We start from the raw sequence: 47088 nt of genomic DNA, 5'->3' as shown, positions 1-47088 counted from the left end.
GGATATTGGCGACCAGGACGTCGTCGGAGAGCGCATCGTCGCTGCGGTCGAAGGCGCTCACCATGTCGTGGATCAGCCCGGTGCGCCCGGCCAGCGCGCGCGCGGCGCGGACGCACTGGCGCAACTGCGCGTCGATCCAGTCGCGGGCGGCGCGGCCGCGCCGCAAGGGCAGTCCGGGCAGGTCGACCGGTGGCGCGACGAAGCCCAGCGCGGTCGCAAAAATTGTCCCTCGCAGCCAGCCAGACCGAAGGTTCATCCAGGACTCCGGTTGTTGTGGCGGGACGAGAGGCAAGGTTCGAGGCAAAGTAAGTCACGTGGCGCCAGCTCCCCTTGGCACGGCTTACGAGGATTTCAAAAATCCCGTGTACGCCTCAAAAATGATATCCATATCGCTTTTCGATGCCGTCCAGCCCAAATATTCCGTCGTGCCCCCCGTGTTGAGAACGTAATCAATATTCGCAATAGCGAACTGCTCTGGATAAAGTAGTGTCAAGGCCGCTCTATCAAGCAATGAAAGAGCGGGCTTCAGAATAACCGCCGGTATGGGAAGAAGGATCGATCTTGAGCTGGCTCGCCGGACCAGTTCTCGGAGAAGCTCTTTGACAGTGGGCGGTTCGCAGGAGCCGAGATGAAATGGACCAAGCGGGCAATTTCTTTCTACGGCCGCCAGCGCAGCAGAGACGCAATCCTCAACGGCAATCATTTGATAGCGGTTTTTGCCAGTGCCTATTAGCGGGATAGGCAAGCCTGCTCTAATCAGTCGAAAGAGCTTCGTCAATATTCCAAGGCGCCCGGCACCAGCGATAAGTCTTGGACGAAATATGGTCGCATGGAGGCCGAACTCCCTACACGCTTGCATCAAAAGCCGCTCCGCTCCGACCTTGCTCCTACCGTACGGCCCGATCGGACGTTGCATATCAGTCGGATTGACCGGTGTGTGATCTGGTTTTCCGTAGGTCATGTCCGTGGAAAAAAAAACAAGTCGTTGCGTGGAGCCCGCCGAGATTGCGTCCAGCAGGCAGCGGGTGCCATTCACGTTCACGTCAGCAAACCATTCGTCTCGATTTCTATGGGGTACACCACGGTGAAATTGACGTGCTGCAAGATGATAGACCACATCATCGCGCTGGAGATGAAGCTTCCTCAGGTCTCGATGCTGCCGTACGTCACCTCTTACGAAAGCTACCGAGTTGTTGGTCGCTAGTGGCTCATCGAGATCAAATATGACGACCTTCTCTCCCCGCCGGGCGAGAGCGGATGCCATGTACGTTCCAGTAAAACCTGCCCCTCCGGTAATGACGTGTCGCATCGGGCTACGCCGTCCGACTAATTAAGACGGTGCCGAGGCAAATCAACGCGATGCCAACCAGTCTTGCAAGCGGTATTGCTTCGCCGAGTAGAAGGAAGCTGAAGAGGACTGCAATTACATACCCAATCGATAGCATTGGATACGCAACGCTAACTTGATTGCTTGAGAGTACAGCCAGCCACAATAGGACGCTGATTGCATAACAGGACAGGCCGGTCCACAGATAGAAATTGCTCAAAACTGTCCAAAGCAATGTTATTGGCTGGCCTATAGACGGTAAGGTGCCAAGCGTCAGCATAGCCATACGCAAAGCAATTTGAGCTAGTGCATTCATGCTTACGCTAAAAAAGATTAGTGCGAATGATGAAGGGGTCAAGGTGTCCTCTTGTCGGGCTATGCAAGTAGAGTGTTGTAGCTAGAAACCCCTGCAAAGTTCCGGAAATTAACCCGGCAAGAAGCATCAGGTACCTTTCTAGCGCGTAGAAGCGACTGAACAAATTCGAGGTCATCCTTGACCAGACAGCCCTTCAGATGACGAGACCGTTGATGCCATAGTGCGAGTAGATTTTAAGGATGTGCAACAGAATCAGCTGCCGCCGATCTCGACCATGGGCGTGCGCCAATGTGGGTTTCCTCGGAGATTCAGGTTCCAAGGCCACCGGCGAGGATTACAGCTTTCATTCTTGGCTCCATTTCTGGCCATCTGGCCGTTGTCGCCTGGCTTCACGGCAGGATTGCTCCGCCGGCGCGGCGGAGCGTACGGGCTTCAACAGAAACTGCCGACCATACCGATAATTCCCGTCAAGGACGGGGGGGTCGAACGTAGCGGCGGCGACGTAGTCCGCCTGCCCAGCTCCAAAGGAGGCCATAACACCCGCTTGGTCAAGATGCCGCTGGCGCTCTGGCTGAATCAGTACCCACGCTTTGGCTAGATCGGCGCAGTTCTCAAGTCCGAGCGTTTCCACCGCCACCGCGCTACTGCCGGGCTTTCCTCCGATCAGCCAGGGAAGACCGAGTGCTCGCATCTCGAGCACATACAGCAGGCCCGGCGAGCCGCCAGTGAGATCGACCACCGGGGTACCAACTTCAAGGCCGGCCGCACGAGCCTGGGCTCTGGCTGTGGCCAGATAGTGGTGGAAGGATTCCGAGAGCACCAATTTTCCACCACGCGGCATGGTCATGACAGCGGTATAAGCGCGCAAATCTTTCACCTGAAGGAACGGGTTGAGGATTCTGTCATTCACAACTGATGCAGTGAGCAACTGTGCCAACACAGTCAGGGGCAGTAGGGTGGCGAGGCTGCGTCCCTGTTGCGCAAGAGGGCTCAGAAAAGCAATGACTGCGAGCATCCAGAACAAGGCGGCGCACGCGCCAAGGTCCCAGTAATTGACATTGGAGCCCAGTGCGAACACGTGCGGCAGGACCAAAAAGGTTAACGCTAGAGCGATGCTGGTGGCAGGCTGGGTGCGCAGAACCAATCCCTTATGATAGAGCATCGCGCCAAGGCATGTGAAGGCCGGCACCAGGAACAGGGTCGAGAGCTGGATGCTGATTGGATCGATCCCCAGCAGCGTAATCGCTGTTGTTACGATCAACACCGCAGCGAGCGCCAGCGACGGGAGCAACTTGTCCGCAGACCCCATGAGAATGCTAAGCAGAAGAGCCATCGCCAGTAACACAGCGATAGCGACTTGCGAGCGACTGGTGGCAAGCCAGTCGATCCGAAACGCGCGAAACACCTCGTGTCCGTTACCCAGCAGGATTTCCATCTCAGCGCTCCTAACCATACGGGTCAACAGCCCGGTGACGCCGCCGTCGATCAGGTAGGCCGTCATAATCAGTAGAGCGAGAGCGATCAGCGTCGCGCCGAGCATGGGCAGCAGCGACTTTCGGCGCAAAACGACGACATAGAGCAAAACGAGGAGGGCAATGGCCGCAGCGGTGGTCGGCTTGGCCATGAAACAGCACCAGCCGCCAACGCCGACCAGGATCCACCCCAAAACTTGGCGCATGCGCCTTGGCCGGTCTGCTAGTAGCAAGCCGCTCGTCACGATCAAAAGCGATTGAAAGGCCAGCGTGTAGTAGCTGGGAGTGAGCGTCCAATCGAGAAAGACGAGGGATGCCATGCTGCCGATCCCTGCCGATAGCACCGCCGCCTGCAGCCAGCCCACTGTCCAGAGGCGCCGGATCACAAGGAAGCTGAGAATCCAGCCCAGCGCCATCGTAAGCGTGACGTTCGCCATGCGAAGCACTGCAATATCGCCCTCCACCCGCTGATACGGCCAGTGGTAGACGAAGCCGAAAAGGGACGGCGGAGAATTGATTGCGTAGGGGAATGGGTTCGCGATGAAGTTGAGGTGGAAACCTTCATCTTGGAGATTGAGACCGTAACTGCTGTAGTATAGCAACCAAGCGAAAAGGATTGCTGTGGTTACGGCGGACAGAGCCAGCAAAGTCCGCTCCAGCAAGAGCGACAACGTCCTTCCATTGGCAAAGTGGTTCTCTCTTGCCATAGGCCCTTCCTGCCAGCCTCCCAGACGAGGCCCATTCCATGGATAGCGTCAAGGAGCTTTTAACCGACCTGAGCCCCGCAATCGCCTACGAGAATTGGTAGGGTCGCTCACCTCGTGCTCTGAGATGGGGTTCTCTGATCGCGGAGCTGATTGCAAGCTCCTTTTCAGCGTATCCATGTTCCTGCCGGCTCTGTGGTTCACTTCGCGGTTAACACTGGGTCGCCGCATGTTAGCGTTCGGGACGTGGGTGCCTCAATGTAATCTGGGACTGTCAGGAATTCTGTGCGCGAGGCCATGATGATGGAAAGGAGAGAATCATCACATGGCTATCGAGAAAGAACTTCTGGACCAGCTGCTTGCCGGTCGTGATCCGAACGAGGTTTTCGCCAAGGAGGGTCTGCTTGACGACCTGAAGAAGGCGCTTTCGGAGCGCATTTTGAGCGCCGAGCTCGACGAGCACCTTGAGGACGAGAGCACCGAGGGGAACGTCAATCGTCGCAACGGCCATTCGCGGAAGTCGGTGCTGACGGGCACATCGAAGATGGCGCTGAGGATCCCGCGCGACCGTGCCGGAACCTTCGATCCGAAGCTGATCGCCAAATATCAGCGCCGCTTCCCAGACTTCGACGACAAGATCATCTCCATGTATGCGCGCGGCATGACGGTGCGCGAGATCGGCGGCCACCTGGAAGAACTCTATGGTATCGACGTATCGCCGGACCTGATCTCGGCTGTCACCGATGCCGTCCTGGAGGAGGTTGCCGAATGGCAGAACCGGCCGCTCGACATCTGCTAGCCGCTCGTCTTTTTCGACGCGATCCGGGTCAAGATCAGGGACGAGGGCTTCGTCAGGAACAAGGCCGTATACATTGCGCTCGGCATCCTGCCCGATGGCACGAAGGAGATTCTTGGCATCTGGATCGAGCAGACCGAGGGCGCCAAGTTCTGGCTGCGGTCATGAACGAGCTGAAGAGCCGCGGCGTCGGCGATATCCTGATCGCGGTCGTCGACGGACTGAAGGGCTTTCCCGAGGCGATCAACGCCGTCTTTCCCTAAACCGTCGTCCAGACCTGCATCGTAGGCGTGTTGAAGAAGTGCCGTCACGCTGATTCAATCGAGCTGCCGTTGATTCTCGGGAGCTGGCGATGCTGGGACGAAAGGAGCGGGATCAGCTCGAGCTGTTCATGACGGGGTCATTGCGGCAATTGGTTCCCGACGATCACATTCTGGCCCGCGTCGATCGCGTTCTCGATTTGGATTGGCTGCGCGAGGAGGTAGCTGACTTTTACTGTGCCGATAACAGTCGGCCTGGCATTGATCCCGAGGTGGCGGTGCGCCTTATGCTTGCCGGCTTTCTGCTCGGGATCGTGCACGACCGCCGGCTGATGCGGGAGGCGCAGGTGAATGTCGCGATCCGCTGGTTCATCGGCTACGGCCTGCATGAGACGCTGCCCGATCATTCGAGCCTGACCCGGATACGGCAGCGCTCGGGCGCGGAACGCTTCCGGCGCATTTTCCAGCGCACAGTTCATGCCTGCATTACGGCGAAGATCGCCAAAGGCGAGATCGTTCATATCGACGCTTCACTGATCCGCGCCGACGTCAGTTGGGACAGCCTGGCGGTTCGGCATGTCGAGGCGGTGGCCGAGATCAACGACGCAGAGATCGAAGCGCTCCGCGCCAGCCGGCAGACCGGCAAGTTCAAGAAGGTGTGCGTAACCGACCCCGACGCCACGATGGCGACCAACGCGCGCAACCGCCGACTGGAGCCGGCCTACAAGCAACATACGGCGGTCGACGACCAGTGCGGCGTCATTGTCGACGTTGAGGTAGCGACAGGTGAACAGAACGAGGGCATGGCTGTAGAGGAGCGTCTCAACGCTATTGCCGAGACGACGGGTTCGGCCATCGCTACGGCGACGATGGACGCCGGCTATGCATATGCCAAGGTGTTTAGGGCACTGGAGGATCGCGGCATAGAGGCCATCGTTCCGGCCAAGGCCGAGCCACGTCCTGGAAAGGTCATTCCGACGCGCCGCTTCAAGTTCGACGCCCTGCATAATCTGGCGCGCTGTCCGCGAGGAAAAATCCAGCGGCCAAAAGGCAAGCTGCAAAAGGGCTCATTCCAACATTTCCAGGCACGCGGCAAGGATTGTCGCGCATGTCCGCTACGGGAACGCTGCGTTAGTCCGTCGCGCCACGCCCGCGTCGTCGTGTTCAACGTCGATCATCCTTCATTGCTGAGGGCGCGGCGCAAGCGGCTCGGATGGGGTCGAAAGGAAAAAGATCTCTATCAGCGTCATCGCTGGCGGGTCGAGGGCGTGCATGGCGAAGCCAAGACATGGCACGGCCTCGCCCGCGCGGTGCGCCGAGGACTGGACAATATGCGCATCCAGGCCTTCCTGACCGCTGCGGCCATTAATCTGAAGCGGCTGGCCGTCGCACTCTACGGCTTCCTGCTTCTGCTCATCAGCAATTCGGCGGTCAGCATCAAATTTCAGAGGCTCGCCGCGGTATGACGCGTCGTTGTACAGGTTGATCGCCACCGGCTCGGAGCCCGAAATTGCCGGGCAAAAAAGCACTTCTTCAACAGGCCCATCGTGCACCTGATCCGCCATTCCCTGGAGTTCGTGTCCTGGAAGGACCGCAAGCCCGTCGTGCCGGCGCTGCGCGCGATCTACCGGGCCAAGGACGCCGAAGCCGGCATGAAGGCACTTGAGGACTTCGAGGCCGGCTACCTGGGGCAGCGATATCCGGCGATCACGCAAAGCTGGCGGCGCAACTGGAGCCAAGTCGTCCCATTCTTCGCCTATCCCGAAAGCGTGCGGCGGATCATCTACACCACGGATGACATCGACAAGCGCTTTGTCAGCTCATGTGCTAAATTCTCCCAGCACGGACGACCACGTGGCAAAGAGCGGCGCCTGAGGATGAAAGCGCCGCCGCGCTGCCTTCATAGCCGTTCCTCCTTTGTGGCGTCCGTGCGCCGCTTCGGCCCTCGCTGTCGCCACTGGCGGACCATCAGCTCATAGGCACGCTCAGCATGCTCGGCCGCAGCCTTCTCCCGGTTGCGCAATTCCTTGACATTGTAGGCGTAGGCTGAACCGCGACGACCAACACCGCGTTCGTTGGGCGCGCCGGCCTTGAGGGCGAGTTGTCGCTGCTTCGCCGCCACCAACGCAGGCCTCACCCACAGATAGTTCTCCTGCTTCGTCAGCATGTGCCAGATCAGCACGGCGAGCTTGCGGGCGACCGCGACCGCCGCAACCTGATGACCGCGCTTGTTGCGGATGCGCAGGAAGAAGGCTCTGAGCGGTCCGGGCACCTTCGCCGCCGCCCAGGCGGCCTCGACCAGCATGGCACGTGCGTGGGAACGCCCGTGCTTGCTGATCCGGCCATACTGGGCGATGCCAAGACCGGATTGCCGGACGCGCGGATTGAGGCCGAAGTAGCTCACCAGCTTCTGCGGTTCGCCGAACCGGTGGATATCCCCGATCGCCGCAATGATCCCGGTGGCCACGACGGCATTGACGCCGGTGATCGTCTGAAGCCGACCGACCTGCGGATCGTCAATCGCATCCCTGGCGATATCACGATCAAGGTCTGCCAGATCCTCGGCCAGGCGATCGATCTCACGGATATGTCTGGCGATCGCGGCCCGTTCGTCGTCGGGAAGCACCTGCCGCTCAAGCCAGGCGCGGCCGCGATTGTTGAACAGATCGGCATGCGGGCACTTCGGCACGAGGTGCGCCTGCAGGATGCCATGCACCTCGTTCTTCACGCGCGTGCGATGCCGAACTACCTGGTTGCGCCACGCGACGAGGCGGCGAAGCCGCTCGGTCCGCTCGTCAGATACCCAGACCTCCGGCAGAAAGCCGCTGGCATGGAGCTGCGCCAGAACGCCGGCATCGATCTTGTCGGTCTTATCCTGGCATGGGCGATCGCCTTCACCTGCATGGATTGGCGACAATCACCCGGCCGACGAAGGGCGAAAGCACGCGCACCACCGCCATGACATTGCCGGTCGCCTCGACAACGACCTCGTCAGTTGCAACCAGGCTGCGGCCGAACCCTTCCAAACCGGAGCGGGTCATGTCGATCCGTCCGTGGTGGCGCAGCCGGCCATCTTCCCAGAAAACCACTTCCGCAAAAGTGCGGTGGATGTCCATTCCAATCACACGTCTCATTGGCTCCCTTCCTTGAACAATCGGGAGCCGGCGGGCGACGCGACACCTACGGATCCGCGAGTTGTGTGCGTCAAGTTCTGCAAAAGTGGGGTGGCAGTAGCTGTGACGTTGGCGTGTCCGCCGCGCAGCCCCCGTGTTTAGCGGAGCGGCGGACATGGCGGCCGCGTCTCAGGCGGCCAATGCCCTCAGGCTCTCCTTCTTGTGCTCGCGCAAATGATCCATATTGAGGTAGCGGGTCGCCTCGAGCCAGTTCTCGTGGATCTCCACCGCCAGTGCCCGAACCAGCCGCAGACAGCTCTGCTGACTGGGGAAGATGCGGACGACCAGGGTACGCCGCTTGATCTCCTGGTTCAGCCGCTCCAGCATGTTCGTCGACTTCATGTGCTTGTGATGGGCAAGCGGCAGCCGATAGAAACTCAGCGTCTCCTCGATATTGTCCTCTACCCAGTTCACTAATTTCGGGTATTTGGCCTGCCATTTGGCGATCCACTGCGCCAGGTCGCGCTTGACCTCGGCTAGGTCGCGCCGGTCATAGAACCATCTGAGCTCCATCAGGCAGTCGTCATCGACCTTGCGCGGCACATAATCGAGCGCGTTTCTGAGGAAGTGCACGTAACAGCGCTGCCAGACTGCTTCAGGCAGGACTTCCCGGATCGCTGCCCTGAGCCCCGGATGGTCGTCGGAGACGACGAATTCCACGCCGGCGAGCCCGCGCTGCTTGAGCCCTGCCACGAACTCGCGCCAGCTCGAATGGCTTTCACGGTTGGCCAGCTCGACACCGAGCACCTGGCGCCGGCCCTCCCAGTCGACCCCGATCGCCACCAAGACCGCCTGGCTGGCGATCACGCCGGCCTCGCGCGCCCGCTCGTAGCGCGCGTCCAAAATGAGATAGGGATAAGGTTCGGCAAGCCGCCGCTCATAGAATGCCTTCAGCGCCTCATCCAGCCGCGCCGTTGCCTGGCTCACCGTCGAGGCCGAGAAGGAATGGCCGCACAGCTCCTCGGTGATCGCCTTGACCTTCCGGGTCGACACACCTTGCACGTACATCTCGACCAGCGCCGACACCAATGCCTTCTCCGAGCGCTGATAACGCTCAAACAACTCCGTCGAGAACCGGCCGGCCCGATCTTGCGGAACCCGAAGCTCCAGCACGCCAACCCGCGTCACAAGCTTGCGTTCGTAATAGCCGGACCGGTAACTAACCCGCTCCGTCGTCCGCTCGCCTTTCTCGGCCCCGATCGCCTCCGTCATCTCGGCTTCCAAAGCCTCCTGCACCACAGTCTGCAATACCTTGCGAAAGCCGTCCTCATCCGACAACAGCAACGCTTTCAACCCACCCCTGCTCAGTCTAACTTCTCGATTGGTCATGGCACTTCCCTTTCCACGGGAATCGGTGATTGCAACGTCACCACCGTGCCATGGCCGCGAGCCTCGATGGGTTTTCGCCCGCTTCCACCTCAACGGCCCCCAGACATCGGCCGAAGCCGTGCCGGTCCACACACCAGGTTCTGGAAGCGACGGGGTGACGGTTTCGCCATCTCCTGCCATTTTGCTGCAATTGCCGAGGTGGGACCTCCTTCTCGCTCTCCAGGGACCGTCAGGCTGCTTTCACCGACAGGTCCGGTTGATAGGCAGCATTACCCGAGAGCATCGACCAGACGATCCTCGCATTCTTGTTGGCGAGCGCGACCGCCGCGACATTGGGATGGCGCCGTTGCCGCAACTTGCCGAGCCAGAGGCTTCGCGGATCCTGTTTGCCGCCGGCGCGACCCAGAGCGGCGCGAGCGCCATGGATCATCAGCGTGCGCAAATAACGGTCGCCGCGTTTGCTGATGCCGAACAGTCGGGCCCGTCCTCCACTTGATCGCTGCTTCGGCACAAGGCCCAGCCACGCCGCGAACTGGCGATCGTTCTTGAAGCAGGTTCTGTCACCGACAGCTGCAATCAATGCCGTCGCCGTTATCGGCCCAATGCCTTCGATCTTGCCGAGGCGTTGGTACGGCTCGCTGTTGCGGAAGATTTCCCGTATCCGGCGATCGTAGGATGCAATTCGCCGATCCAGTTCAGCCAATTCCTCCCGCAGATCCCTCATGAGAGAACGCACCAGCTCGCTGAGGCCGTCATCGCAGCCTGCGATGACCTCGGCGAGGCCACGTCGCAACTGGATGATGTCCCTCGGGATGACGATGCCGTGCTCGGCAAGAAGACCGCGCACCTGGTTCACCAGCTTAACCCGATCCGATACGAGGCGACGGCGAATCCGATGGACGGCCTGCACGGCCAACTGTTCAACGGATTTCGGCGGAACGAAGCGCATTGACGGCCGGCCGACCGCTTCGCAGATGGCTTCTGCATCGTTCCGGTCGTTCTTGTTTGACTTGACGTATGGCGTCACGAACTGAGGGCTGATCAGCCGCACCTGATGGCCAAGCTCAGTGAGCACGCGAGCCCAATAGTGCGCCCCATTCGAAGCCTCCATGCCGACCAGACACGCCGGCAAATTGGCGAAGAAGCGGGCCACCGCATCGCGACGCAGCCTCTTTCGCACAACGACATTCCCGTGGTTGTCGACGCCGTGAACCTCGAAGACATACTTCGCCAAATCCAGACCTATCCGAACGACCTGCATGGCATCCTCCTTCATCGCAGTTGACGTTCGAGATTCCACCTCGCCGCGAGGGCGGGGTCCATACCATTGGCCCCCTCTTTGCAAGAATTGAGCAATGATTTGATCGGATCGCTTGCGCTCATATGTCCGGCCTTTGTGTGCGGTCACAAATAACCGCTGGCCAAGATGTTTCCGCGACGCGTGTTCCAAACAGGGACGCGACCTACGAAGGCCATTGCCGGGAACGGAGTATCACGCGTCCTGGATCGATCGATCACACCATCTGCTCTTTTCTTGCAAGTTCACGCATCAGATCAGCGCGGTAGCTTCATGAACAGCTCACCGTGACTACGCTGGCCGCGTAATTCGAGGGTCTCGGCATAGTGACAAGCAGCCTTGCGACCGTCCTTCTGAAGCGCCAGAACAGGCACTTCGGTGACGCATCTTGTTTCGTCGGAATAGCGGCAGCGGGTATGGAACGGGCACCCGCTGGGCGAGTTCGACGGATCGGGAATTTCGCCCATCAGTACGATCCGGTGTTCCTTCACATTGGCATCGGGGTCCGGCACAGGCACGGCGCTGAGCAGCGCTTCTGTGTAGGGATGCATCGGCCGCTCGAAAAGGCGGTCTGTCTCGCCGATCTCGATTGCCCGCCCCAGATACATGACGGCGGTGCGATTGCAGATCTGCCGCACAACGCTAAGGTCATGAGCGATGAACAAATAGGTAAAGCCGAATTCCTTCTGAAGGTCGTCGAGCAGGTTGAGAATCTGCGCCTGCACGGATACATCGAGCGCCGATACCGCCTCGTCGCAGATGATGATGCGCGGCTCCAGGGCCAGGGCGCGGGCAATGCCAATGCGCTGGCGCTGGCCGCCGGAAAGGGCATGAGGATAGCGATGCCGATATTCTGCCCGCAGCCCGACCCGCTCCAGCAGCTCGCAGACCCGTGCCTCGAGCGCCTCTCCGGACAGGATCTTGTTGACCAGCAGCGGCTCAGCGATGATATTGCCCACGGTGGCGCGCGGATTGAGTGAAGAATAAGGGTCCTGAAAAATCATCCGAATATCGCGGCGTGAGGCCTTTAGGTCCCGGGACTTGAGGTGAGCCAGATCGACCACGGAACCGTCGCGCCGGTGGAAATTCACCGCGCCGCCAGTCGGCTCGTAAATGCGGATGATACTCTTGCCCAGCGTCGTCTTGCCCGAGCCGCTTTCGCCGACAATGCCGAGCGTTTCGCCCTCGCGGATGTCGAGATCGATGCCATCCACCGCCCGGACGGCGCCGACGGGACGGCGCAGCCACCCCTTGCCAATGCCGAAATGCATCTTGAGGTCTTTGACCTCGATGATCGTCCCGCCAACCTGAACCGGATCAGGCGCTTTATTCGCTATCCGCCGCAGACTATCTATTTTGGCCGGCTGCCCAGTCAGCGGCACTCCGGCTCGTTCGGGAGCGTAGAGCCAGCATTTTACATCGGTGCCATTGGCAAGCGATACTGTCGGTGGCTCCTCGACGTCGCACAGGCCTCGGATGCACAATTGGCAACGAGGGTTGAAGCCGCATCCGAGTGGGCGGTTGAGCGGATCGGGAACCGTGCCCTGAATGGACTCCAGCCGCCCAAGCCCGCCATCCGGCCGTGGCGTGGAGCGCAGCAAGGCCTGAGAATAGGGATGTTGCGGGGAATGGAAGAAATCCCGCACGTTCGCGCGTTCGACCACCGCGCCCAGATACATCACCACTACCTCGTCGGCCATTTCCGCCACCACGCCCAAATCGTGGGTGATGAACATCATGCTCATGCCGTAGTCGGCCCGCAGTTTACGCAGGAGATCGAGAATCTGTGCCTGGGTGGTAACGTCGAGGGCCGTTGTCGGCTCGTCGGCAATGAGGAATTGCGGACGGTTAATCAGGGCCATGGCGATCATCGCCCTCTGGCGCATGCCGCCGGAAAGCTGGAATGTATAAGAATCCAGCCGCGTCTCGGCACGTGGAATACCCACCCGGGCCAGCATGTCGGCGGCGCGACGGCGCGCTTCCTTATGGCTGACGTGGTGATGCAGGTGAATCGTCTCGGTGATCTGGTCGCCGATCGTATGGATCGGCGACAGCGACGTCATCGGCTCCTGGAAGATGAGCGCCAGGTCCTGACCACGCAGGCTGCGCATCCTCAGGCCATTGGCCTCTTCCCGGGTCAGATCGACAGTGCTGCCGTCGCCGGCCCGGAACCGTGCCTCGCCGGCAATGATCCGGCCATTGTCCGGAAGCAAGCGTAAGAGGGCGCGGGCGGTGATGCTCTTGCCGCAACCGCTTTCGCCAACGATGCAGACGGTCAATCCGCGCCTGAGCTTCAGGCTGAAACCGTCCACGGCACTGACGATGCCGTCCTCCGTCTTGAGGTCGACGGCCAGGTCGCGAACGTCGAGGATATAGTCCGGGTCTGCCTTGGCCGCCACCAGTTGGGCGCTCAGGCTACCTTGAGTAAGGATCTGCTGCATCGCGAATACCGTCTCCGAGGAAATTGAAAGCAAGCACTGCGACGATCACGGGAAGCGCCGCCAACAGCAGCCAGGGCGTCATGGCGATTGCCTGCACGTTCTGCGATTGCTGCAACAGGACGCCCCAGCTGATTGCGGGCGGCCTGAGACCGAGGCCAAGAAAGCTCAGCGCAGTTTCGCTGAGGATCATTGCCGGCACTGCCAGTGTCGTGGCCGCGATAATGTGGCTGAGAAAGGACGGCACCATGTGCTTGAAGATGACGCGCGGCTCCGATGCCCCGTCGAGACGAGCTGCCGTCACGAAATCCTCGGTGCGCATGGCCAGAAACCGTCCGCGCGTGACGCGGGCGAGGTCAGTCCAGCCGATCAGCGAAATGATGATGGTGACGGCGAAATAGACCTGCGTCGGCTCCCAGTCCGGCGGCACCGAGGCGGCGATACCCATCCACAGGGGAATGGTCGGAATTGAGTTCAGGATGTCGATGATGCGCTGGATGGTCTCATCGACGAGGCCGCCATAGAGTCCAGATATGGCCCCCAACGTCACGCCCAGAAGCAGGCTGATGGTGACTCCCACCAGGCCGATGGTCATTGAGACGCGGGTGGCGAACACCATGCGGGAGAAGAAATCGCGTCCCTGCACGTCGGTGCCTGCGAGGTTGAGGGCATTGTTGCCGGCCTCATCGGTGGCCGTGATCAGATGAATATTGGTTGGGAAAAGGCCGAAGAGGTGGTACTCAAAGCCTTCCCCGAAAATTCGCACAGGGATACGGTTCTCGGGATCGGGAGTATAGACAAGCTGGAAAGTTTGCGGATCGCGCACGCGCTTCAGGCCCAGCACATGCGGTTCGAATCGGCCTTCGTTGAACAGGGCGATAGGTTGCGGCGGGATCAAGGAACGGCTCGCCGAGCCGGCCTCAGGATGGGCATAGGCGAAGAATCCTGCTCCGACCGAGATCACGTAGAGCAGCAATACAACAACGCCGCCAAGCACCGCCAGGCGATGCCTGAGGAAGCGCCGCCACATCAGAGTCCATTGGCCGGCACAATAAACGGATTCGGCGTGACTCTTGGCTCGGGAAGACACGATATCTGTCATGTCGGGCTCCTATGTCATCCTTATCCGGGGATCGGTAATGGCGAGCAGCAGGTCGGAAAGCAGCGTGCCGATCACCGTGAGAACGCCGAGCAGCAGCACCACGGTGCCTGCAACAAACATGTCCTGACTGATCAGTGCCCGGTACAGCACTGGCCCCACCGTCGGCAGGCCCAAAACTAGCGAGACGATGATGGTGCCGGAGACCACATAGGGCAGTGTATGGCCGATCGTGCTGATGAAGGGATTGAGAGCTATCCTGACCGGATATTTCATGATGGCGCGCCACGGGCTCATGCCCTTGGAAAGCGCCGTCACCAGATAAGGCTTCTGCAATTCATCGAGGAGGTTGGCCCGCATGATGCGGATGATTGGGCCGCAGCTTGCCAGAGCCAAGATGCCGGCCGGCAGCGGCAGATGGCACAACATGTCCCACAGCCGCGTCCAGCTCCAGGGCGCATTGGCATATTCGGGCGAGAACAGGCCGCCAACGTTGAGGCCGAAATAGGCAAAGCCGATGTAGCTGATGACCAGAGCACTGAGGAAACTCGGCACTGCCAGCCCGATGAAGCCGATAACCGTGGCGGCATAATCGCCGATGGAATATTTTCGGACCGCTGAATAGATACCGATTGGTAGGGCCAATATCCAGGTCAGCAGCAGCGTGGCGATTGCGAGCACGGCTGTGAGAAGCAGCCGCTCCCCAATCAATTCGGAAATCGGCTTGCGCCATTCCATCGACATACCGAAATCGCCGACAGCTACGCGGCTGATCCAGAGCAGATACTGCGTCCAGACCGGTTCGTCCAACCCGTAAAGGGCACGCAGGGCCGCTTCCTGCTCGGGCGTAATGTGTTGGCCAGCGGAGGTCAGGTCCAGCACATAGCTGGTGACGTAATCCCCCGGTGGCAGCTGGATGATGATGAAGCTCAGCAGCGAGATAACGATGCAGGTCAGTATCGCCAACAGAAAGCGCCGGATGAGATATTTGACCATCGTGCTTTTCCCGCTCAGGCGACGCGCTGGTCAGCAGCACGGATGAACCTCAGGTCGTCCCGGGCGACGGCCCAGTCGTCGAAACCGGCCGCCCTGGTGCCATGCGACGGATTGATGCAGATCACCTCGACCCGGCCGCTCTCGATAGCTGCCCGCACGATATCGGCAACCGGCCAGGAGGCGTCGGCCAGGCTGGAGGCATCCTTGAGGGTGCCATCGCTGCCGGCCCGGCCTCCCTTGAGGTGGAGCATTCCGAGCAGCGGCAGCAGCTTGTCGAGCACCTCACGGGATGGCAGGGTACCCATCTGCCACATGTTCTGCACGTCCCAAGTATAGCTTACACGATGGCCAGGCTTCAGGGTTGCAAACAGGTCGCGCACATCCTCGGGCGAGGTAATGATGCAGTCGTGGGCTTCGTTTTCAACGACGACATCGAAGCCCGCGGCGTTGATGTGGCCGATGATCTCGTCATAGGCGGCAGGCACCCACGGATGTTGGGCAAGCACCCGGTTCATATTTTGCGCCCCGCCCTGCGGACGGGATGTATCCTTGGCGGCGATCACCCTGATGAGCGCTGGCTTGAGGATTTCAGCGGCGGAAAGAACGTGGTCGAGTATTTCGGAATTGACCTGGCGCCAGCACTCTCGTCCCAGGGCAAGGTCGTGGTCGCCGAGCGACGTGGACAAGCAATGGGTGTTGAGGCCCCGCGCCGTGATTTCATCGGCCAGACTACGCAACTGATCGTGGGATAGGTCTTCCAGGCGTTTGCCGAAGATGCCGTCCTTCAGATCGCATATCCCAAGCCCTTCCTGCACATGGCGATCAAGGGCGACAGCCAGATCGCTGCCGGCCATGGAATTGAGCATGGTCAGACGTATGCGGCTCATGCACGCCTCCTCATCGGTTCAGTGTCGGAGATCAGCACAGGCTGGCCGGAGGCAGCGGATTCGTCGGCGGCGAAGCACAGTGTCATGGACGCCAGTGCATCTTCGCCGGAAACCGCCACCGGCCGGTCATTGGCGATGGCATCCACAAAGGCATCGACGCAGCCCTTGGTGCCATCCTCGATGGTATTGCCCGGGGTCGGCAGGTAGCGCCATTCATCTTCGCCATCATGGGAATAGCGGTCGCCGATCACCATGCCCTTGGTGCCGATGATTCTGATCTGGTCGGGGACTTCTCCGGCCTTGGGCCAGCGCGCCACATAGGTGGCTCCCACCTGGGCGATGCAGCCGTCACTAAAGTCAATGGTGGCGACGACCGTTTTCTGCCGAGGAAAATCGAGATCGCCCAAATCGTTGCCGCTGGCATAGACGCGGGAGGCCTGCTGGCCGACGATGAAGCGCACCAGGTCCACTTCGTGGATGCCGGTGCCGGTCAGCACCGAGCGGTCTGCTTCCCGGCTGGCATACCAGGGAGAGTGGGCGAAATGGTCGCGCTTGTCCCAGATCGAGTCCAGCCGCACGCTGATGATGTCACCGAAGTAGCCTTCGGCGACCAGCTGGCGCAGCATCTGGAAACGAGCCCGGAAACGCGCTTCGTGAGCGACCATCAACTGCTTGCCGCTTGCCTGCCCTGTGGCGACGATCGCCTCGGCATCCACGCGGGAATTGGCGATCGGCTTGGTCAATAGCACGTGGTGGCCCGAGGCCATCACCTCTTCTACATGACCACGATGCATATGGTCGGGCGTGACGATGCTGACCACATCGGGACGTTCCTCCTTCAGCATCGTGGCGATGTCTGCATGGAACGCCGCCAGCTCAGGCAGTTCGTGCCTAAGCCTGTCGAGTTGCGCCGGATCTGGATCGCAGACCACGACCCGCTCGACCGCCGGATTTTGCATGTAGTTTTTGGCATGGAGCCGGCCGAGGCCGAGCCCGATGACAGCGGCGGTGAGGCGCTTCATGGAATGCGATCCTTGTTGACGTTGAGGCGCGGAACTACTTGAAAAACACTGACATCAGCCGGGACTGCGCGGACGTCTTTGCATCCGGGCCGTTGTACTGGCGGGCAGGCACGTTACCCATGGTGTTCTTCACGACACGTATCCCGCCATAAGCCGGCGATAGCCCGACCCCGCCAATACAGTAGACATTATCGACGAGAGCCGCCCAGATTTCCTTGCCAAGACGGATGCGGTCCTCATCCGAGGCGACTAGGGCCGCGGTGTACTTTGCCAGGATTTCCTTCATCACCGCATCGGGTTCGACACCCTGCTGCCCCTTGCTGGCATACCAGGCGCCCCAGAGGGGACCAATAGGGGATCCTGCCCAGACTGGAATGATGTTCCAGGGAAAAGCGAACAGATGGTCGGAACCGTCGCCAACGAAGGCGAAGATCTGCACGTCATTGTTGCGAGTCCTGGTGTCCACCATATTGCGTTCACCTTCGGTGACCCTGGCATTGATGCCGATGACCCGCCATTGGGTGCGAATGGATTCCGACATCTCTCCGTAAGGCAGCAGGGCGCCGGCATATGATGCGATCTCGAAGGTCAGGCGGCCCTTGCCATCCGTGCGCAGGCGATATCCGGCGCCATCCCTTTTGGTGAGCCCCGCTTCGTCGAGCAGCGCATTTGCCTTCTCGACGTCTTTTGTCGCCCATAGTTTGCCGTATTTGGCGCCAGGATTGTATTTATTCGAGTCGGCGGCAACGATGCTGCGCGGTTGCCCGATGCCCAGAAAGAAGATTTCGTTGAGCTCGTCACGGTCGATGCCCAGCGACAGGGCGCGGCGCACGTTGACGTTCTGGAGCCACCTGGCAATTTCGGAATCGGCTTCGTAGCTCTGGTTGAGGCTGAGCATCAGGTCCGAACCGTGATCACTGGGATCGATGTAGACTTTGTAGTTCTGGGCCTGTTGGTTCTGCAGCAGCACCGGCAGCTTTCTGATATCCACATGGCGTTCCTGCCAGTCATATTCGCCGGCGATCACCCTCAGATTCACCAGTTCCAAGTTCTCCGCCAGCCCGAAGGAAATCTTATCGATATAAGGCAACTGGTTGCCCGCGGTATCGACCCAGACGCTGTAGGGATTGCGCTCGAATTCCCACACAGCCTCATTGATTGGCCGGGTGACCTTCCAGGGGGTGACGACGGGAAGGTCGGGATTGAGCGCCCAATCGGATTTTGCGTGGAAATACAATACCCAATTGTCGTACCCGGCCGCCGCCGCGTCGGCTGCGATCTTGTCGGCGTCGCCATATTTGGGCAGGAAGATCTTGAGATAATGAGCGGGCGCGAACAGGCCCATGCCATAGGAGCCGGCGCTGGAGCTGCCACCGAGGTCGGTGTATCCGGCTAGAATCTCGACGATGAACGAATAGGGTTCGTCGAAGCTGAGCTTGACGGTGTAGTCGTCGACCTTCTCCACTCGACCGGGCTTGCCGTTGGGCGAAAGAACGTCGGACTCGCTCGCCACGATCTCGCGGTTCTGGTAGATATCCTCGAACCAGAACACGAAATCGTTGGCCGTAAATGGCTCGCCATCGCTCCAGCGCATGCCCTCGCGCAGGAACAGGAGGGTTTCCTTGCCGTCGACGCTGGTTTCCCAGCCACGGGCGATATTGGGCACGACGTTCTGGGCGGTATAGTCGAAGAACAGCACATTGTCCGGTCCACTAGCATTGCGCACGCCATTGGGTATGTCGCCCGGACCGGTGAAGGCACGCCGCCAAGATCCGCCATAACGGCCGATCTCGTGGACGGGCTTGATGACCAGCGGATGCTTGCCGATGCGCTCGATCACCGGGGGCAAATCGCCGGCACTCACGCGAGCCGCCAAGTCCGGCGCCTCGGAAAATGACGTTGGCCAAGCCGCCTCGTCGGTAATGACCTCGGGGCCTTCGAGTTCGCCGATCAGGCTGCGCCCAATCCCCTCGTTCTGGCCCAAGGCCTGGGCGATATCGAGGCTGAGAAACGCCGCCCCTGCCCCAAGTTGCGCGGTTCCAACCAGAAACCGCCGCCGTGACATCTTGACCTGCATGATGATCTCCTCCCTTTAGACAGCCTGCCGACCAATTCGGCCCTTCGCTGCTTCTGAATTTCCTTCAAACGCGCCGGCTTCTGACGGGCTTTCAAGCCGTCGCCCCACTCCAGCGCACCATATGTCGCGAAATCGCCTTAGCCGCGGTAGCGGCAAAGGAAATGCCATTCTTTTCCAGCATCCTGGTGGCACGCTGCGCCGATGTGACGTTCGGCCGATCGATCGAAACGCGCCCCTCCTGCCCGTTGCCAACTCCCCGGACGCGACCACCCCGTAATCGCGCAATGTCCAAACAGTGTTGAGGCGCTCACTCCCGCCTTGGATCTGCATTCTTATTACCAAAGAGTATACAATATCCAAGAAGGGTCAAGAGCTTTGGCATCCGTCTTCACAGCGAATCACGCCTGTGGTAGGTGGAAGCGGCGCAGCCGACTTTCAGAAATCAGGCTACACCGCCGCCGTCGCCTTCATGATTGACGGCCTGCCGCTTGCCGGAGGAAAACATGATCAGCGCAAGGAGCGGCTCGGCACCGATGGCCCGGGCCCAATGCTTAATATTGCGCGGTATGCGAATGGTGTCCCCGGCCCTCAGGGTCACCGTCACGTTATCCAGCCGATGCTCGCAGACGCCGGACAGGACATGCAGGAATTCCTCGCAATTGGGGTGGGAGTGCAGCTGATTGCGCTCTCCCGGCTTAATATAGCAGGTACCCAAGGTCATCTCGGCTCCTGCCATGACGCTGTCGGTGACCTTCCAGTTCAGCTCCCCCCAGCCTGTCTCCATCCGCTCGCCTTCACTGGCTCGCGCCACAAAACTCTCGGCGTCCATTCTTCGCCTTCTCCCTCGGGGCCTGTTTGGCGCCGTCAATCTACCCGCGCCACAGTGGAAACCGAACTCGCGGCGCAGTCACGAGGGCGGTCGAGATGGGCACTGGACTTGAGCCTGCCCGGCCGCAAGTCCGACGGAGGCAGTTCAGCCGCCTTCCTTGCTCACGCTCTCCTCGCCGAAACGCGCCAGCACAGCCCGTTGAACGTCCGAAATATGCGTGTGCATCAGCGCCACCGCGCCGCGCGTGTCGCGCAGCCGGAAGGCCGCCAGAATGTGGTCGCGTTCGCGCGCAGCTTGTTCGGCAAAGTCCGGATTCTCGTTGGCGATGACACGCCCGATCTGGATCTGCAAAGCCAGGCGGCCAAGTGTTTCAATCAACGCAGCGTTGTCGGAAAGCTCGGCAATCATCTCGTGGAACTCTCGGTCGTATTTGCCATAATCCTGCATGTCCCCACGTCGCAATGCATCGACGGCGCTGCCTAGGATGCGCTGGAAGGCAGCGATGTGGTGGTTGCTCATATGCGGCACGGCTAGTTCCACCGCGAAACATTCGAGGACCTTGCGCAATTCATAGAGCCCGTCGATTTCCTTGCGCGAGAAGCTACGCACGAAGAAACCGCGATACGGTCTAATCTCGATCAGCCCCTCCTTGCTGAGAGTACCCAGCGCCTCCCGGAACGGCGTGCGACTAACCTGAAGCTTCTCGGTCAGCGCCTTTTCATCCAGCGGGGCGCCCGAAGGCAATTCGCCCGACACGATCATCCGGACGATCTCCTCGTAGATGCGCTCGCGCAGGGTGAGATGGCGTGGTGCGTTCATTTGCAATTCCTAATTTCCTCCACTATATACAATCTTCAAAGGAATATGCAATATGTAACGAGCAGTTTATCCGTGACAACGAGATAATGGCGCGTGTCGAGTGAGAGGGGGGAGATATGGCGAAGGTCTATGTGGTGGGGACGATGGACACAAAGGCCCTGGAATTGCGCTATGCCGCCGAACAGGTACGACACGCTGGAGGAGAACCAGTGCTGGTCGATGTCGGCATGCAGGGGGTTGGAGAAGACGCGGATATCGCCGCCTCGGTCGTTGCTGCCCATCATCCCGATGGCAAGGAAGCGCTGGAGGGGCTCGTCGATCGAGGCGTGGCAGTTTCCGCCATGGCCAAGGCACTAACGCGTTTTCTCGCCAGCCGAACCGATATCGGCGCGGTACTGGGCCTAGGCGGCACCGGCAATACGGCCCTCGTCACCGAGGCCATGCGCACACTGCCGATCGGTGTGCCGAAGGTGATGGTTTCGACCGTCGCCTCCGGCAATACCGCGCCCTATGTCGGCCCCACCGACCTCACCATGATGTATTCGGTGGTCGATATAGCCGGCCTCAACGCTATATCGCGCAAGGTCATCGGCAATGCCGCCCACGCCGCTGCCGGCATGGCGCTTAATGCCGTGCCGGTTTCGCAGGCTGATAAACCGGGCCTCGGCATGAGCATGTTTGGCGTCACCACTTCCTGCGTGACCATGGTGCGCCAACAGATGGAAAAGACCCATGAGGTCTATATCTTCCACGCCACTGGCACGGGCGGACAATCGATGGAAAAGCTCGCCGATTCCGGCTTGGTCGCCGGCCTAATCGATGTCACCACCACCGAAGTGCCCGACCTGCTGATTGGCGGCGTCTTTCCAGCGACCGAGGATCGCTTTGGGGCGGTCATTCGCACGAAGCTGCCCTATGTCGGCTCTGTCGGCGCCGTGGACATGGTGAATTTCGGCGCGATGGGCAGCGTGCCACGTCAATTCTCCAGCCGGCGCCTGCATGTGCACAATGCCCAGGTGACGCTGATGCGCACGACCCCCGAGGAGAACCGCCGGATCGGCGAGTTCATCGTCTCCCGACTCAACCGCATGCAGGGGCCGGTCCGCTTCCTTCTGCCGTTGGGCGGCGTGTCGGCCCTTGATGCCCCCGGCCAGCCCTTCCACGATCCCGAGGCCGATGCCGCCCTGTTCGATACCATCCGATCCGGCTGGCAGGCGGCATCCAACCGCGAGCTCATCGAACTCGACCTCCACCTCAACGAGCCCGCATTCGCCGAGCAACTCATCCACAATTTCCGCGATATCGCCCAGCTTTAGGACCCGACCATGAGTTCACTTTCCCGCGCCGACATCCTGGCCAGGCTTAGAGCCAAAATCGCTTCCGGCACGCCCATTATCGGCGGGGGCGCCGGCACCGGCATATCGGCCAAGGCCGAGGAGGCTGGGGGCATAGACCTAATTGTCATTTACAATTCCGGCCGCTACCGCATGGCCGGCCGTGGTTCGCTGGCCGGGCTCATGGCTTATGGCAATGCGAACGACATCGTTGTTGAGATGGCGCGCGAGGTGCTACCGGTGGTCAAGCACACGCCGGTTCTGGCCGGCGTCAACGGCACCGACCCTTTCATGCTGCCCGACCTGTTCCTAGACCAGTTGAAGGCGATGGGGTTCGCCGGTGTACAGAACTTCCCAACCGTAGGGCTCATCGACGGCACCTTCCGCGCCAACCTCGAAGAGACCGGCATGAGTTATGCGCTGGAGATCGACATGATCGCCCGGGCCGCGAAAAAGGACATGCTGACGACGCCCTATGTGTTCTCCAGCCAGGATGCGGCGGCGATGGCCAAGGCCGGCGCCAACATCATCGTCTGCCATCTCGGCCTGACCACCGGCGGCTCGATTGGTGCCGAAACCACGTTGACCCTCGACGATTGCGTCGCCCATATCGACGAATGGTCAGACGCTGCTCTGGCGGTGCGTGACGACATCATCGTTCTGTGCCACGGCGGTCCGATTTCTATGCCGGAGGATGCCGCCTACGTCCTGTCCCGGACACGCACCTGCCACGGCTTTTATGGCGCCAGCTCGATGGAACGCCTGCCCACGGAGAAGGCCATTCGGCAGCAAGTTGAGGCGTTTGGCACAATCAGCCGCTAGGCCCTGCTGCAGATGGTAGCCAAGATTAGCATGTGGGGCGGCTTTGATGGTGAGTCGTCGCTTGCCTCAGAAGGCGCAAAATCTATTCTGGAACACACCCGTGAGCAGTGATGTTATCGGCAGCGCGACGAAGCCTCTGAATTCGTTCACGCATGTGGAAGCGGCCGGCTGGGGCCGGGCTTGAGCACGCTGCTGCGCATTACGCGTATGAATTTGCGGCACCCGTGGCAGGTCGCTTTCGCCATCGGCTCGACACTCATAGCGGTAATCCTCCAGCTGCTCATTCCCCAGCTTCTCGGCCGGGCCGTCGACCAGAGTCAGACGGCCATCGGGGGCAGTGTCACGGGGGCCGCGGGAGAACAAGCGCTCTGGATTTCGGCTCTCCTGCTGCTCGCCGTCAGCGCGCTGCGCGGCCTTTTCACGATGGCGCAGAACTATTTTGCCGAAGCGGTCGGGCATCACGTCGCGTACGAACTGCGGCTCGCTTGTTACGAGAAGATCCAGCGTCTCAGTTTTTCCTTTCACGACCGGGTGCATTCAGGCGATCTGATCACCATCGGCATGCTCGATCTCGAGGGTGTGCGGATGTATTTTTCCACCGCGCTCGTTCGCGTGCTCCTGCTCACCATGCTGATCGGGATCGGCGCCTACATGATGATCTCGACCGATCCCATGCTCGGCCTGGTCGCGCTGAGCTTCGTGCCTTTTGTCGCCTGGCGCTCATCGGCCACACAGCTTAGGCTGCGCGCCACCTGGCTCGACCTGCATGAGCGGCTTTCGGTACTAAGCCGCGTCATGGAGGAAAATCTCGCAGGCATCCGCGTGGTCCGCGCTTTTGCGGCTCAAGCCTACGAGATGCTGAAGTTCGACCGCGCCTCGAAGAGCGCGCTCGGCCTCGCCCACGACCGCGTTGACATCTACGTGCCCAACAAGTCGGCGATGACCTTGTCCTTCTTTTTCGCCATGGGATTGGTCCTCTGGATCGGTGGCAACAAGATCATCGCCGGCGAGATCAGCGTCGGGACGCTCGCCACGTTCCTGACCTTCATGACGATCCTGCAAATGCCGGTGCGCCAGATCGGGCTAATGGTCAATGCCTTCGCCCGCGCTTCCACTTGCGGTTCGCGTCTCTTCGGTCTCCTCGACCAGGATATCACGATCAGGGATGCTCCCGACGCCAGACCCCTCGAGATCAGCGAAGGCACTTTGCGCTTCGACAATGTCTCGTTTGCATACCCCAGCACTGGAAACCGCGTGATTCTGAAGAATATCAACTTTGAGGCCCGTAGGGGCGAGACGATCGCGATCGTCGGTCCGCCGGGTTCGGGCAAATCCACAATGGCTCACCTGATCCCCCGCTTTTACGACGTCACTGGGGGCGCCATCACGCTTGACGGGCAGGACATCCGCAAGGTCACTCTCGCGACGCTTCGCAAGGCGGTCGCGGTCGTACAGTAGGATGCATTCCTGTTCACCACCACGATCGAGAACAACATCGCTTATGGCGATCCCTGGGCGAAGGAACAGCGGATCGAGCGCGCTAGCGAATCCGCCCAGCTCCACAACTACATCCTCGGCCTCCCCGCAGGCTACGAGACGGTCGTGGGCGAACGCGGCGTCTCTCTCTCGGGCGGCCAGCGCCAGCGTCTCACGATTGCTCGCACCATGATCCTGCGCCCGTCGGTCGTCGTTTTCGACGACTCAACCGCCGCGATCGATGCCGGCACCGAGCAGCGCATCCGCGCGGCGGTGCGACGTTTCGCCAAGAATAGGGTGACGATCATCATCGCCCACCGGCTGAGTTCGCTCATGCACGCCGATCAGATCCTTTTTGTCGACAACGGCGAGATCATCGAACGCGGCACCCACCAGGAGCTATTGGCGAAGCGAGGACGCTATAAGGCCCTTTACGATCTCCAGGTGCGCCCGGGTGATGACATCGCGACCGAGTATGGGGGCGCGCGCTGATGGCCCAGGGGCTCGCCGGCGAACTCGAAAACGAACGCAATCACGTGCGTGGCGACGGCAGACGCCCTCCGCGCGCGGTCGTCGGCTCGCACCGTATCGAGGAGGAGATGTTCGGCCGGGCTTTCGACAAGAACATCATCCGACGCATCGCGGTTGCCGCATTGCTGATCTTTACCGGCACGCAGCTTCTCATCCCGTTGATCATCCGCTACGCGATCGACCACGGCATGACTCCGGGAGGCATCGATCGCTCCGCCCTGCTCGCGGCCGTCGGCGCGTTTCTTCTCGCGATTTTGACCAATTTCGCCGCCGGCTACACACAAGAAACGGTGGTGGGGAAAATGGCCGAGAATGTCCTGTTCGACATCCGCCGCGCCATGTTTGCCCATCTGCAGAAGGTCTCGCTCTCCTTCATGGACAAGACCGAGGTCGGACGCCTCATGTCGCGCCTGCAAGGCGACGTCAACTCCATACAGGAATTCCTCGAAACCTCGGTATATTCCGTAGGCGATGTTGCGCTTCTCTTCGGCATCGTTTTCGTAATGCTGTGGCTCGACTTCCGCCTCGGCCTCCTGACGCTCTCGGTTCTGCCGGTCCTGGTGATCGTCCGCATTGTCTGGCTGCCGCGTGCCCGCGACGCCTTCATGGCTGCACACGAGACTAATTCCGTCGTCAACGGCGCGCTGGCCGAAGCCATTCACGGCGTGCGCACCGTCCAGTCCATGGACCGCCAGCAGGTGAATTTCATTCTTTTTGACGACAAGGCCCATGCCAATCTCAGGACTCACCTGATCGCTGCCAAATATGCACAGGTTATGGTGCCGATCGTCGATGGCCTCACCGGCCTCGCCATGGCCATTGTCATCGTGGTCGGCGGTTCCATGGTCATGAATGGCCGCATCGATGTGGGCGTATTGGTCGCCTACCTTTTCTACATCCAGCGCTTCTTTGATCCGATCCGCTCGCTCACTCTGCAATATTCGATCATGCAGCGCGCCATGGCCTCAGGCAAGCGCCTGACCGATGTGCTCGACGTCAAGATCGATGTCCAGGACAAACCGGATGCCAAGGTGCTTTCGCCCGAAATGGACGGCTCGGTCGAGTTCAGGGACGTCACCTTCGGCTACGATCCCAACCGTTCGGTGCTGAAAAATGTCTCCTTCAGGGTCAATCCCGGCGAGACAGTCGCCTTGGTCGGGCCGACCGGCTCGGGTAAATCGAGCGCGATGGCCCTGGTCCACCGCTTCTATGATGTTCAGCAGGGCCAAGTGCTGGTCGGCGGGCATGATGTGCGCGACCTCACTCAGGAATCGCTCGCCCGCCAGGTCGCCATGGTGCTGCAGGAGCCGTTCCTCTTCACCGGGACGGTCTTCGAGAACATTCGCTACCATAAGACGGAAGCCACGCGCGACGAGGTGATCGAGGCCGCCAAGGCGGTCGGGGCCCACGACTTCATCATGAGCCTTGCCAACGGGTATGAAGCCCAACTCGACGAACGCGGCGGCAACCTTTCTCTCGGTCAGCGCCAGCTTATCAGTTTCGCCCGGGCTCTCGTCGCCGACGCCAAGATACTCGTCCTCGACGAGGCTACCGCCAACATCGACAGCTACACGGAAATGCTGATCCAGAAGGCCCTGATCAAAATCCTCGAGGGCCGCACCGGGCTTGTCATCGCCCACCGTCTCGCTACCATCCGAGACGCTGACCGCATCATCGTTCTTCAAAACGGCCAGATGATCGAGACCGGCGACCACGGCCAGCTAATGGCCGCGGCCGGACTTTACTCCAAGCTCTACAACCTCAACTACGCGTCGTTCGACGATATCCCCGAGGAGGAACTCGACGCCTCCGCACAAGCCAGCTCCCAGACTTGACGTGTGGTCGGCATATCTATGGGTGCTGTCCGTGATGACGCGTTTCAGGCGGGCTGACGGACGCTGAGGCCGTCGTCGACGATGAGGCAGGCAGAACTCGTCGGATATCATCAACACGGCCGCGAGCACGATTCCCTCCGGCGATGCAATGCGGCCGCTGTAGGGCACCGAGCTAATTGCCATTGCGGCGCGATTAGCATTACCTCATGGCCTCGCGTCAGCAAGAGGCGCGTCATCGGAGTCGTTGGCGCTGGTTCACACTGCTACGCAATATGCTGCCGACATTGAGACATTGATTTACCTGCTGGTGGAACTGGCTGCCGTTCCCGATATTGACGTCGACCGCCGCCCGCAGTGACCAAGCTGCTCCGCGCGTGCAATCAGCCAAATTTGCGACGGATCCGCTCACGTGGCGTCGTCATGGACTGGCCAAAATCGACTTTGCACGGGAGGAGCCGGTCGCGGCTTGCTGTGGCATTATTCTCTATCTTCTGAAAAATGGTGTCCATAATTGTCACAGCTGCGTTGTCGATCGGCAGTTGCACAACGCCTATGGCGGGCTCCATAGCACGCATCCAGGCCGCCGGTTTGAAGGAGAAGAGCGACAGATCATCGGGAACGTGCCATTCGAGACGGCGCGCGACATTCAGGCATAACGTGATCGCCAGCTCGCAGAACGACAGTACAAGGGTTGGTCGCTCGGCCGATCCAAAAATCTCTGCCAGCGCTTCCGCGAGCTTTTCACGCCGGGAGGGCGACGGAAGCACCTGAATATCAGCGCCAGGCACAGCGGCTTTCAGCTGCTCGACCAAGTAGGATGCCAGGCGCATTTGGCTTTGGCTCTTCTGATCCTGCACGGACACAAGGATCCGTTTGTGACTAAGCCTGGCAGTCTGGGCTACGATATCACGAATGGCCGCATGATAGTCGAAGGCAATCGTTTCCGTGCCATTTCCGCCCGTGACGTTGTCTATGAAGACAGCGGCCATCTCGCTTTCGTTGAGCGCGCGAGCGCTGGGCCCGTTCTCGTTTTTGACAGGCACGAGAATAACCCCGCTTACGCGCCAGTCTTCCATACGGCCGACTAGCTCCAGTTCGCGCTTCTCCGAATTCCTACTGGAGGTTGCGGCAAGTGCGTATCCGCGCCTCTCCGCCTCCCGCTCGAGCGCGCCAATCAGGGACGCGTAGTAGGGATCGTCATAAGACGGGACGATGATGCCGATCAGATTGCGACGGCCACGACGCAGGTCGGCGGCGAGCGGATTGATGCGATAGCCAAGCGCTTCGATTGCATTCTGGACACTTTTCACGTTCTCTGGGCGCACGGTTTTGTCGCCATGCATCACCTTGGAAACCGTTGCGATCGAGACCCCGGCATAGGCCGCAACGTTGTGGATGGATGGCCGGACACCAGATGAATTCTTTGCAGCGGGCATCGAGGCCCTTCTCCCGTTGGACAGAATGACCTTATGCAAAAAAAAATTCGAGAAATCCACAATTAAACCTTTTATTTTTGGAATAAACGTTTAATTGTTCCCCTCAACGATAACTCATGTCGAGAGGATGATATGAAGGAGACGGTGAGCAAGCTTCGAGTGGCTTTGGTCGGGGTTGGGTTTGGAGCGGAGTTTGCGCCCATCTACCGCGACCATCCCGATGTTGAATGGGTGGGTATCTGCGATTCGAACGCCGACAAGCTCACAGCCGCCTGCTCACGATTCGGAATCGAAAGACGCTATGCAAGCCTGGAAGAGATTCTGGCTGATGACGAAGTCGATGCGGTTCATCTGGTGACGCCGATCCCGCTGCACGCCCAGCAGACCATTGCAGTCCTCACTGCCGGCAAGCATTGCGCATGCGCCGTTCCGATGGCGACGAGCTTCGAGGACATCGAGGCAATCATTCGCGCCCAGCGCGCGTCCGGCAAGAACTACATGATGATGGAAACCGCCGTTTACACGCGCGAGTTTCTGATGGTCCAAAACCGCTTCGACAAGGGCGAGTTTGGCGAGATTTCCTTCGCTCGCGGCGGTCACATGCAGGATATGGAGGGGTGGCCGGACTATTGGGATGGTCTTCCGCCCCACCACTACATGACGCACGCGATCTCGCCGGTGCTGCGTCTTCTCAAAAAGCGCATCAGCAAGGTTCACTGCTTCGGGTCCGGCCGTCTGCCGGAAGAGCGCCAGCGTAGGTATGGCAACCCGTTTCCTGTCGAGACGGCGATCTTCCGCTTGGAAGACAGTGATGTCGCCGTCGAAGTAACGCGCTCGCTGTTCCAGACCGTACGGCCTTATTCGGAATCATTTGCGATTTACGGCGAAAAGCTCGGCTTTGAATGGCAGCAGATCGAAGAGGAAGATCCCTTGATCTTTTCGATCCCGCAGCCGGGCTCGGGCAGAGGTCGCAAAATCGTGCATGAGTCGGCCCAAGCTCCTGATCGGCTGGACTTGCTTCCGGAAGAAATTACGCAGTTCACCCGCAAGGCCGTGTTTTCGGACGGCAAGCACCTGTCGTTTGTCCAAGGAGGCGGTCACAGCGGCTCTCATGCCCATCTCGTGCACGAATTCGTGCGCAGCATCGTTGAGGATAGGCCTTCGTCGATCGATGCTTTGACAGCGGCCGCTTGGACGGCGCCGGGCATAGCTGCGCACATGTCCGCGATGTTGGACGGAGAGTCCGTATTCGTACCGGACTTTATCGACGTCGCCTGAGAAGGACTGAGGAGCGTTCCGTCGATGGACGGGAGGATGCCGCGAGGTGGGGTGAAATGATTGTCGGTTCAATATGTAACACAATTCATCGGCGTCTTCGCCGAGGACCGATGCGGATGAAAGATTCGGACATCTCCATTCTTCTGCGCTGGATTCACGCGGATCGGTTCCACCACGGTTGAGTTTGCATGGGTAAGGGGTTGGTCGCAAGGCAGGCCTGTTGTTCGCTCTGAGTCCGCGTGAGCAAATCAAAAGGTGGATCACGCTAGAAGCTAAGGATTGAGATAGTGGAGGGGCTCGCGGATCAAGCAACCGCAACACAAGAAGCCATAACGGGGAATAGCCGCTTTTTGGGTTCATGGGAATATCAGGCGTTTACGTCGTTTGCCTGTTCCGAATGTCACGAATGAATCGATGGGAGAGCACTATGTACAAGTGGACACTTAGCCGCCGCGAGGTCGTGAATGCAATGCTTTTGGGTTCGGCTGCAGCTTGGGTCATGAACTCTGGAGCGTTCGCCGCGTCGTCCTGTGACGATCGCGTTGTGCGAGTCGGCGGAATCGAAGCCCCCGACACGATGAACCCATTTGCCGGTTGGGGCTCGGGTTTCGCATACACATATGACCATCTAGTCGGCGTGGACGCCCAGCGCCATCCCGATCGGAAGGGATTTGCCAAAGAGTGGTCGGTTGCCGATGACAAGCTCACCTGGACGTTCAAGATTTGGCCTGGGATGAAGTGGTCTGACGGCCAGCCTGCGACGGCGAGGGACGCGGCGTTCACCTATAACTATCTGCTTGGCTCCATAGGCAAGCCCGACGAACTAAATATCGGCTTAAATAACACTGGCGGGATGGAGCAAGTCGAATCTGTTGTGGCCATTGACGACGAGACTTTGCAAATCGTGACGAAGGCCCCGACCCGCTGGCCCATCGACAATTACATAATGATAGTCCCCGAGCACATCTGGAAGGATGTCTCCTACGCCGATGCGCGCGGCACCTTTCGCAACGATCCACCGCTGGTGGGCACGGGGCCAATGATTATCCAGGAGTTTCAGCAGGGCCAGTTTGTCCGCAGCGTGCCGAACCCACACTTCCGCACGGGGCAGCCGGCGACGGCCGGTATGATCTGGTTCTTGTTCAATGTGGCGGATCCCATCGCTCAGGGGTTGAAGAGCGGTGATCTCGATTACGGAAGCAGCTTGACAGCTGCCCAGTGGGATGACCTTTCGAAGGATCCTGCCATCGTTGTTGGGGAATCGCGCGTCGAGCAGCGGAATTATCTGGCCTTCAACACAGCGTCCGAGAAGGGGGCAGGCAGCACAAAGGCCCTGCAAGATCCGGCGTTTCGCGATGCGATCGGCTACGCGATCGATCAGAAAGCCATTGTTGATCGAGCAATGCGCGGACACGCCGACCCTGGCTTAGGAGTTGTGATGCCATTGGCGGCCGATTACTACTCGGATCTGAACGACATCAGACGCCACTTCGATCTCGCCGAGGCCGGCCGTCGGCTCGATGCCGCAGGATACCGGGACACAAACGGGGACGGCGTGCGGGAAGACAAGGAGGGAAACAACCTCCAGCTGCAGATGATCACCGGAACCGTCTCGGGCGTGCTGGAGATGCCGATCGCGGCGGTGCAGCTTATCGCTGGCTGGCTGGGACAAATTGGCATTCCCGTGTCATTGAGCCAGCTTGACTCCGGTGCACTCAACGCTCGTGCTGCAGCACCAGAAAATGGCGGCGGAGGCTGGGACCTGCTTGTTTCGGCAAGCTGGTTGTCTCCCACGCCCCACGATCTGCTCAGCTTGGGTAACAGCAAGCTCATCGGCTTAAGTAATGCTTCTTACTGGAAGAATGAGAAGTTCGATGCGTTGCTATCGGAGGTCGACGTCACCGCTGACATCAAGAAGAGCCAGCAGTTGGTAGACCAAGCGTCGCGTCTGATTTACACCGAAGCGCCCTACATCATGCTGTGTTACCCCTTCGTGCTCGAAGCCCATCGGAAGGACTGCTTCAAAGGCTGGGGGACCGAGGACATAGTGTCCATGTGGGGCTATTTCCCGTTTGATCGCCTGCAGCCGGTGCCCGCGCCGTGAACGAAGGCGGGGTGAGCCGGCGCATCTGGCGCATCCTCATCAGGGCGATTGTGACACTTCTGATGGTCGCGATTCTGAATTTTATACTTTTCCGAATCATTCCAGGTGACCCTGCGGCGATGCTACTGGGCGGAGCCCGCACTAGCGTATCCGCTGAGCAAATCGAGGCGCAACGCCGGAACTGGGGTCTTGACGGGCCCCTGTTCCCCGACCAAGCGCTCGACTACCTGTCGGCAACTCTCCATGGTGATTTGGGTTACAGCTTCAAGTTCAGGGGCAGGCATGTCGCCGACCTGATTTTGGAGCGCTTGCCAGCCACAATCCTCCTGGTCGGGGTTGCTCAGTTAATTGCAATCGTTATTGGGGTGATGGCTGGCGTCTACGCGGGTTGGCGCCGAGGAGGAGTCGCGGACCACCTAACCACCGGCACCTCTCTGCTGCTTTACTCAACGCCTTCCTTCTGGTTGGCCATGATCCTCGTGGTGATCTTCAGTACGTCATTAGGTTGGCTTCCGGGATACGGTGCCTATTCACCCGGAGCTACCCTCGGTTCTGTTGCCTCGTTGCTCGATCACCTACGGCATCTCGCACTGCCGGTCACCGCCGTGGCCTTGGACTCATTGGCCAATACGTCGTGGTCGCTCGCGCCGCGATGAGCGACGTAGTGACTGAGGACTACATGGTGACCGCACGAGCCAAGGGACTTACCAATGGTCAGATGTTGATGCGTCATGCATTTCGCAATGCAATGCTGCCGGTCGTAACCTTGATTACTCTCAATTTGGGTTACGTGGTTGCTGGTGCCATCACCGTTGAAGCAGTTTTCGCTTGGCCAGGAATCGGGGGGCTGACGGTGGAGGCGCTCAATGCTCGTGATTACCCAGTTCTTCAGGGAATATTCCTAGTGCTCGGTGCCTCATTTGTTCTCGCAAACCTTACAGCCGACCTTGCTTATGGCCTTCTTGATCCAAGAGTTCGGAATGAGTGAAAGTATTCAATACTCTCCACTTGGTCGGGCGAAGGCGATCAAGGCCTTTGTAGGCCAGTTTCTTGGGCATGGGGGCGCCCCAGGGCTCCGAATCCAGGTTAACGGCGTAGGTCGCCGAGGATTGCGGCGAGGTAGTCAGTGCTCCAGCCGGCCTTTTTGCGTCTGAGTTTGATGGAGCGCTTGTCGCTGACGGCCCTGACGAGGTTGAGAGCGAAATGGCGCACGATGGCCATGTTGAGAGCGCCGTGGCCTTTTCTGAGACGCGACTGGTCGTCGTTGAAGGACGACGTCGAGGGTCCAGTGCAGAGCGTTCTCGACCAGCCAGTGGCCGCGCACGGCATGAGCGGCCCGTTCGGCGGAGGCGATAAAGTATCGAAGCGGCTTTTGTCCTTCAGTCCAGTGCGCGAGCTGACGCGCACGATGGTTGTGGCGTCTGGCAGGCGCAGTTCACCGGGAAAGCAGCGCTGGCCTTCGAGCCAGCCAGTCTCGCGGGAGACGGTGACGGTGCGCTCCTCGATGCGGCCATGGCCCTTGTCGAGATCGACGAAGCTGTCGAGGCAATCGGCTGGAGCGTCGTCGAAATAGCGCTCGATCTCGGCTCTGAGCGTCGGCTGGTTGGCCTTGACGGCGAGCAGGTAGTCGGCGCCGGCATCCCTGATGGTGGTAGCAATGGCGGCGTTGGTGGCGACGGCGTCGATCGAGACGAGTGTGCCCTTGAGGCCGTCATTTGCCGCCAGGCGCTCGACAAGCACCGGGATCGCGGTCGTCTCGTTGCTCTTGTCAGCGACGGCCTCCTGTCCGAGCACGAGACGGGCAGTGGTGGCGAAGGCCGAGACCAGATGCAGCGGGGCCTTGCCAGCGCCGCGATCGTGGCTGCGCCGTGACGTCTTGCCGTCGATGGCGACGAAGTCCGGCCTGTCGGGCCATGTCTGGCGCACCCATGAGGTGAGGGCGGCCGAGAACAGGCCGGGATCGATGCGGTTCATCAGCATGGTCAGCCAGCGCCCGCCCGGCACGCCGTGATGATAGGGCAAGTAGCGGCGCAGGAAGTCGAGACGCGCCGCGCCCCAATCGGCAATCAGACCATAGTCGTCGCAGTCGCAGATCGTGCCGCAGACAACCAGAAGCAGGACTTCCGGCAGCGGATGCGCCACCCGCCATGGCTCGCGCGGGTCTTCGATCGCGGCGAAATGCTCCAGAAGCGCCTTCAGGCGCGGCTTCTCAAATCCTTCGAGGGTGGCAAGGGTCATGGCAGGGCTCCGAATCATCGAAGCTCCATGGAATCAGATCAACCGCAATCCCTAAAGTGCGTTAACCCGAGTTCGTAGCCCTGGGGGCGCCCGGCTTGGATTGCTGTGTCTGGTTTTCTTCCTTACAGTGGCAGCGGTCCCCAATATTCTGGTGGGACCGCTTCAAACTGTGATCGACGCAACCGGCGATTTCCTCGCACCACCATCAAGCCAGCATCTGCTCGGCACGGACGAAGTCGGGCGGGACGTGCTCAATCTGGTGGTCCATGGTGCCCGCATCTCGCTTACGATAGCGTTATTAGCGACTGTCATCAGCCTCATCTTCGGGACCACGATCGGTATGACGGCTGGCTATTATGGTGGCAGGGTTGACGTCTGGCTAATGCGCTTGACGGACTTCTTTTTTGTCGTGCCGTCTTTTGTCCTGGCGCTGGTCATCATGCCCGTGGTTCTCGAAGTCATGGGACGCGGCAGAGAAATCCTCGGCTTCGGTCCTTCCCTTCTTGATCATTGTCGTTATCGGCATGACAAGCTGGGCGTTCGTCGCCCGTGTCGTTCGTAGCCAGACGCTGTCGCGCTTAAGGAGCGAACATTCATTGATCGTGCGCGCGTGGCGGGCAGCAGCAATTTCAGTATCATGGTGGGGCATATCCTGCCCAATCTCGTGCCGCAAATTGCAGCCAATGGTGCTCTGGTCGTCGCCGGTGCATTTATGTCGAGACATCGCTCTCGTTCCTCGGGCTTGGCGATCCGTTGCAGCCTTCATGGGGCACTTTGCTCGCGCTCGCTCAACGCGCCGGTGCTGCGAGTGCTGGGGCGTAGCACCGGGCGTGTGCGTCCTCACGGTTGCGCTTAGCTTCGTCCTGATTGGCAACGCCCTCGACGACACCTTCAATCCACGGCGGAGGGTGATCCCATGACAAACTCCTCCCACGAGAAGGCTCCGCTTCTTGAAGTAAACGGGCTCTCTGTCGACTATGGGCTCAAGGGCGTTTCATCGCGCGCTCCGGGCCGGCGAGGCAGTTGGCCTCGTCGGAGAGTCGGGCAGCGGGAAGACCACGACAGCAATGGCGATTGCGGGTCTGCTATCACCCAATGCGCGGGTCAGCAGCGGCGAGGTGCGCTATCGTGGCAACCGACTGCCGATCGACGATGATGCGGCGATGCGCCCACATCGCTGGAGCGAAACGTCCGTTGTCTTCCAGGGCGCAATGAATGCGCTCAACCCCGTACACCGCATCATCAGCAGATCGCCGAGCCGTGTGTGCTGAAGCTCGGCATGTCGCGTGGCGAGGCGACTGCGCGGGCACGGGAGCTCCTCGAACTCGTCGGCATTCCGGCGGATCGCGGCACTGCCTATTCCCACGAGTTGTCGGGCGGTATGCGTCAAAGGGTGATGATTGCCATGGCGCTGGCATGTCGCCCCTCGATCGTGATTGGCGATGAGCCGACCACGGCGCTGGACGTCATTACACAGGCCCAAATCCTGAAGCTGCTGGGTGAATTGCGATCTCGGCTCAGCCTTGCCCTCATTTTGATCACTCACGACCTTTCTGTGGTGGCTGAGTGTTGTGATCGCGTCATGATCATGTACGCCGGCCGTATCGTCGAGGATGGCACTGTCGCCGACATCTTCGCCCAACCTAAGCACCCGTACACCAGACTGCTGATCGACTCGATCCCGAACCCTGCGAACGGCAAAAAGATGATACGGCCAATACCGGGTGATCCGCCCAACCTGGTGAATCGACCCTCAGGCTGCGCCTTCCATCCACGTTGCCCGTCGGCCATGGGGGTTTGCGCGACCGAAGTCCCCAGCCTCGACAAGGTCGCGCGGGGACGCGTCGCCTGTCACCTTCACCGGTCCTCGCAAGAAGACAAGGTCGCAGTTCATGCCTGACACCGCGGATTTGCTGCGTTTGGAGAACCTGCAAGTTCATTTTCCTATCCAGGGCGGACTGTTCGACCGTATCGCAGGTCGACCTGCCGGCGCCGTGCGAGCGGTGGACGGGATCGACCTCAACGTCAGACGCGGCGAGATCGTCGCCCTGGTCGGGGAATCTGGAAGCGGCAAAACCACGGTGGGCCGCGCCATCACCAAGCTTGCCCAGCCGACAGGTGGCAGGTTGTTGTTCGACGGCCTCGACATGACGTCGGTTCGAAGCCTGTCCGCTCTACGCCCTTACCGGCATCGCGTGCAGATGGTCTTCCAGGACGCCTATCAAGCGCTCAATCCGCGACACACCGTCTTCGACATTGTGGCAGAGCCGCTGCGTTCACTGCGGTTGGTCAATAACGGGACCCAACTGACGAAGCGGGTCAGCGAAGCGCTTGCGGCGGCCGGCCTCAATCCTCCCAATGATTTCTTCTCCCGCTTCCCACATGAGCTGTCTGGCGGTCAGCGCCAGCGGGTTGTGATTGCCGGAGCGCTTGCCGTCAGGCCGGGACTCATCGTCGCTGACGAGCCTGTGTCGATGCTCGATGTCTCGATACGCGCACAGATTCTCCAGGTCCTGGTTGACTTGCGCGACAAGCACAATATGGCGCTGCTGTTCATCACCCACGATTTGCCGCTTGCCTGGTTGATCGCCGACAGAATCGCCGTCTTGTATCTTGGAAAAATAGTCGAGATCGGCAGCGCCGACGACATCACATTCAACCCCCGCCATCCCTATACCGTCGCCTTGCGCAACGCCACCCCGCAGATTGGCGGCAACGCAGGTCGCGCCGAGTTGCCCACCCTGCAAGGCGAGGTTCCAAGTGCCGCGCGCGTGCCAAATGGCTGTCGGTTCCATCCGCGTTGCCCGCTGGCCTTCGACCGCTGCAAAGTTGAGGAACCGCCAGCCATCGAAGTGGGGCCGCAGCACCTGTCCGCATGCTGGCTGGCAGCGCCATTCGACCCGGTCATACCGCCGGCTATCCCAGGGCTACCTGCTCGTCCGTAATGAAGTCAAAACTAGAATTTCAGGGAAATCTGCAAATGCCGCTTAACGCCCAACTTACGGAAGCCGACGTGGTGCGCGAAATAAGTTATGTGCCGATGAAGGACGGAACACGCATCGCGTACATTTCATACCACCTAAAATCTGGCCACTATCCGAGCGTCTTTTGGTACACCCCCTATACAGCGAGTTTCGCGCCCTTTGAAATCGCTAAGCCCTTTCTTGAAGCCGGCTACGCCTTCGTTGGCGCTAACTTTCCTGCGACGGGTTGTTCCGAAGGTATCATCGACTTCTGGATGGACCGCAAGGAAGGTGTCTATGGCGCCGAAGTGGTCGAATGGATTGCCCAACAGCCTTGGAGCGACGGCAATATTGGAATGATTGGCAATTCATCTGGCGGTACGGTTCAATTTTTTGTCGCAGCAGAGCACCCCCCTCATTTAAAAGCAATCGTGGCGAGTGGCGTCGAGGACGGCTATGAGGACTGTTGGAACCTTGGCGGAATGCACCAACACGACATAACTGCCGGATGGTCTCTGCGAAGTGAATTCATCAGTCAGGTTATCGGAGTGGAGGGTCGGATCAGCGCCGGTGATACTGAATGTGCTGCAATTCGTGGGAGCGACAGGCAGGTCGTCAAGCGACAATTCTTTGACGAAACTCGAAAGCACCCCCTAAAGGATGAATGGTGGGATTCAATCTATCTGGCCCGGGACGAGGTCGCCGGTAAAGTCACTATTCCCGCTATGCTTATTGCCGCGTGGCAGGATGGAGCCGGCGGTGCCGTGAGGGAAAGCGCCCGGGTATTTACCCAATTGATGCCGAATGTTAAGCACAAGAAACTTGTCCTGATGAACGGCGATCACAGTATTGGCACAATTGGGCCGGCCAGCTATGGCCTGGTAGACGATGAGCGTATGAAATTCCTGGACCGATGGGTGAAGGGCATTGAGAATGGAATAGAGCACGAATTGCCGGTGACTGTATATTGGGATGTCTGCCAGCCCGATGGCGATCCTAAAAAGTCGGTTGCGGGTTGGGTAACAAGACACAAAACTTGGCCAGAACCGAAGGTCGAGCGTAGTCCTTATTATCTCACAGCCGATGCCAGAATCTGTTCTGACAAACCCGGAGCCAGTCAAAATGAGGGTTCTCGCGCTTATCTCTACCCGGCAGGATCAGAACTCTACGGAAGCAATCAGCAATTCGCGATCCAGCCGTACAAAGAAGGTGTTTTAAACTACCGGACGGCCATAGCCGACTCGGATATGACGCTACTTGGAAACCCAGAAATAACGCTCTATCTCAGCATCGACCATGGAGATGACGCTGACCTCGAATTAACGCTGAAAGACGTCGATCCTGAGGGCAACATACTCTTCTTGCAATCGGGCCTGCTGCGCGCTTCGCTCCGCGGAATCGACGACGAGCGCACATATACGGACGAAATAGTTCAATCATTTCGAAAATTCGAGAAACTCGTACCGGGTGAAGTCTACGAGGTACGGATGACATTGCTGGCACCAATCGCTCACGTTGTCAGGCAAGGGCACAGCCTCGAACTAACCATCGGTGCTCCCAATCCCATTCCGCATCCCACATCGGCAGCATTCCTGCCGGCGGTCCGTCCATAAACAGGGTTTATCACTCGGAGAGATATCCTTCCAAAATTCTCCTTCCAGTTATTCCGGGGGCAGTGGCCCAAGCACCCGCGCCCGAATGCGGCATGCAGCGGGCTCAGCCTTGTCGAAAGGGAACTGAGTTTGTGCCCGGGGGACTGCCGATCCGCTAATCTTCAACTGCTGTTGTTGGGGATTGAAGGTAACCGCCCGATTGTCACCGCCCGCCGGCTATCGTCGTGATGGCCTAAGACACGTGTTTAACGACGTCGTTTGCGACGTGTCTTAGGCGAGGTTGCGATGCGTGTGGAAATTCTTGGCCAGGAACGACCGCATCGATGGGTGATGAACAGAAGCTCGACATTGTCATGTCGGTTGGGGTTTCTGGAGCTAGGGTAACGGAAGTGGCTCATCGGCACGATGTGACGCGGCAGCAGATTTACACCTGCCGAAGCGAGCTGAACCCGCCTTTCTTCCTCGCCTTTAGGGCATCGACGAAGCGCCGCCTCGAATGGGCGATGCATCCAAGATGCGTTGCCCCTTCCAGCGTGCGCCAAGCGGAATAGCCATCACTCATCACTATGCCGCGGTAGTCGCCCAAGAAGGTCTGCGGGTGTATCTGGCCGCGACCCGGTTGACAATCGAGCAGCACGATAGGCTCGTCACAGTCCTCGCCGCTCCGGTATGCCCACATGTACGAGGTGCTGGCGCCTCTCGACCCTTTTCCTTCAGGACCTGAACAGTCGTCTCGTCGCCATGGATGAGGGGCTGCGATCTGAGCCGCAGCTTCAGGGCGTCATAGATGCGGGAGAGAGGTTTTCGCTCGAGCCGATCACCCAGTGGCCCAGAGCGCCACGCCCGACATGAACACCCGCGCGCTCGAAGGCCTGCGCCAGGCGGAAGAGCGGCGTGCCGTCGACGTATTTGTGAACGAGCGCGAAGGCCAGCGTCGAAGCCGTGGCGATGCTGCCCGGCAAGGGTTGTGCGGGCATCGGCGCGGTCACGCCCGGCGTGTTGATGCCGGTACGGTCACAATGGCGGCAGATCCCATGGGGAGTGGATCGTGGCCCGCACTCTGGTAGAGTGGGCCGTCGCAACTCGCCCAGCGCGCGTCCGGCAAGAACTACATGATGATGGAAACCGCCGTTTACACGCGCGAGTTTCTGATGGTCCAAAACCGCTTCGACAAGGGCGAGTTTGGCGAGATTTCCTTCGCTCGCGGCGGTCACATGCAGGATATGGAGGGGTGGCCGGACTTTGGGATAGTCTTCCGCCCCACCACTACATGACACACGCGATCTCGCCGGTGCTGCGTCTTCTCAAGAAGCGCATCAGCAAGGTTCACTGCTTCGGGTCCGGCCGTCTGCCGGAAGAGCGCCAGCGTAGGTATGGCAACCCGTTTCCTGTCGAGACGGCGATCTTCCGCTTGGAAGACAGCGATGTCGACGCCGAGGCTATCCTTGGTGACCACCGTGTTGTCCAGGCCCGCGATGGTGTTGTAGCTATCTTCATATGACCACCACATCGCGGCCTTCCCAGCAGCGGCAAGCGCGTCGACTGCGGACGCCAAAGAACGCGATCGATGAGAAGGTCGGTTATGCCGCCAAGATCCTAAACATTACCGATCTCCTCAAACGCTATCCCAGGCAGCTTTCCGGCGGTCAACGTCAGCGCGTCGCCATGGGCCGAGCGATCGTGCGCGATCCACAAGTGTTTCTCTTCGATGAGCCGCTAAGCAACCTTGATGCGCAGCTCAGGGTGCAGATGCGCACGGAAATCAAGCTGCTGCACCAACGGCTCAAAACGACCATCGTCTACGTCACACACGATCAGGTCGAGGCCATGACAATGGCTGAAAGGATTGTCGTCATGCGAGATGGTATCGTCGAACAGATCGGGTCGCCGCTTGAGCTTTACGATCGCCCGCGAAACGTATTTGTGGCCGGCTTCATCGGCTCGCCATCGATGAACTTCATACCGGGGACGGTGCGGGACGGTCGGTTCGTCGCGAATAGCACCACGCATTTGCCGCTCCCTGCCGGCGCGCACGGCGATGCCGCGACCTATGGAATTCGTCCAGAGCATCTCAAGCTTGACGACGCGGGCTTTCCAGCGGAAGTCGTCGTCATCGAGCCCATGGGATCGTCGACCCAGATCATTGCGAAAGTCGCCGACACCCTGATAACGGCGATTTCGTCGGAACGTCTGGCGCCGCAGCCGGGATCGACCGTGCGTCTGATGCCGCACGTGCCGGCCGTCCATGTGTTCGACCGCAGCGGATTGCGGATCAGCGAATAAACTCGATGTACCTTCCTCGGAGTCGTGCCGAAGTGATCGGGATAGGCTCACTTCAAGCCCTACGGGACCGCTCCGATTACACGGAGGTTGCTACCGTTATTCATGGCGTGGGCATAGGAATCGACGCATCAAAGGTCACTGCGATTGTCGATTGCATGCACGCGATGCCGTGTGTTATAAAGCCAAGGCAAACGCCAAAGCGATGCAGGCGCCGATTAGATAGCTAGTCTTGTCCTTGAGCGCAAAGACTACCGGATCGTCAGGCATGTCCATGCGATGACTCAGGATCCAGATCCTTTGCAGCCATATGAACATGCCGGCCGGCGCGACAAAGAGCCATACGGAATTGTGATATGCTTCGGTCACTCTGGGGTCGAGCACAACGAAAATCAGCATGATGACGATCGAAGCCGACGCGGAAGCAAGGCCATAACCCAAGGTGAGAGGCCAATCGTCGGGCAAATATCCCCGCCCCTTGATAACGTCCTTTCCTTCGGAGTGCGCATGCATCACCTCCACATGACGCTTCGCCAGCGACAGCGAAAAGAAGAGCATGGATGAGAACGAAAAAAGCCACGGCGAGAATTCGAAATCGTTCAGCACCTGCCCCATAACGATCCTCAATGTGAACAGACTTCCAATCACCGTCACATCAAGCAGGGCGTAACGCTTGAAGCAGAATGAATATGCTAATGTCAGCGCCAGATAGCTTGAAACAGCCAGCGCGAATCGAGGGTGCAAAAGCCAGGCCATTCCAAGCCCTGTAGAGAGCAGGAATATGCTCGCCAAAAAGCCGTTGATGATGCTAATTCTGCCGGCGGCAAGCGCCCTGAAGCGCTTGGTCGCATGCGCCCGGTCCGCCTCCAAATCGGCCAGATCGTTGATGACGTACGTTGAAGAAGCAACGAGACCGACAGCAAGGAAGGCGATCGCCGTCTTCATGACGACATGAAAGTCGCCCACTGTATGGGCAAGAAACAGCGGAACGAAGATCAGCACATTCTTCGACCACTGGTGTATCCTCAGTTCAGACAGCCAGTCCTTCACCGAGTCGTCTTTTTCTGCGATGATTGTCCTAACCTCGACGCCAGCGTTGCGGAGTTGACTTGCGTACCTTACTGCGTTGCCAACAAGAACGGCTCCGGCGGCCGCCTCCCAAATAGGGAGATCCGCAGCACTGTCGCCCGCATAGATGAACCCATTGGGAAAGCTTTCCTGAAGCCATTTCAGCTTGTTGCGGCTCTTGAGATTTAAGGAGCCATCGCTGCCCTTCGCTCCATCGAACCCGCCAAGATGAGAAATAACGTTGTCAGCTATGCTCTGGTCAGCTGCCGTGACGAGATGAATTTCACGGCCGTCAGCGTGCGCACCACGTATCAGATCCAACACCTCTTCACGATATGGAAGCGCCCGCGCTTCAATCGGACGAATGTTTGCCAACGTCTGTTTCAGAGCCGCGCGGTTAAACCATCCTGGAACGGAGCGAAACAGGCGCTGCGGCGAATGAAACAAGGCTTGACAGAAGTTCTCATGGAAGCTATCCGACTTTATCAGAGTGCCATCCAAGTCACAAACTAAAGGTATCTGACGGTCAAAGCAGCAGAGATTAGATATCATCGTCTTACACCTTGAAGCTCTAATCAGAGTAATCGTTGCAACTTCATCAATGAGGCAAACAGAACTATCTAGACCGGATTCGAACGGGAATGATCGGCATTTCTATTCTGCTTGGCGGCGGCACCGCCGAATGTCGCCGCATGAATGTCGCTTCCTCGAGAGCGTCCACGCAGCGATGTGGCCTAAGGCGTCGCTGCCGCACCAATTTCTTCATGCCCCAGGGTCGACACGGCGGGGGGAACGTATCTAGGAGAGTGGTGAACCTCCGGATACGCCCTCAACTCCGGAGATGTGAACTCGCGCCGACCTGACATGTTGTCTCTTCCTTCGTTTTGCTCCCAAGCTGAATCTTTTCGAAAAGTCCGGCTGCATTGCAGCAAAGGAGCATCAAAAGTCGTGCCAACTGTGCAGCAAGAGGCCAGGAAGAGTTTTCTCGCATATTATTCAATTACGTGCATGAAATTGGGACAGAACTCCTGCCCTATGTCGCGCACTCGACAAAATCGACATCAGGACGGCGGGCCAGGGTGCGCTGCCAGGATCGGCTGCGCCCCATCTGCTGGTGGCGTCAGTATCCGTTCCAAAAAGAGTTGAGTGATTCATCAGGTTGTGGTTCCGTCGGATTTGCGAAAATTCGATGGAGAGCACGATGCCTTGGACTTGTGTGAATGCCAGCCGCGTTGCAAGGAAAATTTGAACTTTTGAGCGGGTGATCGAGTGCGGACTTGTGTCGGCTCTGTCGCAATTCCGGGATGTGGACGGGAAGAGCGTCGCCTGGGAGCATTGATCAGGCGGTGAGCATTTCGAATTGCTCGGCAATTGACGGACTCGGATTGTAGGCGAACCTCGCCTGTCGCTTTCGCATCATGTGGACCAGCTCGATGCCGGAGAGGGTGATCTGGGCATTCTCCATAGACTTGAAGCCGAGCATGGATCGAACGCGGCGCTTGATGCGCCGGTGATCCTGTTCGATCCGATTGTTGAGGTATTGGCTCTTGCGGATATGGATCGGTGTTTGTGTGATCGCTCCCGCAGACGGCTTTCAGTATCGCAGGAAATGATTGCCTCACGATTGGTCTGACTGCCGTCGACGACGATGCGGTTCGGGCGTCCATGGTGGGCAAGCGCCTTGCGCAGGAAGCGTTTGGCCGCCGGAAGATCACGGTGTTCGCTGAAGAAGAATTCGACCGTGTCGCCGACGCTGTCGATGGCGCGGTAAAGGTACATCCAACGGCCGCGAACCTTGATATAGGTCTCGTCCATATGCCACTTGCCGGTGACGGTCCGCTTGCGTTTATTGAAACGCTCCAGAAGCTGGGGCGAGAAGTGAACGACCCAACGATGCACGGTGGAGTGGTCGACGTTCAGGACTCGCTCGGCCATCATCTCTTCCAGATCACGCAAGCTCAGATTGTAGGCCAGATACCACCGCACGCACTGAAGGATAACGGATCGATCGAAGTGCCTGCCTTTGAACATTGAGCGCTCCCCGAAAATCGAAGAGCTGTCAGGCGGCCGCGCCGATAACAACTGCGGAAAAAGCGCCTATGCAGCCCTGACTCGACTATTCCTCGGCGAGTACGATCTACGCCTCTTCCTTTTCTGCGCCGGAGGTCCTGCTGTAGTAAGGCCGGATGTCGCCCCGGCAGAAATCATTGCGCTAACATTTCAACATTCTCCGCGCGATTATCGCCGGTCCGTGACGGGTTTACGGATGACCAAGCAATATGCGCGCCAAAGGAAAAACCCGTTCAGATACAAGGCAATCGATCGAACCGGCTATGTCGCATCTCCAACATCGTCGTACATCGGACAATGCCAGGCGACATGTCTCGGGGACGTCAAATTGGCCTCTTCCTCAATCTGTGTGGCTAGACTTCTTGATGGGCAACATGCGTGCTCTAAGGAGTTCTGGCCTTAGAGGCTGCCTCGTTACCGGAATACCTCGAGCGCATCCTATGTGCTCGACGAGATCGTCCAACTGCCCGCAACGACCCGAGCGCGAGGTTGGTTGGCATCGCCTTCTGCGGATAAGCCGGAGCTCGCTCAAACTGCCATCGAACCACACCTATCAGGGCAGCGAGTTATCTCCAGCTTTGGGAATCCCAAGTGAGTCAGCAACAAGCTCGTTGGTATTGGAGGCTGGCTGAGTGGCGGCCGCCTCGCCGCGAAGATAGGCGTGTGGCGCCTTCACGCAGGGATCCGCGTTCTTTTTGTCTTGTTTGTGGGGCTCATGGTCGAAGATGCGACCATAGTCCGGACCGGTGACGGCGCGCAGTTCGACGCGGCCGTCCTCGATCTCCAGCGTCTTCACCTGCTCGGCCCGGTGCGAGGTCAGGCCATACTGCAGATTGATGCCGGCGAGCGGGGCCGGGAGCTGGCGCAGGTAGGCGACCGGAGTACCGACCCAGATGGGGCAACTTCACCTCGATGCCGGTTTGCGCAAGGATTGCGGCGTTTCGACAGGGGATTTTCAGGACGCTCTGGCGGCCCTCTTGGGCAAGGAGGCGCCGAACCTGTCACCTTCGGTGATCACGCGGGTGACGGCACAGTGGAATGCCGAATACGATCGTTGGCAAAAGCGCGATCTTCCGGCGCGGCGCTATGTCTCGTTTCAACTGGGAAGGTACGAACAGGCGGTTGGCTTGCTGAAGCAGCGGCTGACCCGCAATCCCGTTACCGACGTCTCTCGCGCTTCTGGCCTCCAGTTACGGCCATCTGGGCCGTTTCGGCGAGGCCCGCGCGGCTTGGCAGGAGGTGTTACGGGTCAATCCCCGACTACTCCCTGGAACACCGTTGCAAAGTGTTGCCCAACCAGAACCCCGAGGATTTCGAGTTGGTGGTGGACGGGCTTCGCAAGGCCGGCTTGGTGTAACTATGGACCAGGGGAATGCCCGGTTTCAACCTTTCTGCAGCCTCTCTCAAAGGAGAAGCAATGACTAGTATTGGCGCCCCCATCCTCGCCGATGTCTGGCCAGCGTCTTCATCGAGAAATTCCGGTCGCCTGTTGAGCGCTTCAATCTCCGCAAAATAGAGTGAATGCGTCGCTGTCCGGATAAGAGACCGTGATCTTTCCACGTTTGGCAGGCGTTCCATGACGAACCGGACGGCATTCTTGAGACTCGTGCCGCGGACGCGCGTCGTCACAGTTTTGTTGCCGTGATTAGGGGAAAGTGTGAGAACCGTCGCCGGCATATTAGGGTCGACGTGCAGCATCTTGAGACCTCCGTGAAAACTCGAGCGATACGTATCACCGGCACGTGTCGGCTGTTTGACACCAGCGAAATCACGAAGAGATTCGGCGTGGCATGACGGAGAAGCGTCAACTCATGGAGCCGCCGGTCAGAGTGCCGTGACTCCGAAACGGATTTGCTGCAGATGACGCGGTTGAAACTGATAACCGCCATTCGGTGGTTGTCACACGGTGGTCGGTCGAAACGGTATCCCAAGACGAATAACGGGAACGACTGCGTGGCAGGATATTGCGGTCGTTCTGCAAAATATCTGCGGTCGCATACCTCGAAGCTTGCGCGCGATAGCTACGCGTCCATCACGATGGCGCCAGCTACCTTGCGCGCTTCGGCCGCGCGGTGCGCCTCAACAATGTCGTTGAGGGGAAAGCGCGCGCCGATGTCGACAGCGACATGCCCTTCGTTAATCGCATTGAAAAGGTCGGCAGCATTTAAACGGAATGTCTCCGGGTCACATTGTGCGGGAAGACGGAAGGGCGCGTGAGGAAAAGGCAACAGCGCCGAATGCGCCGTGTGATCCGCAACGCCAGTAGCGAGAACAGCGCACCGAACCCGCCGCCAATGACGCCACAGGCAATCACCAGTGGCCAGTCTCCGCCGAAGGCCACCGTGTCTTTCGCTACGCCAAAATAGGTGTAGTTGCCGATGAGACCCAGAGAGGCAAGGCCGGCAAGGATTACCGCGGTCAGGACCAGCCCGTTGGTGCGAGCCTCGTGGGTGCGCCCCACCTCTTCGATCGCAAACACGATTCCGGCAAGCGGTGTGTTGAACGCGGCCGCGATACCGGCGGCCGAGCCGGCCAGGATCAGGCCTCGTGCCTGCGCCATGCCGCCCCAGCGCGCTGCCTGCAGCATCAGTGAGGCGCCGACCTGCACCGTCGGCCCCTCGCGGCCGATCGAGGCCCCGCAAAACAGGCCGACCACCGTCAGCGCGATCTTGCCCATGACCAGCCGCAACGACAGGATCCGGCTGCGGCCGTCTTCATCACGTCGGGCGGCGATCGCCTGCGGGATGCCGCTGCCTTGCGAGCCCGGAAAGAACGCATGTGCAAGCCAGGCGCAGAGTACGAAGCCGAGCGGCGTCATCACCAGCGGCAGGTAGGAGCGCCAGCCGCCCTCCGTCCCGACAAGCGCGCGGAACAGCGATCCAGCCCATGCAGCAGATCGCCGACTGCATGAGCATATGCGCACCGTGAACCGACCAGCGCATCTGCTGCTTCTTGACCATACGTTTCCCGACGACTGAGTAGCATGCGTCCAGTTGGTTCAGTGGGCAGGAAATCGGCCAGCACCTTCGCCGCCTGCCGGTAGGGCAGCATGCTTCCTAACCGCGCCGTCAGTTCCATCAACCGGCGGGCAGATGTGCCGAGGGCAACAAGCGCGCCTGACGCAACGCCGCCAGATCAGCCGAGCCGGTGCAGAAGCAGGCGACGGCCAACTGGCGGATGACGATCTCGAAATGCGCGA

29 protein-coding genes and 16 pseudogenes are annotated in these 47088 nt (G+C 59.5%); 20 read left to right on the top strand and 25 right to left on the bottom strand.

All coding sequences use genetic code 11. The features are described from left to right. From NKI17_RS32750 to NKI17_RS32735, 4 genes and pseudogenes are all read right to left on the bottom strand, one after another. A pseudogene (locus NKI17_RS32750) lies at positions 1 to 199 on the bottom strand (cytochrome P450); the annotation flags it as partial. Positions 200 to 340: 141 nt separating this feature from the next. After that, positions 341 to 1309 (bottom strand): NAD-dependent epimerase/dehydratase family protein, encoded by a 969-nt coding sequence (locus NKI17_RS32745; protein ID WP_352907454.1) that lies wholly within the window; start codon positions 1307 to 1309, stop codon positions 341 to 343. 4 nt (positions 1310 to 1313) lie between these two features. Continuing rightward, on the bottom strand, positions 1314 to 1643 hold the full coding sequence (locus tag NKI17_RS32740; protein ID WP_502894683.1) for an EamA family transporter: 330 nt from the start codon (positions 1641 to 1643) through the stop codon (positions 1314 to 1316). Between the two features lie 343 nt (positions 1644 to 1986). Continuing rightward, entirely contained in the window at positions 1987 to 3822 is a 1836-nt protein-coding gene (locus NKI17_RS32735) for a hypothetical protein (protein WP_352907453.1), read from the bottom strand. Positions 3823 to 4144: 322 nt separating this feature from the next. On the opposite strand from NKI17_RS32735, the pseudogene NKI17_RS32730 reads away from it, so the two are divergent. The 3 genes and pseudogenes from NKI17_RS32730 to NKI17_RS32720 all read left to right on the top strand — a co-directional run. Continuing rightward, a pseudogene (locus NKI17_RS32730) lies at positions 4145 to 4875 on the top strand (IS256 family transposase); the annotation flags it as partial. 92 nt (positions 4876 to 4967) lie between these two features. Further along, entirely contained in the window at positions 4968 to 6341 is a 1374-nt protein-coding gene (locus NKI17_RS32725; protein WP_502894682.1) for a transposase, read from the top strand. 78 nt (positions 6342 to 6419) lie between these two features. Continuing rightward, a pseudogene (locus NKI17_RS32720) lies at positions 6420 to 6680 on the top strand (transposase); the annotation flags it as partial. 95 nt (positions 6681 to 6775) lie between these two features. On the opposite strand, the pseudogene NKI17_RS32715 reads toward NKI17_RS32720, so the two are convergent. The 11 genes and pseudogenes from NKI17_RS32715 to NKI17_RS32665 form a co-directional block, all read right to left on the bottom strand. Further along, positions 6776 to 7991, bottom strand: a pseudogene (locus tag NKI17_RS32715) (IS110 family RNA-guided transposase). 186 nt (positions 7992 to 8177) lie between these two features. Next, on the bottom strand, positions 8178 to 9377 hold the full coding sequence (locus NKI17_RS32710; RefSeq protein WP_352907452.1) for an IS256 family transposase: 1200 nt from the start codon (positions 9375 to 9377) through the stop codon (positions 8178 to 8180). Positions 9378 to 9606: 229 nt separating this feature from the next. Further along, positions 9607 to 10638, bottom strand: a complete 1032-nt coding sequence (locus NKI17_RS32705) for an IS110 family RNA-guided transposase (protein WP_352907451.1) — start codon at positions 10636 to 10638, stop codon at positions 9607 to 9609. Positions 10639 to 10931: 293 nt separating this feature from the next. After that, positions 10932 to 13073 (bottom strand): ABC transporter ATP-binding protein, encoded by a 2142-nt coding sequence (locus tag NKI17_RS32700; protein ID WP_352907457.1) that lies wholly within the window; start codon positions 13071 to 13073, stop codon positions 10932 to 10934. Positions 13074 to 13089: 16 nt separating this feature from the next. Continuing rightward, positions 13090 to 14214: an ABC transporter permease gene (locus NKI17_RS32695; RefSeq protein ID WP_352907450.1), complete on the bottom strand. Its 1125-nt coding sequence runs from the start codon at positions 14212 to 14214 to the stop codon at positions 13090 to 13092. 9 nt (positions 14215 to 14223) lie between these two features. Further along, positions 14224 to 15207 carry an ABC transporter permease gene (locus NKI17_RS32690; RefSeq protein ID WP_352907449.1) on the bottom strand — a complete coding sequence of 328 codons (984 nt, stop codon included), beginning with the start codon at positions 15205 to 15207 and terminating at the stop codon, positions 14224 to 14226. Positions 15208 to 15221: 14 nt separating this feature from the next. After that, a complete protein-coding gene (locus tag NKI17_RS32685) occupies positions 15222 to 16061 on the bottom strand; it encodes a hypothetical protein (RefSeq protein WP_352907448.1) in 840 nt (279 codons plus the stop codon). A 29-nt stretch (positions 16062 to 16090) separates the two neighbouring features. Beyond that, positions 16091 to 17116 carry a Gfo/Idh/MocA family protein gene (locus NKI17_RS32680; protein ID WP_352907447.1) on the bottom strand — a complete coding sequence of 342 codons (1026 nt, stop codon included), beginning with the start codon at positions 17114 to 17116 and terminating at the stop codon, positions 16091 to 16093. Positions 17117 to 17150: 34 nt separating this feature from the next. Continuing rightward, a complete protein-coding gene (locus NKI17_RS32675) occupies positions 17151 to 19193 on the bottom strand; it encodes an ABC transporter substrate-binding protein (RefSeq protein WP_352907446.1) in 2043 nt (680 codons plus the stop codon). A gap of 442 nt (positions 19194 to 19635) precedes the next feature. Beyond that, a complete protein-coding gene (locus tag NKI17_RS32670) occupies positions 19636 to 20022 on the bottom strand; it encodes a cupin domain-containing protein (protein ID WP_352907445.1) in 387 nt (128 codons plus the stop codon). 144 nt (positions 20023 to 20166) lie between these two features. Then, the gene (locus NKI17_RS32665) at positions 20167 to 20841 is read right to left on the bottom strand and encodes a GntR family transcriptional regulator (RefSeq protein WP_352907443.1); all 675 of its coding nucleotides are present in this window, start codon (positions 20839 to 20841) and stop codon (positions 20167 to 20169) included. Positions 20842 to 20957: 116 nt separating this feature from the next. On the opposite strand from NKI17_RS32665, the gene NKI17_RS32660 reads away from it, so the two are divergent. The 4 genes and pseudogenes from NKI17_RS32660 to NKI17_RS32645 all read left to right on the top strand — a co-directional run bounded on the left by NKI17_RS32660 (position 20958) and on the right by NKI17_RS32645 (position 26839). Next, on the top strand, positions 20958 to 22157 hold the full coding sequence (locus NKI17_RS32660) for a Tm-1-like ATP-binding domain-containing protein (protein ID WP_352907441.1): 1200 nt from the start codon (positions 20958 to 20960) through the stop codon (positions 22155 to 22157). A gap of 9 nt (positions 22158 to 22166) precedes the next feature. Continuing rightward, positions 22167 to 22997 carry a phosphoenolpyruvate hydrolase family protein gene (locus NKI17_RS32655; protein WP_352907440.1) on the top strand — a complete coding sequence of 277 codons (831 nt, stop codon included), beginning with the start codon at positions 22167 to 22169 and terminating at the stop codon, positions 22995 to 22997. Positions 22998 to 23097: 100 nt separating this feature from the next. After that, positions 23098 to 24965: pseudogene (locus NKI17_RS32650) on the top strand (ABC transporter ATP-binding protein). Further along, on the top strand, positions 24965 to 26839 hold the full coding sequence (locus NKI17_RS32645) for an ABC transporter ATP-binding protein (RefSeq protein ID WP_352907439.1): 1875 nt from the start codon (positions 24965 to 24967) through the stop codon (positions 26837 to 26839). The pseudogene NKI17_RS32650 and the gene NKI17_RS32645 overlap by 1 nt, the downstream one beginning before the upstream one ends. Before the next feature lie 380 nt (positions 26840 to 27219). Here the strand turns inward: NKI17_RS32645 and NKI17_RS32640 are convergent, their stop codons facing one another. Next, positions 27220 to 28275, bottom strand: a complete 1056-nt coding sequence (locus tag NKI17_RS32640; RefSeq protein WP_352907438.1) for a LacI family DNA-binding transcriptional regulator — start codon at positions 28273 to 28275, stop codon at positions 27220 to 27222. 132 nt (positions 28276 to 28407) lie between these two features. On the opposite strand from NKI17_RS32640, the gene NKI17_RS32635 reads away from it, so the two are divergent. From NKI17_RS32635 to NKI17_RS32625, 3 genes and pseudogenes are all read left to right on the top strand, one after another. After that, the gene (locus tag NKI17_RS32635; RefSeq protein ID WP_352907437.1) at positions 28408 to 29553 is read left to right on the top strand and encodes a Gfo/Idh/MocA family protein; all 1146 of its coding nucleotides are present in this window, start codon (positions 28408 to 28410) and stop codon (positions 29551 to 29553) included. Positions 29554 to 29980: 427 nt separating this feature from the next. After that, a complete protein-coding gene (locus tag NKI17_RS32630) occupies positions 29981 to 31657 on the top strand; it encodes an ABC transporter substrate-binding protein (protein WP_352907435.1) in 1677 nt (558 codons plus the stop codon). Continuing rightward, positions 31654 to 32645 (top strand): annotated as a pseudogene (locus tag NKI17_RS32625) (ABC transporter permease). Before NKI17_RS32630 ends, NKI17_RS32625 begins: the two are co-directional and overlap by 4 nt. Before the next feature lie 98 nt (positions 32646 to 32743). On the opposite strand, the pseudogene NKI17_RS32620 reads toward NKI17_RS32625, so the two are convergent. Continuing rightward, positions 32744 to 33895 (bottom strand): annotated as a pseudogene (locus NKI17_RS32620) (ISAs1 family transposase). Between the two features lie 169 nt (positions 33896 to 34064). Here NKI17_RS32620 and NKI17_RS32615 point away from each other — a divergent pair. From NKI17_RS32615 to NKI17_RS32595, 5 genes and pseudogenes are all read left to right on the top strand, one after another. After that, entirely contained in the window at positions 34065 to 34457 is a 393-nt protein-coding gene (locus NKI17_RS32615; protein WP_352907434.1) for an ABC transporter permease, read from the top strand. Positions 34458 to 34872: 415 nt separating this feature from the next. Continuing rightward, positions 34873 to 35291: pseudogene (locus NKI17_RS32610) on the top strand (ATP-binding cassette domain-containing protein); the annotation flags it as partial. Further along, complete coding sequence (locus tag NKI17_RS32605) at positions 35277 to 35795, top strand: ABC transporter ATP-binding protein (RefSeq protein WP_352907456.1); 519 nt, start codon at positions 35277 to 35279, stop codon at positions 35793 to 35795. The pseudogene NKI17_RS32610 and the gene NKI17_RS32605, both read left to right, overlap by 15 nt. After that, positions 35788 to 36840: an ABC transporter ATP-binding protein gene (locus NKI17_RS32600; protein ID WP_352907433.1), complete on the top strand. Its 1053-nt coding sequence runs from the start codon at positions 35788 to 35790 to the stop codon at positions 36838 to 36840. The genes NKI17_RS32605 and NKI17_RS32600 overlap by 8 nt, the downstream gene beginning before the upstream one ends. 35 nt (positions 36841 to 36875) lie before the next feature. Continuing rightward, positions 36876 to 38471 (top strand): CocE/NonD family hydrolase, encoded by a 1596-nt coding sequence (locus NKI17_RS32595; protein WP_352907432.1) that lies wholly within the window; start codon positions 36876 to 36878, stop codon positions 38469 to 38471. Positions 38472 to 38895: 424 nt separating this feature from the next. Here the strand turns inward: NKI17_RS32595 and NKI17_RS32590 are convergent. Beyond that, positions 38896 to 39218: pseudogene (locus tag NKI17_RS32590) on the bottom strand (IS66 family transposase). A gap of 26 nt (positions 39219 to 39244) precedes the next feature. Next, positions 39245 to 39448: an IS66 family transposase gene (locus NKI17_RS32585; protein ID WP_352907430.1), complete on the bottom strand. Its 204-nt coding sequence runs from the start codon at positions 39446 to 39448 to the stop codon at positions 39245 to 39247. 135 nt (positions 39449 to 39583) lie between these two features. On the opposite strand from NKI17_RS32585, the gene NKI17_RS32580 reads away from it, so the two are divergent. The 3 genes and pseudogenes from NKI17_RS32580 to NKI17_RS32570 all read left to right on the top strand — a co-directional run. Beyond that, entirely contained in the window at positions 39584 to 39745 is a 162-nt protein-coding gene (locus NKI17_RS32580) for a hypothetical protein (protein WP_352907429.1), read from the top strand. Next, the gene (locus NKI17_RS32575) at positions 39742 to 39972 is read left to right on the top strand and encodes a hypothetical protein (RefSeq protein ID WP_352907428.1); all 231 of its coding nucleotides are present in this window, start codon (positions 39742 to 39744) and stop codon (positions 39970 to 39972) included. Before NKI17_RS32580 ends, NKI17_RS32575 begins: the two co-directional genes overlap by 4 nt. Positions 39973 to 40028: 56 nt before the next feature. After that, positions 40029 to 40754, top strand: a pseudogene (locus NKI17_RS32570) (ABC transporter ATP-binding protein); the annotation flags it as partial. Positions 40755 to 40928: 174 nt separating this feature from the next. Here the strand turns inward: NKI17_RS32570 and NKI17_RS32565 are convergent. From NKI17_RS32565 to NKI17_RS32555, 3 genes and pseudogenes are all read right to left on the bottom strand, one after another. Beyond that, positions 40929 to 42371, bottom strand: a complete 1443-nt coding sequence (locus NKI17_RS32565) for a UbiA family prenyltransferase (protein WP_352907426.1) — start codon at positions 42369 to 42371, stop codon at positions 40929 to 40931. Positions 42372 to 43158: 787 nt separating this feature from the next. Beyond that, positions 43159 to 43850: pseudogene (locus NKI17_RS32560) on the bottom strand (IS6 family transposase). Between the two features lie 751 nt (positions 43851 to 44601). Further along, positions 44602 to 44778, bottom strand: a pseudogene (locus tag NKI17_RS32555) (DUF932 domain-containing protein); the annotation flags it as partial. 46 nt (positions 44779 to 44824) lie between these two features. Here NKI17_RS32555 and NKI17_RS32550 point away from each other — a divergent pair. Both NKI17_RS32550 and NKI17_RS32545 read left to right on the top strand, forming a co-directional pair. Further along, positions 44825 to 44977: pseudogene (locus NKI17_RS32550) on the top strand (IS256 family transposase); the annotation flags it as partial. A gap of 6 nt (positions 44978 to 44983) precedes the next feature. After that, a pseudogene (locus NKI17_RS32545) lies at positions 44984 to 45246 on the top strand (adenylate/guanylate cyclase domain-containing protein); the annotation flags it as partial. A 664-nt stretch (positions 45247 to 45910) separates the two neighbouring features. Here NKI17_RS32545 and NKI17_RS32540 read toward each other — a convergent pair. The 3 genes and pseudogenes from NKI17_RS32540 to NKI17_RS32530 all read right to left on the bottom strand — a co-directional run. Further along, positions 45911 to 46117 (bottom strand): zinc-binding dehydrogenase, encoded by a 207-nt coding sequence (locus NKI17_RS32540; RefSeq protein ID WP_352907425.1) that lies wholly within the window; start codon positions 46115 to 46117, stop codon positions 45911 to 45913. A 2-nt stretch (positions 46118 to 46119) separates the two neighbouring features. Next, positions 46120 to 46812, bottom strand: a pseudogene (locus tag NKI17_RS32535) (chloride channel protein); the annotation flags it as partial. A gap of 154 nt (positions 46813 to 46966) precedes the next feature. After that, positions 46967 to 47088 (bottom strand): annotated as a pseudogene (locus NKI17_RS32530) (type 2 isopentenyl-diphosphate Delta-isomerase); the annotation flags it as partial.

Origin of the sequence: Mesorhizobium sp. M0816 (assembly GCF_040320005.1) — a bacterium.
Taxonomy (GTDB): Bacteria; Pseudomonadota; Alphaproteobacteria; order Rhizobiales; family Rhizobiaceae; genus Mesorhizobium.
The sequence above is the reverse complement of the archived record's forward strand: the minus strand, read 5'-3'. Positions and strand labels throughout refer to the sequence as shown.

Coding starts and splice junctions, on each gene's coding strand:
- NKI17_RS32685 (WP_352907448.1), bottom strand. CDS start 16,061: ATGGCCGGCAGCGATCTGGCTGTCGCCCTTGATCGCCATGTGCAGGAA.
- NKI17_RS32670 (WP_352907445.1), bottom strand. CDS start 20,022: ATGGACGCCGAGAGTTTTGTGGCGCGAGCCAGTGAAGGCGAGCGGATG.
- NKI17_RS32735 (WP_352907453.1), bottom strand. CDS start 3,822: ATGGCAAGAGAGAACCACTTTGCCAATGGAAGGACGTTGTCGCTCTTG.
- NKI17_RS32740 (WP_502894683.1), bottom strand. CDS start 1,643: ATGAATGCACTAGCTCAAATTGCTTTGCGTATGGCTATGCTGACGCTT.
- NKI17_RS32655 (WP_352907440.1), top strand. CDS start 22,167: ATGAGTTCACTTTCCCGCGCCGACATCCTGGCCAGGCTTAGAGCCAAA.
- NKI17_RS32725 (WP_502894682.1), top strand. CDS start 4,968: ATGCTGGGACGAAAGGAGCGGGATCAGCTCGAGCTGTTCATGACGGGG.
- NKI17_RS32695 (WP_352907450.1), bottom strand. CDS start 14,214: ATGACAGATATCGTGTCTTCCCGAGCCAAGAGTCACGCCGAATCCGTT.
- NKI17_RS32665 (WP_352907443.1), bottom strand. CDS start 20,841: ATGAACGCACCACGCCATCTCACCCTGCGCGAGCGCATCTACGAGGAG.
- NKI17_RS32690 (WP_352907449.1), bottom strand. CDS start 15,207: ATGGTCAAATATCTCATCCGGCGCTTTCTGTTGGCGATACTGACCTGC.
- NKI17_RS32600 (WP_352907433.1), top strand. CDS start 35,788: ATGCCTGACACCGCGGATTTGCTGCGTTTGGAGAACCTGCAAGTTCAT.
- NKI17_RS32605 (WP_352907456.1), top strand. CDS start 35,277: ATGCGTCAAAGGGTGATGATTGCCATGGCGCTGGCATGTCGCCCCTCG.
- NKI17_RS32595 (WP_352907432.1), top strand. CDS start 36,876: ATGCCGCTTAACGCCCAACTTACGGAAGCCGACGTGGTGCGCGAAATA.
- NKI17_RS32660 (WP_352907441.1), top strand. CDS start 20,958: ATGGCGAAGGTCTATGTGGTGGGGACGATGGACACAAAGGCCCTGGAA.
- NKI17_RS32575 (WP_352907428.1), top strand. CDS start 39,742: ATGACACACGCGATCTCGCCGGTGCTGCGTCTTCTCAAGAAGCGCATC.
- NKI17_RS32565 (WP_352907426.1), bottom strand. CDS start 42,371: ATGATATCTAATCTCTGCTGCTTTGACCGTCAGATACCTTTAGTTTGT.
- NKI17_RS32580 (WP_352907429.1), top strand. CDS start 39,584: ATGATGATGGAAACCGCCGTTTACACGCGCGAGTTTCTGATGGTCCAA.
- NKI17_RS32645 (WP_352907439.1), top strand. CDS start 24,965: ATGGCCCAGGGGCTCGCCGGCGAACTCGAAAACGAACGCAATCACGTG.
- NKI17_RS32745 (WP_352907454.1), bottom strand. CDS start 1,309: ATGCGACACGTCATTACCGGAGGGGCAGGTTTTACTGGAACGTACATG.
- NKI17_RS32710 (WP_352907452.1), bottom strand. CDS start 9,377: ATGACCAATCGAGAAGTTAGACTGAGCAGGGGTGGGTTGAAAGCGTTG.
- NKI17_RS32635 (WP_352907437.1), top strand. CDS start 28,408: ATGAAGGAGACGGTGAGCAAGCTTCGAGTGGCTTTGGTCGGGGTTGGG.
- NKI17_RS32640 (WP_352907438.1), bottom strand. CDS start 28,275: ATGCCCGCTGCAAAGAATTCATCTGGTGTCCGGCCATCCATCCACAAC.
- NKI17_RS32675 (WP_352907446.1), bottom strand. CDS start 19,193: ATGCAGGTCAAGATGTCACGGCGGCGGTTTCTGGTTGGAACCGCGCAA.
- NKI17_RS32585 (WP_352907430.1), bottom strand. CDS start 39,448: ATGCCCGCACAACCCTTGCCGGGCAGCATCGCCACGGCTTCGACGCTG.
- NKI17_RS32680 (WP_352907447.1), bottom strand. CDS start 17,116: ATGAAGCGCCTCACCGCCGCTGTCATCGGGCTCGGCCTCGGCCGGCTC.
- NKI17_RS32630 (WP_352907435.1), top strand. CDS start 29,981: ATGTACAAGTGGACACTTAGCCGCCGCGAGGTCGTGAATGCAATGCTT.
- NKI17_RS32705 (WP_352907451.1), bottom strand. CDS start 10,638: ATGCAGGTCGTTCGGATAGGTCTGGATTTGGCGAAGTATGTCTTCGAG.